55 protein-coding genes and 1 other RNA gene (2 of these 56 running past the window's edge) are annotated in these 57,671 nt (G+C 54.0%); 17 read left to right on the top strand and 39 right to left on the bottom strand.

Annotation, left to right across the window (positions count from 1 at the left end; translation table 11 throughout):
* From MKY12_RS09685 to MKY12_RS09675, 3 genes are all read right to left on the bottom strand, one after another.
* A protein-coding gene (locus tag MKY12_RS09685) for a L,D-transpeptidase family protein (protein WP_339255377.1) crosses the window boundary here: on the bottom strand, window positions 1-724 show its 5' portion. 704 nt of this gene lie to the left of the window's left edge; only the first 724 of its 1,428 coding nucleotides appear in the window; the start codon lies at window positions 722-724; its stop codon lies beyond the left edge, outside the window.
* Window positions 725-861: 137 nt separating this feature from the next.
* Entirely contained in the window at window positions 862-1,104 is a 243-nt protein-coding gene (locus MKY12_RS09680) for a ferredoxin (protein WP_036702186.1), read from the bottom strand.
* A gap of 160 nt (window positions 1,105-1,264) precedes the next feature.
* Window positions 1,265-2,557 (bottom strand): DNA polymerase IV, encoded by a 1,293-nt coding sequence (locus MKY12_RS09675; protein ID WP_209874248.1) that lies wholly within the window; start codon window positions 2,555-2,557, stop codon window positions 1,265-1,267.
* 193 nt (window positions 2,558-2,750) lie between these two features.
* Here MKY12_RS09675 and cimA point away from each other — a divergent pair, with 193 nt between their 5' ends.
* Complete coding sequence (cimA, locus tag MKY12_RS09670; RefSeq protein WP_209874252.1) at window positions 2,751-4,370, top strand: citramalate synthase; 1,620 nt, start codon at window positions 2,751-2,753, stop codon at window positions 4,368-4,370.
* 95 nt (window positions 4,371-4,465) lie between these two features.
* Here the strand turns inward: cimA and MKY12_RS09665 are convergent, their stop codons facing one another.
* From MKY12_RS09665 to MKY12_RS09650, 4 genes are all read right to left on the bottom strand, one after another.
* A complete protein-coding gene (locus tag MKY12_RS09665; protein WP_339255374.1) occupies window positions 4,466-5,026 on the bottom strand; it encodes a TlpA disulfide reductase family protein in 561 nt (186 codons plus the stop codon).
* Between the two features lie 372 nt (window positions 5,027-5,398).
* Window positions 5,399-6,148, bottom strand: coding sequence for an exonuclease domain-containing protein (locus MKY12_RS09660; RefSeq protein ID WP_209874255.1), 750 nt, complete (start codon window positions 6,146-6,148; stop codon window positions 5,399-5,401).
* Window positions 6,145-7,218 (bottom strand): DUF294 nucleotidyltransferase-like domain-containing protein, encoded by a 1,074-nt coding sequence (locus MKY12_RS09655; protein ID WP_339314841.1) that lies wholly within the window; start codon window positions 7,216-7,218, stop codon window positions 6,145-6,147. Before MKY12_RS09655 ends, MKY12_RS09660 begins: the two co-directional genes overlap by 4 nt.
* A gap of 39 nt (window positions 7,219-7,257) precedes the next feature.
* Window positions 7,258-8,652 carry an ammonium transporter gene (locus tag MKY12_RS09650; protein WP_036725199.1) on the bottom strand — a complete coding sequence of 465 codons (1,395 nt, stop codon included), beginning with the start codon at window positions 8,650-8,652 and terminating at the stop codon, window positions 7,258-7,260.
* A gap of 562 nt (window positions 8,653-9,214) precedes the next feature.
* Between MKY12_RS09650 and MKY12_RS09645 the strand changes: the two genes are divergently transcribed.
* Window positions 9,215-9,646: a MerR family transcriptional regulator gene (locus tag MKY12_RS09645; RefSeq protein WP_036725200.1), complete on the top strand. Its 432-nt coding sequence runs from the start codon at window positions 9,215-9,217 to the stop codon at window positions 9,644-9,646.
* 37 nt (window positions 9,647-9,683) lie between these two features.
* Window positions 9,684-10,358 (top strand): zinc metallopeptidase, encoded by a 675-nt coding sequence (locus MKY12_RS09640; protein ID WP_036725481.1) that lies wholly within the window; start codon window positions 9,684-9,686, stop codon window positions 10,356-10,358.
* 35 nt (window positions 10,359-10,393) lie between these two features.
* Here MKY12_RS09640 and MKY12_RS09635 read toward each other — a convergent pair whose 3' ends face one another.
* Entirely contained in the window at window positions 10,394-11,311 is a 918-nt protein-coding gene (locus tag MKY12_RS09635; RefSeq protein WP_209874261.1) for a LysR family transcriptional regulator, read from the bottom strand.
* A 14-nt stretch (window positions 11,312-11,325) separates the two neighbouring features.
* Window positions 11,326-11,952, bottom strand: coding sequence for a rhomboid family intramembrane serine protease (locus tag MKY12_RS09630; RefSeq protein WP_036725206.1), 627 nt, complete (start codon window positions 11,950-11,952; stop codon window positions 11,326-11,328).
* A 112-nt stretch (window positions 11,953-12,064) separates the two neighbouring features.
* On the opposite strand from MKY12_RS09630, the gene tpx reads away from it, so the two are divergent.
* On the top strand, window positions 12,065-12,583 hold the full coding sequence (tpx, locus tag MKY12_RS09625) for a thiol peroxidase (RefSeq protein WP_036725207.1): 519 nt from the start codon (window positions 12,065-12,067) through the stop codon (window positions 12,581-12,583).
* A gap of 194 nt (window positions 12,584-12,777) precedes the next feature.
* On the opposite strand, the gene MKY12_RS09620 is transcribed toward tpx, so the two are convergent.
* The 3 genes from MKY12_RS09620 to MKY12_RS09610 all read right to left on the bottom strand — a co-directional run bounded on the left by MKY12_RS09620 (window position 12,778) and on the right by MKY12_RS09610 (window position 14,461).
* Window positions 12,778-13,167 (bottom strand): DUF1499 domain-containing protein, encoded by a 390-nt coding sequence (locus tag MKY12_RS09620; RefSeq protein WP_339255368.1) that lies wholly within the window; start codon window positions 13,165-13,167, stop codon window positions 12,778-12,780.
* A gap of 149 nt (window positions 13,168-13,316) precedes the next feature.
* A non-coding RNA gene (gene ssrS / locus MKY12_RS09615) (6S RNA) lies at window positions 13,317-13,508 on the bottom strand.
* A 104-nt stretch (window positions 13,509-13,612) separates the two neighbouring features.
* Window positions 13,613-14,461 (bottom strand): DUF624 domain-containing protein, encoded by an 849-nt coding sequence (locus tag MKY12_RS09610; RefSeq protein ID WP_339255366.1) that lies wholly within the window; start codon window positions 14,459-14,461, stop codon window positions 13,613-13,615.
* Between the two features lie 179 nt (window positions 14,462-14,640).
* On the opposite strand from MKY12_RS09610, the gene MKY12_RS09605 reads away from it, so the two are divergent.
* A complete protein-coding gene (locus tag MKY12_RS09605; RefSeq protein WP_036702210.1) occupies window positions 14,641-14,736 on the top strand; it encodes a hypothetical protein in 96 nt (31 codons plus the stop codon).
* 76 nt (window positions 14,737-14,812) lie between these two features.
* Here the strand turns inward: MKY12_RS09605 and MKY12_RS09600 are convergent, their stop codons facing one another.
* Entirely contained in the window at window positions 14,813-16,480 is a 1,668-nt protein-coding gene (locus tag MKY12_RS09600; protein WP_036725212.1) for a DEAD/DEAH box helicase, read from the bottom strand.
* 326 nt (window positions 16,481-16,806) lie between these two features.
* Here MKY12_RS09600 and MKY12_RS09595 point away from each other — a divergent pair, with 326 nt between their 5' ends.
* The 4 genes from MKY12_RS09595 (at window position 16,807) to MKY12_RS09580 (ending at window position 20,959) form a co-directional block, all read left to right on the top strand.
* On the top strand, window positions 16,807-17,634 hold the full coding sequence (locus tag MKY12_RS09595) for a YitT family protein (RefSeq protein ID WP_036725214.1): 828 nt from the start codon (window positions 16,807-16,809) through the stop codon (window positions 17,632-17,634).
* A 175-nt stretch (window positions 17,635-17,809) separates the two neighbouring features.
* Complete coding sequence (locus MKY12_RS09590; protein WP_171718441.1) at window positions 17,810-17,998, top strand: hypothetical protein; 189 nt, start codon at window positions 17,810-17,812, stop codon at window positions 17,996-17,998.
* 241 nt (window positions 17,999-18,239) lie between these two features.
* Window positions 18,240-19,469 (top strand): putative glycoside hydrolase, encoded by a 1,230-nt coding sequence (locus tag MKY12_RS09585; protein ID WP_339255364.1) that lies wholly within the window; start codon window positions 18,240-18,242, stop codon window positions 19,467-19,469.
* A 134-nt stretch (window positions 19,470-19,603) separates the two neighbouring features.
* Window positions 19,604-20,959, top strand: coding sequence for an MATE family efflux transporter (locus tag MKY12_RS09580; RefSeq protein WP_339255362.1), 1,356 nt, complete (start codon window positions 19,604-19,606; stop codon window positions 20,957-20,959).
* 94 nt (window positions 20,960-21,053) lie between these two features.
* Here MKY12_RS09580 and MKY12_RS09575 read toward each other — a convergent pair whose 3' ends face one another.
* From MKY12_RS09575 to MKY12_RS09560, 4 genes are all read right to left on the bottom strand, one after another.
* Window positions 21,054-21,314, bottom strand: a complete 261-nt coding sequence (locus MKY12_RS09575) for a metal-sensitive transcriptional regulator (protein WP_036725219.1) — start codon at window positions 21,312-21,314, stop codon at window positions 21,054-21,056.
* 16 nt (window positions 21,315-21,330) lie between these two features.
* On the bottom strand, window positions 21,331-23,817 hold the full coding sequence (locus MKY12_RS09570; RefSeq protein ID WP_339255360.1) for a CoA-disulfide reductase: 2,487 nt from the start codon (window positions 23,815-23,817) through the stop codon (window positions 21,331-21,333).
* Between the two features lie 147 nt (window positions 23,818-23,964).
* Window positions 23,965-24,936, bottom strand: a complete 972-nt coding sequence (gene pfkA, locus MKY12_RS09565; RefSeq protein ID WP_036725223.1) for a 6-phosphofructokinase — start codon at window positions 24,934-24,936, stop codon at window positions 23,965-23,967.
* 64 nt (window positions 24,937-25,000) lie between these two features.
* Window positions 25,001-26,083, bottom strand: a complete 1,083-nt coding sequence (locus MKY12_RS09560; RefSeq protein ID WP_076078515.1) for a tetraprenyl-beta-curcumene synthase family protein — start codon at window positions 26,081-26,083, stop codon at window positions 25,001-25,003.
* 193 nt (window positions 26,084-26,276) lie between these two features.
* On the opposite strand from MKY12_RS09560, the gene MKY12_RS09555 reads away from it, so the two are divergent.
* Window positions 26,277-27,521 carry an MFS transporter gene (locus MKY12_RS09555; protein ID WP_339255357.1) on the top strand — a complete coding sequence of 415 codons (1,245 nt, stop codon included), beginning with the start codon at window positions 26,277-26,279 and terminating at the stop codon, window positions 27,519-27,521.
* 562 nt (window positions 27,522-28,083) lie between these two features.
* Here MKY12_RS09555 and MKY12_RS09550 read toward each other — a convergent pair.
* A complete protein-coding gene (locus MKY12_RS09550; RefSeq protein WP_036725228.1) occupies window positions 28,084-28,281 on the bottom strand; it encodes a cold shock domain-containing protein in 198 nt (65 codons plus the stop codon).
* A gap of 172 nt (window positions 28,282-28,453) precedes the next feature.
* Here MKY12_RS09550 and MKY12_RS09545 point away from each other — a divergent pair, with 172 nt between their 5' ends.
* From MKY12_RS09545 to MKY12_RS09525, 5 genes are all read left to right on the top strand, one after another.
* Complete coding sequence (locus MKY12_RS09545; RefSeq protein ID WP_036702226.1) at window positions 28,454-28,687, top strand: hypothetical protein; 234 nt, start codon at window positions 28,454-28,456, stop codon at window positions 28,685-28,687.
* Window positions 28,688-28,693: 6 nt separating this feature from the next.
* Window positions 28,694-28,864 carry a hypothetical protein gene (locus MKY12_RS09540; protein ID WP_209874284.1) on the top strand — a complete coding sequence of 57 codons (171 nt, stop codon included), beginning with the start codon at window positions 28,694-28,696 and terminating at the stop codon, window positions 28,862-28,864.
* A 206-nt stretch (window positions 28,865-29,070) separates the two neighbouring features.
* Window positions 29,071-30,861: an oligoendopeptidase F gene (gene pepF / locus MKY12_RS09535; protein ID WP_339313583.1), complete on the top strand. Its 1,791-nt coding sequence runs from the start codon at window positions 29,071-29,073 to the stop codon at window positions 30,859-30,861.
* A gap of 85 nt (window positions 30,862-30,946) precedes the next feature.
* Window positions 30,947-31,270 carry a lipopolysaccharide assembly protein LapA domain-containing protein gene (locus tag MKY12_RS09530; RefSeq protein WP_036725233.1) on the top strand — a complete coding sequence of 108 codons (324 nt, stop codon included), beginning with the start codon at window positions 30,947-30,949 and terminating at the stop codon, window positions 31,268-31,270.
* Window positions 31,271-31,297: 27 nt separating this feature from the next.
* Window positions 31,298-32,341 (top strand): M42 family metallopeptidase, encoded by a 1,044-nt coding sequence (locus MKY12_RS09525; protein ID WP_339313582.1) that lies wholly within the window; start codon window positions 31,298-31,300, stop codon window positions 32,339-32,341.
* 382 nt (window positions 32,342-32,723) lie between these two features.
* On the opposite strand, the gene MKY12_RS09520 is transcribed toward MKY12_RS09525, so the two are convergent.
* The 10 genes from MKY12_RS09520 to hemE all read right to left on the bottom strand — a co-directional run bounded on the left by MKY12_RS09520 (window position 32,724) and on the right by hemE (window position 43,289).
* Complete coding sequence (locus MKY12_RS09520) at window positions 32,724-33,212, bottom strand: tetratricopeptide repeat protein (RefSeq protein ID WP_339313581.1); 489 nt, start codon at window positions 33,210-33,212, stop codon at window positions 32,724-32,726.
* 31 nt (window positions 33,213-33,243) lie between these two features.
* Window positions 33,244-35,193: an ABC-F family ATP-binding cassette domain-containing protein gene (locus MKY12_RS09515; RefSeq protein WP_036725238.1), complete on the bottom strand. Its 1,950-nt coding sequence runs from the start codon at window positions 35,191-35,193 to the stop codon at window positions 33,244-33,246.
* Between the two features lie 52 nt (window positions 35,194-35,245).
* Entirely contained in the window at window positions 35,246-35,857 is a 612-nt protein-coding gene (locus MKY12_RS09510; protein WP_339255346.1) for a helix-turn-helix domain-containing protein, read from the bottom strand.
* A 76-nt stretch (window positions 35,858-35,933) separates the two neighbouring features.
* Window positions 35,934-36,746: a DUF92 domain-containing protein gene (locus MKY12_RS09505; RefSeq protein WP_339314839.1), complete on the bottom strand. Its 813-nt coding sequence runs from the start codon at window positions 36,744-36,746 to the stop codon at window positions 35,934-35,936.
* Between the two features lie 25 nt (window positions 36,747-36,771).
* Window positions 36,772-37,395: a fumarylacetoacetate hydrolase family protein gene (locus tag MKY12_RS09500; protein WP_339255344.1), complete on the bottom strand. Its 624-nt coding sequence runs from the start codon at window positions 37,393-37,395 to the stop codon at window positions 36,772-36,774.
* A 60-nt stretch (window positions 37,396-37,455) separates the two neighbouring features.
* Window positions 37,456-38,187: a glycerophosphodiester phosphodiesterase family protein gene (locus MKY12_RS09495; RefSeq protein ID WP_339314837.1), complete on the bottom strand. Its 732-nt coding sequence runs from the start codon at window positions 38,185-38,187 to the stop codon at window positions 37,456-37,458.
* A 19-nt stretch (window positions 38,188-38,206) separates the two neighbouring features.
* Entirely contained in the window at window positions 38,207-39,607 is a 1,401-nt protein-coding gene (locus MKY12_RS09490) for a CapA family protein (protein ID WP_339313580.1), read from the bottom strand.
* Between the two features lie 130 nt (window positions 39,608-39,737).
* The gene (gene hemG / locus MKY12_RS09485; protein WP_339313579.1) at window positions 39,738-41,198 is read right to left on the bottom strand and encodes a protoporphyrinogen oxidase; all 1,461 of its coding nucleotides are present in this window, start codon (window positions 41,196-41,198) and stop codon (window positions 39,738-39,740) included.
* Entirely contained in the window at window positions 41,195-42,139 is a 945-nt protein-coding gene (hemH, locus tag MKY12_RS09480) for a ferrochelatase (protein ID WP_339313577.1), read from the bottom strand. The genes hemG and hemH overlap by 4 nt, the downstream gene beginning before the upstream one ends.
* Before the next feature lie 88 nt (window positions 42,140-42,227).
* The gene (gene hemE / locus MKY12_RS09475; RefSeq protein WP_209874309.1) at window positions 42,228-43,289 is read right to left on the bottom strand and encodes a uroporphyrinogen decarboxylase; all 1,062 of its coding nucleotides are present in this window, start codon (window positions 43,287-43,289) and stop codon (window positions 42,228-42,230) included.
* A gap of 229 nt (window positions 43,290-43,518) precedes the next feature.
* Here hemE and MKY12_RS09470 point away from each other — a divergent pair, with 229 nt between their 5' ends.
* Entirely contained in the window at window positions 43,519-44,739 is a 1,221-nt protein-coding gene (locus tag MKY12_RS09470; protein WP_036725253.1) for an MFS transporter, read from the top strand.
* A 52-nt stretch (window positions 44,740-44,791) separates the two neighbouring features.
* Here the strand turns inward: MKY12_RS09470 and MKY12_RS09465 are convergent, their stop codons facing one another.
* Entirely contained in the window at window positions 44,792-45,421 is a 630-nt protein-coding gene (locus tag MKY12_RS09465) for an O-methyltransferase (protein WP_339313576.1), read from the bottom strand.
* Between the two features lie 170 nt (window positions 45,422-45,591).
* Between MKY12_RS09465 and MKY12_RS09460 the strand changes: the two genes are divergently transcribed.
* Window positions 45,592-46,725, top strand: coding sequence for a class I SAM-dependent RNA methyltransferase (locus MKY12_RS09460; protein ID WP_339313575.1), 1,134 nt, complete (start codon window positions 45,592-45,594; stop codon window positions 46,723-46,725).
* Between the two features lie 55 nt (window positions 46,726-46,780).
* On the opposite strand, the gene MKY12_RS09455 is transcribed toward MKY12_RS09460, so the two are convergent.
* The 10 genes from MKY12_RS09455 to MKY12_RS09410 all read right to left on the bottom strand — a co-directional run.
* Window positions 46,781-47,209 carry a hypothetical protein gene (locus MKY12_RS09455; protein WP_339313574.1) on the bottom strand — a complete coding sequence of 143 codons (429 nt, stop codon included), beginning with the start codon at window positions 47,207-47,209 and terminating at the stop codon, window positions 46,781-46,783.
* Between the two features lie 65 nt (window positions 47,210-47,274).
* Entirely contained in the window at window positions 47,275-47,514 is a 240-nt protein-coding gene (locus tag MKY12_RS09450) for a DUF1450 domain-containing protein (protein WP_036725257.1), read from the bottom strand.
* A 42-nt stretch (window positions 47,515-47,556) separates the two neighbouring features.
* On the bottom strand, window positions 47,557-47,859 hold the full coding sequence (locus MKY12_RS09445; protein WP_036702251.1) for a heme biosynthesis protein HemY: 303 nt from the start codon (window positions 47,857-47,859) through the stop codon (window positions 47,557-47,559).
* Between the two features lie 125 nt (window positions 47,860-47,984).
* Window positions 47,985-48,236: a hypothetical protein gene (locus tag MKY12_RS09440; protein WP_036725259.1), complete on the bottom strand. Its 252-nt coding sequence runs from the start codon at window positions 48,234-48,236 to the stop codon at window positions 47,985-47,987.
* A gap of 166 nt (window positions 48,237-48,402) precedes the next feature.
* Window positions 48,403-50,523, bottom strand: coding sequence for a family 16 glycoside hydrolase (locus MKY12_RS09435; RefSeq protein ID WP_339313573.1), 2,121 nt, complete (start codon window positions 50,521-50,523; stop codon window positions 48,403-48,405).
* 23 nt (window positions 50,524-50,546) lie between these two features.
* Window positions 50,547-51,899, bottom strand: coding sequence for an FAD-dependent oxidoreductase (locus MKY12_RS09430; RefSeq protein ID WP_339313572.1), 1,353 nt, complete (start codon window positions 51,897-51,899; stop codon window positions 50,547-50,549).
* Between the two features lie 107 nt (window positions 51,900-52,006).
* Window positions 52,007-53,629, bottom strand: coding sequence for a response regulator (locus tag MKY12_RS09425; RefSeq protein ID WP_339314835.1), 1,623 nt, complete (start codon window positions 53,627-53,629; stop codon window positions 52,007-52,009).
* Window positions 53,604-55,358, bottom strand: coding sequence for a histidine kinase (locus tag MKY12_RS09420; protein ID WP_339313571.1), 1,755 nt, complete (start codon window positions 55,356-55,358; stop codon window positions 53,604-53,606). The genes MKY12_RS09425 and MKY12_RS09420 overlap by 26 nt, the downstream gene beginning before the upstream one ends.
* Before the next feature lie 82 nt (window positions 55,359-55,440).
* Window positions 55,441-56,805 (bottom strand): extracellular solute-binding protein, encoded by a 1,365-nt coding sequence (locus MKY12_RS09415; protein WP_339313570.1) that lies wholly within the window; start codon window positions 56,803-56,805, stop codon window positions 55,441-55,443.
* Between the two features lie 102 nt (window positions 56,806-56,907).
* Window positions 56,908-57,671 carry the 3' portion of a carbohydrate ABC transporter permease gene (locus MKY12_RS09410; protein ID WP_209874339.1) on the bottom strand. Its footprint extends 73 nt past the window's final position, so the window shows 764 of its 837 coding nt (coding positions 74-837); its start codon lies beyond the right edge, outside the window; the stop codon is at window positions 56,908-56,910.

The following is a 57,671-nucleotide window of genomic DNA, read 5'->3' as shown; positions in this document are numbered from 1 at the left end:
GCGCACTCCAGAGCACAGCCAGCTCCTCCTGCTGCTTCTGCCAGCCCAGCCCCTGCTGCTTAAGCTCCGCCGAATCCGGCGGCTGGCATGCGCACGCTGCCGGAATATAGGACTGATAGACTATACGCCCTTCTCCGCTCTTAGCAAGAGTAGCCTCCAGCGGCAGCCCTTTCTTCCACAGCAGCCATTTGCCCGAGCGCTTCATACCGAGCAGTGCGGTGGCGGAAGGCGTCTTCGCCGACTTCAGGATGGCTGCCAGGCCCCCGCCCCCCGCAGCAGCATCCGCCGCTACCGCCGTGAAATCCAGACTTGCCGGTTCTTGCGGACTTCCCTGCGTCTCTGCGGCTGTCTCCGGCAGCACGGCTGAGACCGCTTCGACCGGGGCAGCTGCACCCTTACTGTCCGGCAGAATTCCCGGTGCGACGGCAGCCGGAATAAGCATGAGCAGCAGCAGCATTAGAGCCAGCAGCACCCGGCGCTTCCTGAGCCTCGCGGTCTGCCGTTCCCGGGCCGATTCCAGCAGCCCTTCCTCGTACTGCTGCAGCATTTCCGCGGGCACCTTGCTGCGTTCAAATGCCTCATACACTTCCCCGGCCTGATTATAGCAGTAATTCGCTTTTCCATACTGCCCGTTCTTATAGTATTCCTTACCAAGCAAGTACCATGCCATCTTATTATCCGGATGCATCTGTACATAGGCTTTTAGATGCTGAGCATTCTTCATGTTGGCCTCCACTATTGGTGGTATGGTTATGTATTCGTATGTACCTTCTATTGTATATCGGCAGGGAATGCAAAAAAAGACACCTCAAGCCGCATTTATCGCGGTCCTGAGATGTCTTTTATGGAGACGGCAGAAGCTTAGCCCTCTTTGTTGAAAGGTGCATCTGCAATCTTAATGGAATCTGTAGGGCATCCGTCAGCTGAATCCTGCAGGTCATCGAACAAGTCGTCCGGAATCACAACATTACCGTGGTTGCCGTCGTTCTCATAGATCACTTCTGCCAAACCTTCGTCATCATAATCAAAAATATCAGGGGCCGTCGCGCCACAAGCACCACAAGCGATGCATGTGTCCTTCTCGACCCAAGTGTACTTAGCCATTTTTTTCTCTGCCTCCCGCTTAACTATACAGCCTGCAGTCGCAGCCTGTTATTTTTCTCATATTAATATAAATAGGATACAATTTCAATGAATTTTCAATGTGTTGACATTATTGCCTCATTCTCTGCGGTGCTCCAGGCGGCTGATGACGGGCCTTAATTCAGTCTATATCCTTGTCTGCGCCGCCCAGATTGTCCTTCTGCAGCGAGGTGCCCCGCTCCTTATGGTTACGCAGCCGCGCCGAGTGGCTGTCGCTCAGCATCCCTGCGGTCAGCACCGCATTCTCGCCGAACTTGTTGCGCAGCATGTCCATCGCCTTATTAAGCGACTCCTTCTTCGGCTGCCGCTCGTAGTCGAACAGGTCCAGCTGAATAGCCGACTCCTCTTTGGGCATCAGCCCTTGGAGCGTTACCCCCAGCAGCCGCACAGGCTTGTCGCCCTTCCAGTGGCGCGCGAACTGGTCGCATGCCACCTTATAAATGTCCTCGGCGCTCTCGGTGGGAGCCTCAAGCTGGCGGGAGCGGGTGATCGTCTTCATATCCGGCGTGCGGATCGTCAGCTGTACCCCCGCTGCAACCAGCCCCTGCTTCCTCAGCCTCCGCGCAACCTGATCGCTCAGGTTCAGCAGAATCGGGCGCGCCTCAGCCAGCCCCACCACATCATGCGGCAGCGTGGTTGTATGGCCGATGGATTTGCTCTGCTCCCGCTCAGGATTCACGATCCCGTGATCAATCCCGTTCCCCGCCCGCTTCAGCCAGGCGCCCATGACACCGAAATGGCCGACCAGCATCGCCTCGTCTGCGGCTGCCAGCTGTCCGATGCTGTAGATGCCCAGCTTGCGCAGCTTCTCGGCCGTTTTGCCGCCAATGCCGAACATCTCATTGCAAGGCTTGTCCCACAGCACGGACGGTACATCGCGCAGCCGCAGCACGGAGATGCCGCTGGGCTTCTTCAGATCAGAAGCAATCTTCGCCAGCAGCTTGTTGGGGGCAATCCCGATGGAGCAAGGCAGACCCAGCTCCTCCATAATCCGCCGCTGCAGCGCCTCGGCAATCTCCGGCGGCGTTCCGAATTGGCGGGAGCCGGTGATATCGAGATAGCATTCGTCTATAGAGACGGCTTCGAGCAGCGGAGTATAGCTGTAGGCAATCTGCATGAATGCATTGGAGTACTTGCGGTATAGATGAAAATCCGGCTTAATAAGCATTAAAGACGGACAAATCCGCAGCGCCTTCTGCACCTGCATGCCCGTGGAGATGCCCAGCCTGCGCGCGGCGTAGGAGCAGGTGACGATAATTCCCCTTCTAGCCTCCACGCTGCCCGCCACAGCTGTCGCCTTGCCTTTATATTGCTCCGGATCTTCCGCCTCATGCACAGAGCAGTAGAAGGCATTCATGTCCACATGCAGAATAACCCTGCCGCTTGCCGGATAATATTGATCCACACTCTGCATGGCATCCACCTTCTTATCTTCCGGGTTCCATTGTTATTGTCAGCATACCTCTACCCCGGCGGAAGGTCAACTTGCCAGAGAGGCGCTTGTGACAGCGGGGTGAAAAGTTCTTTGTTACTTTCCCGCGTAAAAATGCTATAATATAAAAATTAATTTCCTATGCGAAGGCTAATAACACTTTAGGAGGACACTCATGTCTAAGTCTATCTCCATCTTCGATACTACCCTGCGCGACGGAACACAAGGCGAGGGGATCAGTCTGTCGGCGGATGACAAGCTGAAGATTGCCAGGAAACTCGACGATCTGGGTGTCCATTATATCGAAGGCGGCAATCCGGGAAGCAACAACAAGGACATCGAATTTTTCAAAAGAGTCCAGGAGCTTCATCTGAATGCCAAGATTACCGCGTTCGGCAGCACCCGGCGCAAAAACACTGTAACCGAGCAGGACGAGGGGCTGCAGCGGATGATTAACGCAGGCGTTCCGGCGGCTACCCTGGTAGGCAAATCGTGGGATTTCCATGTTCATACTGCCCTGCAGACCACCCTGGAAGAGAATCTGGCCATGATCTTCGACTCCATCTCTTATTTGAAGCGCAAGGGGCTTGAGGTCATCTTCGATGCAGAGCATTTCTTCGACGGCTTCAAGAACAACCCTGAGTACGCCGCTGCTGTTCTCACCCGTGCCCGCGAGGCCGGAGCAGACTGGCTGGTGATGTGCGATACGAACGGCGGCACCCTGCCGCAGGAGATTCATGATATTGTGACAAGCATCGGCGTGCTGCTCCCGGAAGCATCGCTCGGTATTCATACACACAACGATTGTGAGCTTGCGGTTGCCAACACCCTGAGCGCAATCGGTGCTGGTGCCCGGCAGGTTCAGGGGACTATTAACGGCTATGGCGAGCGCTGCGGCAATGCCAATCTGTGTTCCATCATTCCCACACTTCAGCTTAAGATGGGCTATCACTGCATCCCTGGCGATTCCCTGCCGCAGTTAACCAATACGGCCCGGTTCATCAGCGAAGTTGCCAATGTGAATATGCCGGTGAATCAGCCTTATGTCGGCACAGCCGCATTCGCCCACAAGGGCGGCATCCACGTATCTGCCATTTTGCGCGATTCACGCACGTACGAGCATATCGCCCCTGAGCTGGTCGGCAATAAGCAGCGTGTGCTGGTCTCTGAGCTTGCCGGACAGAGCAATGTGCTGTCCAAGGCGCAGGAGATGGGACTCAGCCTTGATCCAAGCAGCGAGCAGGCACGCAAGGTGATTGACAAGATCAAGAATCTTGAACACCAGGGGTATCAGTTCGAAGGCGCGGATGCTTCGCTTGAATTACTGCTCCGGGAAGCGACCGGCGAGATGAATGAGCTGTTCACCTTCGAGTCGTTCAAGATGCTGGTTGAGAAGACCGCCGGCCGCCCCGTCGTCTCCGAGGCCTTCGTCAAGCTGAAGGTCGGCGGTGAGAGCCTGTACACAGCTGCCGAAGGCAACGGACCGGTCAACGCGCTGGATAATGCGCTGCGTAAGGCGCTGCAGACCTACTTCCCTCAGCTTAAGGATATGCACCTCTCCGACTATAAGGTCCGTGTGCTGGATGAACAGGATCAGACTGCCGCGAAGGTACGTGTGCTGATTGAATCCAAGGATTATAGCGACACCTGGAGCACAGTAGGCGTATCCAGCAACGTGATCGAAGCGAGCTGGGAGGCTCTGGTCGATTCCATGCGATATGCCCTTCTGGGACAGATCTCACTGGAGCAGGGCATCCAGACCAGCAATGAACCGAGAGGTCTGGTGAATCACTGACCTCCTTGGCTTCGCTCTATGCACTCCAAAAAGCCCTCCGCTGCGGAACTTTCTCCGCGCAGGAGGGCTTTTCACTATGCGGCTGATCGCCGGTGCTAAGAGCCAGTCAGCGCAATAATCTTTTTCTCCAATTCCTCTGCGCTCAGGACCCCCAGAATAATCTCGCTGATGACCCCGTTCTTATCAATCAATACATTGGTCGGGAACACCGCCCCGTTATACTTGTCGAAGATCTGGCCCTTTAGATCATACATTACCGGAAAGGTCAGCATATACTTCTTGACGAAGCGTTCCGCATTAGGCTTGTAATCCTGGCTAGTTACGTTAATGCCGTATACATCCAGCACCTTGCTGTATTTCATAGCCAGCTTATTCAGTTCAGGAGCCTCCTGCCGGCAAGGATCGCACCAGGAGGCCCAGAAGTTAAGAATCACCGGCTTCTCCCTTGCCCCATCGACGCCATATTGCTTATCCCCTTCCTGCACTGTAAAAGGAGGCGCTTTGAGTCCGGCAGATGCACCAATCTCCGGTTCCGCCGTCTGCTGCAGGACCGCAACCGCCTTAGGCTCCGATTTCAATTTATGTTCTATGGCAAGAACGGCCAGAAAAACAATCAAGGCCAGAATCGTTACATTCCGTTTATGGACTGCTTTCATAGAGTTCAGATCCTTTACATGGAGGATTTTTCTCTATTGTACCCCCACTTGCTCCAGTTTCAAACGTTATCATAAAAAAAGAGGATTCCGTCAAAGACGAAATCCCATGAAGAGAGAGGGGTAAAGCTGACAGCGGCCAGGGAAGCCCCCGGCTGTTCAGACCGGACTCTTCCGTACAGCAGAGGCTGGGGAAGCTTCTGCTGCCCGGCTGCCGCAGGAGACCTGCGAACAGCTGCTGGCGCTGCCGCAGCGGGTGGCATGTGTATTGGCCTAAGGCCGATACGCAACGTAGCGCCTGACCCGCCGCCTTCCAGATATACCTTAATCAGTCCCCGCTTTGCACTGCAATCCGGCCAGTCTTACCAATAACTCTCATGTCCTGCTTAGATAGGCGTATAAGTCGCCTAACGTATCTACCTGATTCTTTTGTAAGATCTGGCGGATGTAAGCTACCCACAGCTTCGCCGTCATCTTGGCATCCTCCAGCGCATGATGGCGGCCCTCGATGGGAATCTCATGAATCGCCAGCAGCTCATCCAGCGTATAATTGCTGCGGTGCGGCTCCAGCCAGCGGGCCAGCATCATCGTATCCAGCACCCGGTGGGTTAACTGGACCTTGGAGGTCTTCCATAGGGCGGCATTCAGGAACGCCTTATCATGGGCACTTCCGTGCGCCACCAGTACCCGCTGCCCGACGAAGGACATGAAGTTATGCAAGCCGTCCATCAGCGGCGGAGCAGAGGAGGTCATCTCTGCTGAGATTCCGGTCAGTCTCGTAATATTGTCCGGAATCGTTGCCCCGCAGTTCACCAGTGTATAGAAGCATTCCTCTGCCTTGATCTCTTCCCCGACCACCCGGATCGCCCCGATGGACATAATCTCATCCCCGCCCTGGTGGGAGAAGCCCGTAGTCTCCAGATCGAATATCACCGTCTCCAGTTCAGACAGCGGAGTATGCAGCACCTCGGGACGCCGTTTCTCACGCATCAGAGAACGGATAAAGGCCATTTGCTGGGCTGTCTGCTGCGCCGATTCTCCGCCTCTCATGGAAGCGATGGCGGAGGGCATTCCGCCTTGCCGCAGATTATTCCAGAATCCTCCGCCCTTGCTCGGCTCCTTCATAGCTGTCTCCTTTCCGCTGACCGGAGCTGCCGCTGCAGCGCCTTATGCAGGCGTCTGATCAGCAGCAGGCTTTCCCGCAGCTCCGCCCGGAGCTGCTTATTCTTCAGATCATTCTCGGCATAATAATCGCTGCTCACGAGCAGGCCGTCCGTCACTGTAAACGGCGTGTTCACCCGCATCCTGAGCGCCGTCAGACAAGCGCGCCTGATCTCTTCCAGATGCTGATACTGCTCCAGCTTAGCCAGCTCATCAAGCCGCTTCAGTGTCGAAGATGCTTCGATTCCGTGCAGCAGCGACAAATGCCTGACAATATTGACAAGCGGAATGTAGAGACCATATTTGACATCGAAGCCGCCAGCATTATCACCGAACCGCTCCGTGAGCACCTGCCCCAGCAGATTCAGCGTTGCTTTATGGCGCACCGTATTGCGCAGTACCGCCATCGTCAATTTGCTGTTATCTGTGAATCCGGCATGCAAGGCTTCCCGCCACTGCGCAGACAGTGCCTCACTTCCCGCTACATGGCGCATATCCGAAGCTATAATCAGGTACCGGACAGGCTCCCATTCGAGCTGCTCCATCCAGTCAGACAGCTGGCGCTTCCAGTCTGCCAGTGACTTCCGCCAGAGCGGCTCAGAGCACATGACCCTGCCCTCGCATTTCTCATAGCCAATCGCCTCAAGCACATCCGACAGCATGCTGCCAAAAGCTTCGAAATACCTTTTCCGCTCACCCTCCAGCGCTTCCTCTACAATTAAGCCGTTATCCTGATCGCTCCACAGCGTAGCCTCCTGCCGGCCCGCACTGCCGAATACAATAAAGGAATAGGCGCAGGGAGGCAGGCCGTAGCCCGCCTCCTTCATCTGCGCCTCACATATGCGTACCGCCGTCCCGGCAAGCTGGTCATGCATCGCATTGACCCGGTGCATCCATACCTGAACGGGAATCACGTCCAGCTGCTCCAGCAGCACTTGTTGACAAGCGGTACGCCTCGCCTTAAGCTCCTCCGGCGAACCGGCTGTTACGATGGACAAGTAACTTTCTTCTTCGTTCCAATCTGCTGCCTCCATCGAAGCCACTCGGTCCGCCTCCCTGCCTGAGTATAAATATTAGTGTTTGAGGGTTTTGGATTCTGATTCACTAATCAGCTTCATTTGCTCAGGATAACCGTACGTACCATGCTCACTGATATCCAGACCCATCAATTCTTCTTCTTCCGTTACACGGATACCCATAACCATCTTCATTACATACAGGATGACGAAGGACATCACAGCTACGAACACGAAGGTTCCGACTACACCCAGTGCCTGCACGCCGAGCTGATGGAAGCCGCCGCCGTAGAACAGACCTGCTTTACCTACAAGTGCGCCTTGTTCAATCAGATCAGGTGCTGCGAAGAGGCCTGTAGACAACGCCCCCCACATACCGGCGATACCATGTACAGAGAAAGCATAGATCGGATCATCCAATCCTGCACGTTCCAGCCACTGCGAGGTCATGAAAGTAAAGGCACCGGCAATGAGACCGATAATGATGGCTGCCCAAGGCTCTACAAAGGCACAGGCACCGGTGATGGCAACCAGAGCTGCCAGTACGCCGTTAAGCATGGCCGGAATATCGGATTTGCCGAAGTACAGCCAGGAAGCTGCCAGTGCTGCCAGACCGCCTGCTGCCGCTGCAATGTTCGTAGTCAGCGCTACGTGTCCGAAGAATCCGCCCATAGGGGACAACGCGCTGCCGGGGTTGAAGCCGAACCAGCCGAACCAGAGAATGATAACACCAAGTACAGTGAAGACCTGGTTATGACCCGGAATAATAACCGGCTTGCCTTCTTTGTTGAATTTGCCAAGACGGGGCTTGAGGAGAATGGTCGCCACTACAGCCGCTGTTGCACCTGTAAGATGGACTACTGTAGAGCCTGCATAATCCTGCATGCTCAGCTCTGCCAGCCAGCCGCCGCCCCATACCCAGTGAGCTACAACCGGATAAATCACAACCGAGAAGAGAATTCCGAAGATAATATATACGCTAAGCTTAGCACGTTCAGCCATACCGCCGGATACAATCGCCAGGGAGACTGCCGCAAATGCCATTTGGAACAGGAATTTCGTATTTAGTGTAACATCGGAAAAGGCCAGGGATTCAAATGCGGAGGCTGTGGAATCTCCACCGTAGAAGAAGCCTGTAGTTCCGAAGAAGCTGTTGCCGTTACCGAAGCCAAGGCCAAAGCCCAGTGCCCAGAAGCACAAGCTGGCAATCGCCAGTGTCAGTACCGTCTTACCGGCCACGTGGCCGGCATTCTTCATCCGGACCGAACCCGCCTCAAGTAATGCGAATCCTGATTGCATGAAGAATACAAGGATAAATGCCAGGAACGTAAATGCAGTGTCGAGTCCAATCTGCAGATCCGGTGCTGCCGGACCCTCAGCCGCGAAGGCGCTGACCGGATAGATCATTAGTGTAATCATACCCAGGAACATCATCAACATCTTTTTTTTCATAGTGTACCCCACTCCCCAATGTTATATTTTCTAACAAAGCGTGAAACTCTTAATGTCATTATAATCAGAAGTCAGGTAAATTGACAAGACTATTTTTTTGAATGCTTTAATTTAATTTTGGAAGCTGCGCTTTTCTTCACTTAAGGACTATTCCCGAGCACGATTACCGGTAACCCGGCACAATTAGCACGCTTCCTTACGTACCAATCATGCAAACGCATACAGTCAACAGAGCTTTTTCCTAAGTTTCATACTGTATTTTTATTAATGTCTATTAGTAAACATGCCTTTTATTATCCCTTGATCACACCATACCGTATCACCCGCTCACCGCGATCCTGATGATTACCAGCTGAGCTGGGCGCTTAAGTATATGACACGCCATGTCATGTTTTACATGGATTCTTCTCCTCTAAGGAATATTCTCGCTTCGATTGCCTCCCCAGCATCTTTATGAAAAGTCAGCATATACTTTAAAGTAAGCGTCACGTTTGACTGTACGGTTTCCAATTTGATATGATTATTTTACGCAGGAAATAGCGAGGTGAGATAACTTGGAGATATGACCCTTTACCGGATCGGAGAGCTGGCCAAGGCTGCCGGCATCAGTGAACGTACCATTGATTATTATACGAAGCTTGGACTGATTACACCGGAATCCAGGAGCATGAAGAATTACCGGCTCTACAGTCATGAAACCTTAGTCGTTCTTCAACGTATTAATCAGCTTAAGCAAGAGAAATATACATTGGAAGAAATCAAATCCCTGATGGGCAAGTGGAATGCAGCCACACCTGAGGCTGAGGTCTCCGGCAAGCTGGTCCAGCTTGAGCTTCAGATGCAGCAGCTAGAACGGGAAGTGAAGGCCCTGGAGCCCGTGATAAGCGGTTTGAAGCCTGGCCAGGCCAACCGGGCACTGGCAGCACTGATTCCTCAGGGCGTCGCCTGTATGGAAGCGATCCGGCTTCTGCTGACGCAAGGGCCGCCAATGTAACAGCTTGTAATTTATAATGGAGGAATGAGCACATATGATGCCACTAATGTATCTGTTGTTAGCTGTCGCTTTTATCTTTTCTGTATGGGCCCAGTTCAGGGTCAAGGGCAATTTCAAGAAATGGGCCAAGGTGCCGAACATGAATGGCTTAACGGGTTATGAAGCTGCCCGGCGTATGCTGGATGCCAACGGACTCTACGATGTTCCCATTGAACCGGTTCAGGGAACTCTTACAGACCACTACGACCCGATTAACCGCGTTGTACGGCTGTCGGAGCCTGTATATTATGAAAGCTCCATCGCAGCGGTCTCCGTCGCTTGTCACGAGATCGGCCATGCGATTCAGCACAAGGAGCATTATCCGATGCTGGCGCTGCGCCACCGGATGTTCCCGGTCGTGAACTTCGCCTCCGGGGTCGCTCCCTTCATGCTGCTTGCAGGCTTCATCTTCAGCTCGTTCAACCTTATCGGGCTCGGCATTATCTTCTTCTCTGCCGCAGTAGCCTTCCAGCTCGTCACGCTGCCCGTTGAATTTAACGCCAGCAGCCGCGCGCGCCGGATTATGGTACAGCAGGGCTTCATCCGTAATGATGAAGAGCGCGGCGTAGCCAAGGTCCTGAATGCCGCAGCGCTCACCTATGTGGCAGCAGCGCTGGTATCTCTGATCGAGCTGATCCGCCTGATCCTGATGTTCCTCGGTAACCGCGATTAAGATCTATATTACTACACAGACAATACCCCGGTAGGCTATGAGCCGACCGGGGTATTGTCTGTGTGCCTGTCTTTGAAATAGGTAAGCAGAAAGTTACGGAAGGACTGGGCGACCAGCGGCAGCTTGCCTTCTGCCCGGTGAATCAGCCCGACGGTTCTGGTAATCGTAGGCTCCACCACCCGGACCTGTGCAGGCTGCATCGGGTTGGTCTGGTAGAGCGCCATCTCCGGCAGCAAGCTTACCCCCATCCCGGCGGCTACCAGACCGCGGATTGTATCGGTCTCCCCGCCTTCAAAAGCAATCTGCGGCTTGAACCCTGCCGCAAGGCAGGCCTGCCACACAATCGGCCGCAGCGAGTAGCCTTGGCTGAACAATACGAACTTCTCGTCCCGCAGCTGTTCCAGCCGGATCACTTCCCTGCTTGCAAGCGGATGATTCTGCGGCAGAATGGCGAACAGCTCCTCGGTCATTACGATATCTCCGGCCACATGCCCTACATTCTCCGGGAACGGCGAGATGAATGCCAGATCCACCTCTCCAGAGATAACATCCTTGATTAAGGATGGATAGGCTCCCTGCTTGAAGCGGAATTTCACATGGGGATAATGGCTGCGGAACTCCGCCACAATGGAAGGAATCAGATGGGTCCCGAGGCTGTGCGGGAAGCCGATGCGGATCTCGCCGCGCTCCGGGTCAAGGAATTCATGCACCTCCGCCACCGACCGGTCGAGTTCATTCAGGACCGACTCCACTCTTTTGCAAAAGAGCTGCCCGACAGGCGTAAGCTGCAGATTCCTCCCCTTCTGCATGAACAGATCCACTCCCAGCTCCTGCTCCAGCTGATGAATCTGGCGGCTTACCGCAGATTGTGCGACATGCAGCTCCTCCGCCGCTCTGGTGACATGTTCCTTCTGGGCAACCTTCAGAAAATACTGCAGCTGTCTAAGCTCCACGATTACACCCTTCCTTATCGCCGTTTTCGTTTGAATACACGGATGATTAGCCCATAGATGAAGAATCCAGCGATCAGGCCGCCGATATGAGCCATATAATTGATATTTGGAGCGGCAAAGGACATGATAATCCCCATCACCAGAAGTCCGTAAAGCGTCTTGCGCGAGCCCTCATCCATCATTGCCCTTTGGAACACCGCAATATAGAGGAATGCGCCATAGACGGCGTAGATCGCCCCCGAGGCCCCTACAGAGACAATTCCAATCTCCACATTCCCTCGGCTGCTTATAAGAACCCACAGCAGATTAGCAATGAAGCCGCCGCCCAGATACAGCAGTGCATAACGCCACCAGCCCATCAACCGCTCCAGCGGCGGGGCGAACACAAGCAGCGAGAAGCTGTTGAAGAACAAATGAGCGAAGCCGTTGTGAAGGAACATCGCCGTCACGCAGCGCCACAACTCATCCGTTTCAGCACCCACATTGACCGTAGCCCCGTACTCCACAAGTGTATACAGGTTGGTGGAGCCGCCATTCAGGGACAGCACGATGAACATAACCACATTGGCCAGAATCAGCGCACAGGTTACAGGATAATACCGGAGATAGCTTCTCCACTTCTCATACCTTATAAAAATCATAACACCCATCCTTTTATGTATGTTGTCCAGCTCGACATCCAGCTTCTAAAAAGATTATAATTTATTCTGGCAGGTACATGCCAATAATGCAATTCAAGGAGGAAACAAGGACATGACGCAAGAAAGAACAGGCGTAGCCACTTTTAAGGGCAACCCCATTACTCTGGTAGGCCCGCAGCTGAAAGCCGGAGATTCCGCGCCGCAATTCACGGTAAGCAAGAATCTCCTGGAAGATGTTACACTTACAGATTACGCTGGCAAAATCAAGCTGATCAGCGTTGTACCTTCCCTGGATACCGGTGTGTGCGATGCGCAGACCCGCCGCTTCAACAGTGAGGCTGCCGGTCTTGGCGATGATGTAGTCATTCTCACCATCAGCACAGATCTTCCTTTCGCCCAGGCCCGCTGGTGCGGCGCCGCAGGCATCGACAGTGTAATTACCCTGTCCGACCACAAAGAGACTTCCTTCGGACAAGCCTATGGCGTCCTGATCAAGGAATTCCGCCTCGACATGCGCTCCATCTTCGTTGTAGACAAGAACGACACTTTGGCTTATGTCGAGTATCTCGGTGAAATGGCTGAGCACCCGGACTACGAAGCGGCGATTTCCGCAGTTAAAGCTCTGCTCTAAGCTAAGACTGACAGCACTGATATGTTATACAGCATCCAGGCCTATAAATGTACATTTTTGAAAAAAAGCGGTAGAAGGTCATCCTTCTCCGCTTTTTGCGTATGATGATCAATAAGGGTATCCGTGCCTGGAACAGGCTGTCCCACTCCCGAAAACCGCATACAATCCCGGCAATACATGCCCGAATGCTATCCTTAATCCACCTTATATTTGCCCAGCTTCTTATCCAGAGACTGGTACAAACGCTGAATGACACGGTAATTGGCACCCAGATCGCCAAGCGACCCTCTGGATGCTGAATATATATCTATGGCACAGCGTACGGGCGTGGTGCTTAACACAGATACGGTAATATCCAGCGAGCGGCCTAACGCCGTTCTTTTCTCCAGGGTAATCTCCCCTACAGACTGCACTTCATGCAAGACCTTATAACCAGGAATTTTCTTCAGCGTTGCGGATACTTCATCCCACGCCTTGTCTCTTGAAAGATTGTAATAACGCGTTTTCAATGCCGGATCTTTGGCACGGTCGCTTGTTCCGTCATGACTGCGAAATAAACCGACCAAGGTTCTTTTCAACGACAAAATTCTTCCCCCTCTTCAAATCCCAAGTTCACTACCCTAAGTGTAACACTCTTGTCCGCGGAACAAAAGGGCATTGCTCACTTTAACCTTGAAAAAGGCACCCTCTACCCGCTAGTGAGCAGGTAACAGGATGCCTTGTCAATTCCATTAGAAAACCCGCCTATGCCGTCCGGCTGCAGTGTCTTCTGAACCTGCTAGAGCAGGTGGGTGACCGCAGAAGTCGTTTTTGAATTCCCCAGGTCATATAGACAGGGCTGTTCAGCCGCGCTTCATGTAGATCTCCCAAGACATTATCATTGGTTCAAAACAACGAGCAACCATAACGTACATCGCAGGATTTATTAACATTATAGTGCGTTTTGACGAAAAAGTAAACCTGTATGCGCTTTATTTAACGCCGGGATCATTTTCCGTTGACATTACTGCCCGGATGATCACGGAAATGTTAAGTCCGCTTAAAATCCTTACCGGTGTCCTTATCTCTGTCGTCTTCATCCTCGTCTTCGTCATCATCGTCATCATCATCGGCCGGCAGACCTTCATTCTCAGCTGCTTCCAGCGCGGCCTGTTCTTCAGCCAGCTTCTTCTTCTCCACCTGAAGTTGCAGCTTATTGTATGTAGCGAAGAAATTAAAGAAGGCGAGCATAGCAATCAGCGTAGGAATACACAGCACATAGAGCACCGGATACCGCAGACCTATATAGAGAAGAACGCCTGAACCAATCAACGTCGAGAACACACGGATCGGCCGGGCGATCGTGAGCAGAATCGAATTGGTTACCACTTCCTTGAACGTCATCTGGTAGTGAACCACGATGGAGAAGAAGTTAAACATCGATACGAACAAAATAATCATCAGCACCAGCATCAGGATACCGACAATCTTGAAATTCGGCATTTGCGTCATGTATACGGTCACATCAACGTACATCACGACAAACAGCAGGGTGTAGATAAGCCCTCCCAGCATGCTTTTCAGATAATTCTCTTTGTATCCCTGAAAAAAAGTGCGGAATGTACTTACATCGGTATTGCCCATTACCCATTTGCGCACCACTGTAAATAACGCCGACGTAGCCGGAAATACAGTAAATGGCGCGAATACACCAAGTACCCAGTTCAGCATAATCTGCTCATTCGGTCCGCCTGCTCCTGAACCCAGCATGAGGATCTTCATAATTCCTGCGAACAGAAACGGTATCGAACACAATGCCCATAAAATATTGCTGAAGGCGATGCGTGAGATCCATTCCGTGATGCGGTAAATACCGCCCATTGCTCCTTTAAACTCCAATTCCCTTCCTCCTGTCTATCTTGTGCATACTGCGTATCTTAACTATACCTGTTTGTACAGGACTTTTCCAGCGCCCAAGTTTACAAGTTCTAGGTAAGTGTCTAAGCAAGCTCCGCAATACGTCCATATATTACATTGTAACCACAACAAATCCCCCATGCTCAAAGGAGGTTGACCTCATGTCCGCACCTGGCTGCTGCAATCCCTGGACTTCCACCGGAACAATTCTCGTGCTCTTCATCCTGCTGGTCATCATCAGCCGTACCTTCATCTAAGTGAATCCACAGCAAAAAAAAAGAAGACGGGAACCGGTAACGGTTGCTCGTCTTCTTCAAGGTGTTCTGTTATAGCTTAAGCGTCAAAATCCTGCTTGGCCGGGCGGGTGCTTGTGCTGCTCGGACGCGAGGAAGGTCTTCCGTCTGTGTTACGGCTCGCTCCATCACGGTTGCCTTTGTAGCCGCCGCCGTAGCTGCTGCCGCTTCCGCTGTTGCCGCCATAGCCGCTGCTGTAGCCGCCACGGGTGCTTCCGCCGCTGCTGGCATTGTCACGATTTCCGCGATAGCCGCCGCCGCTTGCATTGTCTCGGTTGCCGCGATAGCCGCCACCAGAGCTAGAACCGGAACCGGAACGGTTGCCGCCATAGCCGCCGTTAGGCTTACGCCCGCTGCGGATGTCGTTCTTGCCGCCGCGGCGCTTGGCACGGATCGGATCTTCAGGAGTCAACTCAATTTGCGCATCCTTGTTATCGCCGGTAAGAAGCTTCATAGCTGCGGACAGCAACTGTACAGAATCATATTGCTCCAGCAATTGAATGGCAATGCCTTTGTATTCGTTCAGTTCGCCAACCTCAACCATTGCAAGCAGACGTTCTGCTGTAATGCGTTGTTTGCCTTCAATAGCCTCGGCCATCGTAGGAAGCGGTTTGCGGGTAATGCGGTGACGGGTCACGCGTTCGATCAGGTGCAGGTGATCCATTTCGCGCGGAGTTACGAAGGACCAGGCTGTTCCTTCTTTGCCGGCGCGGCCTGTACGGCCGATACGGTGTACATAGCTCTCCGGGTCCTGCGGAAGGTCGAAGTTGATTACATGCGTTACGCCGGATACGTCCAGGCCGCGTGCAGCTACGTCTGTAGCAACCAGTACATCAATGCTGCCGTCGCGGAATTTGCGCATTACAGCATCCCGCTGGTTCTGCGACAAGTCGCCATGCAGGCCGTCAGCGGAATATCCGCGCTTCTGCAAGCCTTCTGCAAGCTCGTCTACCCGGCGCTTCGTGCGGCCGAATACAATTGCCAGATCTGGCGATTCCATGTCAATCAAGCGGCTAAGCGCTTCGAATTTCTGGCGTTCAGGCACTTCAACATAAGCCTGGTCGATAAGCGGTGCGCTAATCTGTTTAGGAATTACGGATACATGCTGCGGGTTCTTCAAGAACTGCTGGGCAAGGCGTTGAATGTTAGGAGGCATAGTAGCCGAGAAGAGCATGGTCTGACGTTCTTCAGGAACGAGCTTGAGGATGGTCTGGATATCCTCCATGAAGCCCATATCTAGCATTTCATCGGCTTCATCCAGTACGATCGTCTGAACATCATCCAGGCGGATGGTCTTGCGGTTGATATGGTCCAGGAGGCGTCCTGGTGTACCAATAATAATCTGTGGTTTTCTCTTCAGTCCGCGGATCTGGCGGCCGATATCCTGCCCGCCGTAGATAGCCAGTGAACGAAGTCCTTTGAAGCGGGTCAACTTACCGATTTCTTCAGCGACCTGGATGGCCAGCTCACGTGTTGGCGTCATTACCAGTGCCAGAATCTTCTCTTCTTCTCTTGCGATCTTGGAGATGAGGGGAATCCCGAAGGCTGCGGTCTTACCTGTACCCGTCTGTGCCTGTCCGATAAGATCCGATCCGGCCATAGCAAGCGGGATAGCCTGCTCCTGGATTGGTGTTGCTTCCTCAAATCCTAGCTCTGTGATTGCTTGAAGTACTTTTGGCTCCAAGCCGAATTCTGCGAATGTTTTCAAATTATTCATGCTCCTTCTATACAGTGGACATTCCACATGCTTGTCTGTATTCTTAAGTAGCGGTAAACACATTTATAGGCTGTCCAATCATGCCGGATTTTCTGCATGGTTTAGCGCGTATTGGGACAAACAACTGTCCTATGATCAGGCCACTACATACACCTGACAATTGTAGCTTCGCATTCTAAGCAATGCAAAAATACCATTGTAACGTCCTACTCAAGAATATCCTATACATTATATCACAAACCCAATCAGGAATACCAGTGTATTCCTTACTTTCATTACTTACATGACACTCACACTACACTCAGAGGTGAATTTGCTTGGTTAAACTAAGATTATTCGGGAGCTTTCTTGCCGTCCTCTTCGGTTCAGCGATGATCGCAAGCGGCTTTAATCTGTTCCTGATCCCCCACAGACTGCTCAGCGGAGGCGTATCCGGCCTCGCCATGCTGGCCGGTTATTTCACTCCTTTTAACATCAGCTTACTCTATTTACTCTTCAATATCCCGCTGCTTGCTACAGGATGGTTCCAGCTGGGCCGCCGGTTTATTATTCTCAGCATGGTCTCTGTAGGTGCTACCACCTGGCTGATGACGGTGGTACCGGTCTTTCAAGTATCCTCGGATATGCTGCTTGCCTCTGTTTTCGGCGGGGTGCTTGTGGGTGCCGGTGCGGGCATCTCCTTCCGTGTAGGAGGCTCCTCAGGCGGCTTCGATATTCTGGGCTCCATTATAACACGGTACCGGGATTTCCCGGTAGGCAGTGTGCTGGTCGGTCTCAATGGTCTCGTCATTCTTGCTGCGGCTTATTTTGACGACAACTGGAATCTGGCGCTGGCCTCGATGGTCTCCATTTACGTCACCGGCAAGGTGGTCGACCTGATTCATATCAGCCACATCAAAGTTACCGTGTACATTATCACCAACCGGACTGACGAGCTGCTGCAGCAATTGCTGGGCCTTCAGCGCGGCGTTACAAAATTTAAGACAGAAGGTGCTTATTCTCATGTAGAACGGGACATGCTAATGACAGTGACCACACGGTATGAGCTTGCAGAACTGAAACGTATTATTAAAACAAGCGACCCGCAGGCTTTTGTAAATATCGTTGAGACTGTCGGTGTGATGGGCTCTTTCCGCAAACGGTAATTCATAAGAAAATGCTTATCCGTTCAAATTATGTTATATTATAGCTACGCAGGACCTTAACAATTTCATGAAGATTGTGATTTACCCTCTTTTTTCCAGGCACTTCGTTTTTCCGGGTGGACCCTGAATTCTGATTCAGTTCGATTCGAAAAAGGAAAGGGTGATTTTTGTGGAAATGGAAACGGTAAAACTGTCAGCAATCGTCATGAGGTGGTATCCGGATATGATACCGTTCCTGAAGCAGGACGAACTCAATTCTGTAATCGTACTGCGTGACGGTCTGAGTATTCTGGAACCGGCAGATGCCATGGATATCATCCATTACAGCATTTGCGAGCATCAGAATTCTGCGTATCTTCATTAAGCAAGCTGCCCTAAAGAGCAAGTTGTAATAGTTGCCGCCCTGGTCATTGGCCTTCGTGCCAGTCCGGGGCGGCATTTACTTTTATAATCAGCGGTTCAAAATCTGTACATCCCGTTTATAAACAACAAGAGCGGAAATATGACCTCAAAAAATTACGGGTATTGTTACAAGTCTGTTCTTTTTGGGTGCATCCGTTACCTTATACTTTATAAGGAATGTACATAAAGGGAGCGAATAAGAAATGAATATCACCTGGGCTTTACTGATGATGGCCCTGGGAGGCGTAGGTGTTCCGAATCAAGGACATGAAGCCGATGTGGCAGCAGCCCTGCAGAGCGCCATGAATCCCCCCATCGTCGCAGAACACACCACCAATCCGGACGCAGCAGCATCACCGAACGGAGGCGGCACTGCCTCTCCTGCACCTTCACCAAGCGCATCGCCGGAGACAGCACTTCTTGCCGATCCGCAGCCGGATGCTCCCAAGGTTAAAGGGATATACGTGACTGCCTACAGTGCCGGGGGTGCACGGATGGAGACCCTGCTTGCCCTGCTGGACAAGACTGAGCTCAACTCCATGGTTATCGATATTAAAGATGATGCCGGATACATCACCTACAAAACGGACAATGCTGAACTTCAGCAAATGGGACATCCACAACCGTTCATAGGTGATATCAACAAGCTGATGACCCGCCTGAAGGAGCATGATGTCTACCCGATTGCGCGTATCGTAGTATTCAAGGATTCTGTGCTCGCCAAAAAGAACAAGGAATTATCCTTCGTGAACAAAGACGGCTCTGTCTGGGCCAACAAAGGCGGAGACAGCTTCGTCAATCCTTATAATGAAACTGTGTGGAAGTATAACGTAGATATTGCCAAGGAGGCCGTTAAGCTCGGGTTCAAGGAAATCCAGTTTGACTATGTACGCTTCCCTGAAGGCTTCGAGAAGCGTGCGGACACTCTGAAATACACGAAGAGCGACAGACCGCGCGTGGAAATTATCGCCGACTTTGTTAAGTATGCCAAAGCTGAGCTGGCACCACTGGGAGTTCGGATCTCTGTGGATATCTTCGGCTATGCCGCCTCGGTACCTGCCGCAGAAGGTATCGGACAGGATTTCGTGAAGATCTCAAAGAATGTCGATGTTATCAGCCCGATGGTCTATCCGAGCCATTATTCCACCGGCTGGTTCGATGTGAAGGACCCGGACAAAGACCCTTATGCTACCATTAAGGGCTCAATGGTCGATACACACAAGAAGCTCAATCCGCTAGGCAGCTACAAGCCGGTCATCCGCCCATGGATTCAGGATTTCACCGCCAGCTGGCTGGGCAGCGGGCATTATGTCAAATACGGCAAGAAGCAGGTTGAAGATCAGATCCGTGCCTTGAAGGATCAGAATATCGACGAATTCCTGCTTTGGAATGCCAATAACCGCTACACCGCCGATGTAAAGTACGACCAATAAGCTTTCTGCAATTATCCGGATGTATCCATAGCCGCACGATATTAGAGAGCCCGGCAGCTGCCGGGCTTTTTACTGGGAATATTTACACTGGGAAAATAAGTATTCAAAATAAAGATAACGGGGCATTGATGATTATGAAACAGACAACTTCCATTAAACAAAAGGCCGGGCAATTCCTGCATATATTGCTTCCGATTCTAATTACTCAGATTGCATTGTCGGCCATTACCTTCTTCGACACCAATATGTCCGGCAAATTCGGCACGAATGATCTGGCCGGCGTAGCCATCGGCACAAGCCTGTGGATTCCGATCCAGACAGGCCTTAGCGGTATTCTTATGGGAATTACGCCCATTGTGTCTCATCTCCTCGGCAGCAAGCGGAGTAAGGATGTGGCTAACCAGGTGATGCAGGGCATTTGGCTCTCCCTGATCGTATCCGTGCTCGTGCTGATTCTTGGCAGCCTCGCTCTCACACCGATCCTGAATTTCATGAATCTGGAGCCTGCGGTACGAGATATTGCCTTCCGCTTCCTCGGTGCCATTTCCTTCGGCATTATCCCGCTGTTCGGCTATACCGTTGTCCGCAGCTGTATTGATGCCCTGGGTCAGACCCGTGTCTCCATGTTCATCACCCTGATTGCCCTGCCGGTCAATGTGGGGCTTAACTATCTGCTGATCTTCGGCAACTTCGGCTTCCCCCGCCTTGGCGGAGTAGGCGCAGGCGTAGCCTCTGCGATCACGTATTGGGTCATTTTTCTAATTGCCCTAATCTTCGTCTACCGGGCTGAGCCTTTCCGCAATCTGCAGATTTTCCGTAAATTTCATGCGGTGTCCCTGGTAAGTCTCAAGGAGCTGCTGAAGATTGGTGTGCCTATCGGCTTTTCGATCTTTTTCGAGACGGCGGTGTTCTCGGCTGTAACCCTGCTGATGAGCCGCTTCGATACCATTACAATCGCTGCCCATCAGGCCGCCATTAACTTCGCTTCCACCCTTTATATGATTCCGCTGAGCATCTGCATGAGTCTGACGATTCTCGTCGGCTTCGAGAGCGGCTCCGGCCGGCTGAGGGATGCGCGCCAGTATGGCATTATGGGCATTGGTACGGCGGCTGTCCTCTCCCTGCTCACAGCGCTGGTGCTGCTCTTCGCCGGGAATCATGTCGCCGGACTGTATTCGGATGACCATGAGGTGATCTCGCTGATCCAGCATTTCCTGATCTACGCGATCTTCTTCCAGATCTCTGATGCCATCGCAACCCCGACCCAAGGCGTACTGCGGGGATATAAGGATGTTAATCCTGCGTTCGTCATCTGCTTCATTGCCTATTGGGTGATCGGCCTGCCCGTCGGCTACCTGCTCGCCACTTATACTGAGCTTGGGGCTTACGGCTACTGGATCGGACTCATTACCGGCCTTGGAATCGGCGCAATTCTGCTCCTGGGCCGGCTCGTCAGGGTGCAGCGCAGATTCGCCCCGGAGAAGGCATGAAATAGCACGGAGCTCCACAAAAAAGTTCTTGTCTTATAACAAGAACAGCCACAGACAAGGGAGATTACTCTCCTTCGTCTGTGGCTGTTCTTCATTAACGGCTCTTTACAAGCAAATCTACTGCTTCCTTAATCACTTGATCAGGGGAGTTCCCCTTCGCAAGCTCTTCCTGAATACAGTGCTCCAGATTGTCTCCGATCACTGCACCAATAGAGCGGTCTACGGCTGTTCGGATCGCTGTCAGCTGAGTCACGATCTCGCGGCAATCTTTGCCTTCCTCCAGCATCCCGAGTACTCCCCTCACCTGACCTTCGATACGCTTCAACCGGTTGCTAATAGCTTTATCATACTCCACTGTCCCTTGGCCCCCTCTAGATGAATAAGTTCACGCCGGAATCCTCGGCAGCTCCAAGATAGCTGGCAACACCGCCGAAGTCTACACCTTCAATTAATTCCTCCTGCTTGATGCCCATGATGTCCATGCTCATCGTGCAGGCCATCAGCTTAACCCCGGCATTCAGTGCGCCTTGCATCAGATTCTCCAGGGATTCCACATTCTTACGGCCCATAGTATAGCGGATCAGCTTCGACCCAAGCCCGCCCATGTTCATGCGGGATAAGGGAAGCTTCCGCGTTCCCTTCGGCATCATCATGCCAAACATCCGGTCTAGAGCATTCTTCTTCACCTGCGGAGACTGCCCCCGGCGCAGAACATTAAGCCCCCAGAAGGTAAAGAACATGGTTACCTGCTTGCCCATTGCTGCGGCGCCTGTTGCAATAATGAAGGATGCGATAGTTTTATCCAGATCACCGCTGAAAACAATCATCGTTGTACCTTCAGAGACTGCTGACTGTTCCGCCGGAACTACGGTTCTGTCTGCCAGGTCTACTCCCTTCCGTACCAACGCCTGAACCTTGCCCCCGGATACATCCACTGATTCCAGTGTGTTCCTTGTCTTGCTGCACCACTGCCTGATATCAGCGGCAAAACCGAAATCCGTTGCAGTGATCTCAACCCGCTGGCCTTCCTCCATTGAGCTTATAGTCTCATATACTTTGAGTATAGGGCCGGGGCACTGTAATCCGCAAGCATCCAGCAGGAGCTGCGGCTTAGGGCTGAGCTGTTCGTGGCTATGGACTATACTGGCGGGAGACGGGGCATTCACTTTTAAAGCCGGCGTCTCTCTTTTCCCGGAATCATCAGTGTTATTCCCCCTTGCCATCGCTGCGTATGTTTTGTACCCTCCGTCAACATTTCGTACTGCATATCCGTATTGGATTAACATGCGGGCAGCAATGTAGCCGCGCAGCCCTACCTGGCAGGACACGGCGATCTCCCGATCCCCTGGAATCTCTGTGAGCCGGTCTCTCAGCCCAGCCAGCGGAATGTTGATGGAACCCGGAATGAACCCGGCTAAACGCTCTGCTTCGTCTCTTACATCAATGATGAGGCCGCCACTACGTGTGAATTCGTCCACTTCATGCCATTGCAGATTACGGACGAGTCCCTCCATCAGATTGGAGGCAACATAGCCCGCCATATTGACCGGATCTTTGGCCGAGGAATACGGCGGCGCATACGCCAGCTCCAGATCGGCCAGCTCATCTGCCTTAAGCTTGCTGCGGATCGCGGTGGCAATGACATCTATTCTTTTGTCCACTCCGGCACTTCCGGCCGCTTGTGCTCCATAAATCTCTCCTGTCTGCGGGTTGAACAGCAGCTTAAGCGCTATCGGTGCAGCACCGGGGTAGTAACCGGCATGAGAATTCGGATGGATATGCACAGCTTCATAAGGTACCCCAAGCGACTTAAGCGTCTTCTCGTTGTTCCCGGTCAGCGCAGCAGTCATATCGAAAATTTTGATAATCGCAGTACCTAATGCCCCAGTGTAAGAGGCTTCCCGGCCGTTGATATGATCGGCGGCCAGACGCCCCTGCCGGTTCGCTCCCCAGGCCAGGGAGACCATGGTATCGAACCCTTGAACGCGGTCCTTCACTTCAATGACATCCCCTACGGCATAGATGGCCGGATCACTGGTCTGTAGCGAGGCATTGACCTTAACCGATCCCCGGATGCCCAGCTCCAGCCCGCAGCTCCGTGCCAGGTCATTCTCAGGACTGACCCCAATTGCCAAGATAACCATATCCGTTCTAAGCTCCCCGCCGGAGGAGAGACGGAGCAGGCTGCCTTGCTGTTCAATAGCCTCTACACCCTCATTCATCCGCAGTTCCACCCCGTGCATACGCATATGCTCTTCCAGTGGACGAACCATCTCGAGATCAAGCGGGTTCAGAATCTGCTGACCCCGGTCAATCACAGTGACATCAAGCCCCCGCTCCCGCAGGTTCTCCGCCATCTCAAGACCAATAAAACCTGCACCAATTACAGTGGCATGCCGGGGGTGACGGCTGTCCACATAGGCCTTGATACGGTCTGTATCAGGAATATTCCTTAAGGTAAACAGGTTCTCAGCCTCTGAAATACCCGGCATCGGGGGAACTATCGGCTTCGCTCCCGGTGAAAGTACTAAGATATCATATGGAATCTGCAGTCTCTCGCCTGTTGTAACATTGCGGCAGTGTACCTGCTTATGTTCACGGTCAATCTCTGTCGCCTCGGTAAAGATTCTCACATCAATATTGAAGCGTGCCCGGATTCCAGCCGGTGTCTGCAGAAACAGCTTGTCCCGGGAATCAATACTCTCCCCAATATAATAAGGCAGCCCGCAATTGGCAAAAGAAACATGCTCTCCCCGCTCAATCATGATAATGTTGTCTTCTTCGTTCAGTCTTCTTAGGCGTGCCGCAGCGGATGCCCCTCCGGCAACACCGCCGATAATGACTATAGTTCTACTCATGCTTATTCCCTCCTAATTGTATACCCCTATGGGTATTAATATATACGGGTGGGGGTATACTGTCAAGTCAAAAAAGAGCAGCCCCTTCCGGTGATGGAAGGCTTGCTGCTCCGGTGAAATTTGAAGATCCTATAAATTCTGCTGCTCTTACTGGGACAAACGGGAAGCCAGCTCATACAGCTCGATATTGAAATCCTTCTTCGTATTCACTACCTTATCGATATCGGTCAGGGTCAATTCCCCTTTAATAATTCCGCATGCCTTGTCCGATTCGCCTTCGATCAGCTTACGGACCGCGAAATCAGCCAGACGGCTGGCGAGGTTACGGTCTCCTGGTGTTGGAGTACCTCCGCGCTGAATATGTCCCAGTACCGTAACACGGGCATCCAGGGAAGCATGGCGGTCTTTGAGTGCCTGAGCAACATCCTCACCCTTGCCGACGCCTTCAGCTACAATGACGATACTGTGACGTTTGCCGCGTGCGAAATTATCCTTCATCCGGTCAGCTACCTCATTCAGGTCATAAGGCATTTCCGGCACCAGAATCGTCTCCGCCCCGGAAGCAAGACCTGCATGCAGAGCGATATCTCCGCAGTGACGCCCCATAACCTCTACGATGGAGGAACGCTCATGGGATGACATGGTGTCGCGCAATTTATTGATCGCATCCACTACCACGCCAACGGCAGTATCGAATCCGATAGTGTAGTCTGTGAACGATATATCATTATCAATGGTACCCGGCAGAGCCATCGTCTTGATCCCAAGCTTGCTGAGCTTGTTGGCGCCATGGTAAGAGCCGTCTCCGCCGATAACAACCAGACCGTCGATGCCGAGCTCATTCAGAATGTCAGCACCTTTCTGCTGGCCTTCCGGCTTCATGAACTCCAGACAGCGTGCAGACTGCAGAACCGTACCTCCGCGCTGGATGATATCTCCGACACTGCGCAGATCCATCGGGAAAATGTCGCGGTTCAACAGGCCCTGATACCCGCGCTGAATGCCGAATACTTCAATTCCGAAGTAGATCGCGCTGCGGACAACCGCACGCACTGCGGCGTTCATCCCCTGGGAGTCTCCTCCACTGGTTAATACTGCGATTTTTTTTACGTTTGACATTCTGTTAGTTCCTCCTTAAATTTGTGCCAGTTTCTCTCCTTACCCGGAGAAGATCCGGCAGCATCTAATACATGTGTTTGCGTATCCAGCGGCTGTTGACGAAGAAGAAGAGTCTGGTCAGCGGACTATTCTTCATCAGCCTCCGGGATACCGAGCGGACCTCGCGTTGCTCACTAACCTTGGGATCGGATAAATACAGGGCCAGCAGTCCTTCGATGATCATACGGTGCATGGAGTTCTCAGGAAGACTCCGGACATCCTTGCGGGCCCACTCCACAATGGAAGCGATCCGGTTCAGCATCATATCCGTATTCTCATAATAATTGCAGAAATTGAGATCACCGCCGGCCCGGTCTTCATCCTGGTCGATCAGATAATCCAGCATGATATGCAGACCGCACACATGCGGAAAATAAGCAGCACGAATGGATGATGATGCCACTGTGCTTAGCTTAGGATCACAGGATGCCAGAAAAAGCATGAATACGCCCAGGGTTGAACCGGTTGCGGCCGCAAATTCATTCCACTGGAGATGAGGCGCGCGGTACCCCTCCTTCTCCCACCATTCCTTGAGGGCAGCTTCTCTAAGCTCCGGGTGAATGTGCTTATAGACCTGAAGATCAGTGTACAATACAGCCAGATTATAGACCTCTTCAGTAGCAGCACCGTAGCCGGGTAGCCGGGAGGTCATCTCCTGGCATTTGCGGACCAGTCTGTGCAGGTATCCGCCGTCATTCTGTTCCGTGCGCAGCGCGTAATAGTTCACAGGCTCCGCGCCGGGGGTAACAGCATCCAGCATGGACTTATGCAGCAACCGGAAATCGGCCGGATCAAGCGAAGTACTGCGGTCACACAGGTTGTCCAAATAATCACTGATCGTCTGATAAGCAACAATTAGCGGAATCAGTATATGTCTCATCGACAAATTGCCGGCGGCATAGATTCCGCCGCCTTCGCAATGAAACTGCTTCGTTTCAATGCTGGCAAGCGCTTGCTTACGGAGCTCGGGATCGGGAATTCCTTCTGCATCCTTGCGCCAGGAATCGAGACATGATCGCACTTCCGGCAGCACGTACTTATAGACCCTCTTCATGAGTCCAATAGGACCGCGCGGACTACGGTTACGGCCTTGCTCAAATTCATTCAATGACAGTGCCTCCACATTGTTGTCTCCTTATCCAAATCATGATTATTATAATATGCAGAGCGGATTTGTACAAACAACAAAATCACTTTCGCAAACTCTTGAAAGATTCAGAAAATCGATATTATACGAATCCCCCGGCCTCTTCGCTTTATGCTATACTATACTTTTCTATATCCCGAAGGAGTGCACAATCATGAATGCGAGGCGGAGCGGCGGCCAATACAGTGATCAAAACTGGCTGCGATCCTTTATGTTTACGCTGTACGGCACCAGTGTGCTGGTTGTTTCTTATTTCCCGTTATTTTATGCCCACTTAGGCTTCAGCAGTCCGCAAATGGGTCTGCTCTACTCGGTAGGCCCGTTAATCTCGATTCTCTCTAATCTGTTCTGGAGTATGATGAGCGACCGGCTGGGTACCGTCCGTAAGATTATGGCTCTCCTGCTTGGAGGCCAGCTGATTACCGCCATTATTCTGGCCAGAGCCACCGATTTCTCGAGTGTCATGCTTATTTTATCCTTTTTCTATTTCTTCTATTACCCTGTCTTTCCACTGGCAGATACGATGGCAATTAAAATTGCCCAGCGTCACGGGCGGAATTTCATTGCCATCCGTGTATTCGGCTCGCTCGGATACTCTTTCTTCGCCCTTACAATCGGCTATGTACTCAGAACGCTGGGACCTCAGTACAGCGTAGCGATTTGTATTGTGATTGTCGTAACCGCGCTGCTGATTACGATTGGGCTGAAGGATGTGAAGCGAACCGAGGCGGCTCCGCTCTCTGTAGACAAGGAGTCTACGGACAGACCGCTGAAGGGCGCCGGACTCCGCGAGATTCTCCTGCAAAAGGAAGTGCTGTGGTTCTTCGGCTCTGTATTCCTGCTCGCCATCGGCTACCGGATGAACGAGGCCTTCCTGACGATCAGCCTCAAGGGCATGAATGCAGGAGATGAAGTTGTCGGCTGGGCGCTGCTGGCTTCAGCGCTCAGTGAGATCCCCATCTTCTTCCTGCTCAGCAGATATGGCGACAAGTTCAAGGAGCTGCCGCTGCTTGCTTTTGCCAGCCTGATGTTCACGCTGCGCTTTCTGTTCATGTCGCTGGCCCAGGAGCCGGGTACCGTGGTTGCCATTCAGGCCATGCATAGCATTTCGTTCGGCATTTATTATGTAACTGCGGTCCGCTACATCACACGGATCATCCCTGATCACCTGCGGGCAACCGGAATGGCACTCTTCACCGTCGTATGGTCCAGCGGCGCAGGTCTGCTCAGCGGCACCTTCGGCGGACTGATCTACCAGGATGCCGGCCGGATTGTATTCTATCTGGTTGCTACCGGCTTCTCGGTTCTGGCCTTCATCGGCTTCCTGTCCAAGCATCTGATGGACCTCGGGGGCGGCACGGACCGCCCGCTGCGGCGTAAGAGCAAGACCCCGCTCTGACTGATTATGGGCGGGGAAGGATATAGCACCACCGGGCCCGTTGCAGCATAAAAAAATGCCTGCGGCATCCCCATTGTGATCGGTTTTTCGACCACATCCCGCCCTCGCACCTCTTCCGCACTGAATGTAGTCGGTTTTTCGACCATATCCGGCCCTTGCCCCTCTGCCGCACCGAATGTGGTCGGTTTTTCGACCATATCCGGCCCACACGCCTCTGCCACACCGAATGTGGTCGGTTTTTCGACCATATCCGGTCCACTCGCCTCTGCCGTACCGAATGTGGTCGGTTTTTCGACCATATCCGGCCCACTCGCCTCTGCCGTACCGGATGTGGTCGGTTTTTCGACCATATCCGGCTGTTCGGTGAAATCAGCGAAGTCATTCCTATTAACTTTATGCGTAACTTATCCACATCGGACGTAAATCATAATTTCCTAATCAATAAAAAAACACAGCCCCCGAAGGAACTGTGCTGCTCAAGCTGCCTGATGCTACTTATGCCAGTGCGTGCTAGATCAAATATATATATTGCGGCTGACAGAAGCTCTGCCTTGGCCGTATTTTATAATTTAACTACGTTTGCTGCCTGTGGACCGCGGTTACCGTCCGTAACATCGAATTCTACCGCTTGGCCTTCGTCCAAAGTCTTGAATCCGTCGCCTTGAATCGCTGAGAAGTGAACGAATACATCTTCGCCGCCTTCAACTTGAAGGAAACCATAACCCTTTTCTGCGTTAAACCATTTTACTGTACCTTTCAAATGAACAACCTCCTAAAAATACCGCCATATATGGCGTATGCTTACATTATACTCTTTCTATACTTGTAAAGCAATCCATCTTTTCCCTGATTTCATGATTTAATTTGCTTTTCCCTTCTCCGGTGCGTTATCATTGACCCAAAAGCCAAAAATCGCCAGGGTGGTAATGATAATGATCAAAAAACATGAAATATACAAAACAGACAAGTGGAACATGATGACGGTGGAGGTTCAGGGACGTTATATTATCCTTCGTGAAATCTCCGACCAATGGGGAGAAGAAACGCATACCTTCATGAGCCGTCCGGCTATGATGCAGTGGGTGAACAACCGCTTCAATAAAGAATCCTACAAGGACAATGAAGAAGAGTACAAGAATATCATCGCAGCCTTCAAACAGGTATAGTCCGGCATGGATAATGAGAGTCTTGTCATTTATGTCATTGTCGTCCTGTGCCTGGGTGCCGTACTGATTATGAGCAAGGACAAAATGCCCCCGCGCTTGAAGCGCGGGATGGCATTGACCGCAGTCATTATGATTGCGCTGGCTTTTGTCTTCATTATTTATAGCCTGCTCACATAACTTCATCTGTAAGCAAGATTTAATAAACATGAATTGGCAGGGCATACTAAGCAGACTTTGAGAATCAGGAGGCTGCCGTCATGTCCGTTACCGCCAAATCACTCCCGCTCCTGCTTGCGCTCAGCCTGCTGCAGGGAAATCTGTCCTCAGCGCTCCCGCAGGCGGATAGCAGCCCAGCCGCATCCCATCTACCGAGGAGGATTTCTATGGAACAATTACCTAAGAGAAGTGAAGTGCCCGCCGAGAACCGCTGGAAGCTTGAAGATATGTTTGCTTCAGAGGAGCAATGGGATGCCGAATATAAGGAAGTGAAGGCGCTGATTACAAGCGCTGCCTCCTTCCAGGGGAAGCTGGATTCTCCGGATGCCCTGAAGAAGTGCTTCGAGCTGGACGATAAGCTGTCCCTGCTGACTGAACGCCTCTATGTCTATGCGCATATGCGCCAGGACGAGGATACAGCGGCTTCGAAGTACCAGGCTCTCTCCTCCAAGGCCAAGAAGCTTGGCGTTGAAGCGGGTGAAGCTCTTTCTTTTGTCACACCTGAGATTCTGGCCCTGCCTGACGCGACACTGGACCAGTTCATCGCTGACCCTTCGCTCTCCGACTACACCTTCACCTTGACTGAAATGAAACGTGAGAAGGCCCATGTCCTGTCCAAGGCGGAAGAAGCGCTGCTGGCTCAGGTCAGCACGATCGCCCAGGCCCCGCAAACTGTATTCAGCATGCTGAATAATGCGGATCTGAAGTTCCCTAAGATTAAGAACGAAGAAGGCAAGGAAGTTGAGCTGACCCACGGAAGCTATATTCAATTCCTCGAAAGCCCGGACCGTGAGGTACGCAAGAACGCCTTCAAAGCGGTCTATGAAACTTACGGCAAGCAAAAGAATACCATTGCTGCCACGCTGAGCGCGAATGTGAATAAGAATGTCTTTTACTCCCGTGTGCGCAAATATCCTTCCGTACTGGAAATGTCCTTGTACGGCGACAATATTCCGAAGGAAGTCTACACGAATCTGATCGATACGATTCACGAGAGTCTGCCGCTGATGCACCGTTATATGAAGCTGCGCCAGAAGCTGCTTGGGGTAGATGAGCTACATATGTATGACTTGTTCGCTCCGCTGGTAGACGAATATAAGCTGGATATTACGTTTGACGAGGCCAAGAAGATTACCAAGGAAGGCCTGAAGCCGCTTGGCGAGGACTACCTTAGTGTTCTGCAGGAAGGCTATGACAAAGGCTGGATCGATGTCTACGAGAACGAGAACAAACGCTCCGGCGCATACAGCTGGGGGGCTTACGGCACCCATCCTTACGTGCTGCTGAACCATAATGACAATCTGAACAGCATGTTCACACTGGCACATGAGATGGGTCACGCCCTGCATTCCTACTATTCAGACACAGCGCTGAAATACCGGGATGCGCAGTACACTATTTTCCTGGCGGAGGTTGCTTCTACTACCAATGAGGCGCTGCTGATGGATTACCTGCTGAACAAATCCACAGATCCGAAGGAAAAAATGTACCTGCTCACCTATTATGCCGACCAGTTCCGCACGACGGTATTCCGGCAGACGATGTTCGCTGAATTCGAAAAAATCATTCACCAGCGTGCTGAAGAAGGCGAGTCGCTCACACCGCAGGATCTCTCGGCCATCTACTATGACCTGAATGTCAAGTACTACGGCAAGGATATGGTAATTGATCAGGATATTGAGATGGAATGGGCGCGGATTCCGCATTTCTATAACAGCTTCTATGTCTATAAATATGCTACCGGCTTCTCGGCGGCGACGAGCTTCGCCAAACAGATTCTGGAGGAAGGCAAACCGGCGGTTGACCGTTACCTCGGCTTCCTGAAGAGCGGCGGCAGTGATTATTCCATTAACATCCTGAGCAAAGCCGGGGTTGATATGTCGTCTCCTGAACCGATCCGCGAAGCCATGAGCGTATTCGAGAGCGTGATCGAACAGATGGAGCAGTTGACCAAGTAAGACAGAAGGCTTAGTATTACAGTAATCCCTTGCCCTTTGATGGCAGGGGATTTGTATTGTCAGATCATCCTGAGGAGGAAGCTATATGAAATTTCAATGGTCACTTATATTAGGTTTATTTTTCGCTCTGCTGACTGCAGTATTCGCAGTAATGAATGTGGATACGGTGCCCGTTAATTTCGGGTTTGACTTTGTCAGCATTCCGCTTATCCTCGTTATTCTTGGCTGTGCGCTGATCGGCGGTGTTGTGGTCGGTTCGTACGGAATTTTCCGCCAGTATAAGCTGCAGAAGCAGATTAAGAGCCTGAATGCCGAGCTTGCCAAGCTGCGTGACGCTAATAGTATCAACATGGAACCTATCCCTGCTGAGAGTGACCCCTTTACGCCAGAAGGATCATCCCGGCTGTAACCCATAGACGAATAGGAGGAACTATCCTTGCTTACCATCCAGCCCAATGAAGAATATATTCTGAATCTGCTCAAAAAACTGCTCGACACCCCAAGCCCCAGCGGCTTCACCGCCCAGGTGATGGCACTCGTGGCTGAAGAAGCGGCGGCGCTCAATATTCCGCTCACCTGGAATGAAAAAGGCGGCGCGATGCTCACGGTACCCGGACTTGATCCTTCGCGCACGATCGGCATCAGCGCCCATGTGGATACGCTCGGTGCCATGGTCCGCTCTATTAAGCCTAACGGTTCCCTCCGTTTAACCTCTGTGGGCGGATTCAGCATGAACAGCATTGAGAATGAATATTGCATCATCCATACCCGCAGCGGCTTAACTTATACCGGTACGATCCTGACCAGTCATCCATCTGTGCATGTGTATGCCGATGCCCGTGATTTCAAGCGTGCGGAAGAGAATATGGAGATCCGGATTGATGAGCTGGTCTCCACCAAGGATGATGTGCTGAAGCTGGGGATTTCGGTAGGTGACTTCATTTCGTTCGATGCAAGGGCGGTGCTTACCCCCAGCGGATATATCAAATCCCGCCATCTGGACGACAAAGCCAGTGTAGCCGCCTTATTCGGGCTGCTGGAGAGCATCCGGCGCGAAGGCTGGAAGCCGCTGCATAACCTGTCCCTGCTCATCTCCAACTATGAAGAGGTAGGTCACGGCGCTGCCTGGATTCCAGGGGAGATCAATGAGATGATCGCTGTGGACATGGGCGCGATGGGCGATGACCTCAGCTGCAAAGAGACGGATGTCTCCATCTGTGCCAAGGACTCCTCCGGCCCGTATGACTATGCCATGACCAGCCGCATGATCGAGCTGGCGAACGGTCTGGCCATTCCATTCGCGGTCGATATCTATCCGCAATACGGCTCCGACGCCTCTGCTGCGCTGCGCGGCGGAAATAACATCCGGGCCGCACTGATCGGACCGGGCGTACACGCCTCGCACTCCATGGAGCGTACCCACAAGCAGGCTGTGCTTAATACGGCTAAGCTGCTGGCGGCTTATGTTGGGGCGAACTGATCGGGCTGCTCGCCACGGCTGGTCACTTTCTATAGCAACACGACCTGGATATTAGTAAACAAGTACAAAAAGGCAACACCAGCTCATGTAAATAGCTGGTGCTGCCTTTTTAGTAGACTATATTAATCTTGACCAGGCCGAAATGTTGCAACTATTGCAACCTGGCCCGCCCATAACTGGACATTTGCAGGGATTCCTGCATAAATTGCAACAATTCCCCCGCCCACCGGCTCCGGTGAGGATTTATCCTGCATTTTGTGCAACATTTGCGGCTTAGAGCTGAGATAACGAGTGAGATGTTGCATTTTGGGCAGGATTTCCGCATACCCTCTGACTTTGAGGATTAGGGCTGTGTTCACGCGTGAGATGTTGCATCCCCCGGTTAAGGCCATACCTGCTCCAGCTTGTCCGCATAGTACTTAATGGCCTTGCGGTAATCCTGGATACAAGGATCGGCGGATGTATCCGCAAGCAAGGTAAGCAGCAGTTCCATGGCCTCGGTGTGAGCACCGAGATTATGCAGCGTCATGGCCAGAAAAGCCTTAAATTCCGCACGCTGCGGGAATTCAAGCGCTCCCTGCTCCAGCACCACACGGGACTCCGCATACTGCCCGAGCGTCCGGTAGGTACTGCCCAGGCCCAGCATCGCGCCTGCCTTCTGCTCCGCATCTGGAAGCCCCAGGGCAAGACTCTGCTCGTAATAGGACACCGCCTCACGCTCCAAGCCCAGCACATCATGCGTCCATGCCAGCTGATAATGCAGCTCGGCATTGCTCCCGTCTGCTGACAGTAGCTCTAGCAGCATGGTCCTTGCTTCTTCTGCCCGGCCAGAGGACCGGAGCTGCACAGCAGCTTCTATCGTATGAGTCACAGCCACTGTTCCCTCCTTCTGCACCGCGGTGTTATTTACCCGCGATCTTCTCCGCCAATTCATTCAGATACGTCCAGCGTTCCATCAGACGCTCCAACTCTGCCTCGGCCTGCCGCTGCTTCTCCACCAGCTCCTGCAGCCTGCCGGAGTCGGCGAAGGCCGCTTCCATCTGGGCCGAGATGTCTGTCAGATGCTGTTCTGCCTGTTCAATGGCCTCGTCGATCCCCTCATACTCGCGCTGCTCCTTGAAGGTGAATTTCAGCTTCTCGCGCGGCGCTGACCCGGCCTGAGCATTCCCGCCCTGCTCAGCAGCGGCACCAGCCCCGCTGGCACTGCGGCCGGAGCCGCCGTCTGCCTTGCCGGCGTTCCCGCTGCCGGATGGGACGTTCTTCGCCAGCCACTCTTCATATTCGCTATAGTCGCCGACATGCAGGCGGATGCCCCCATCCTCGAAGGCAATCAGCTTATCCACGGTACGGTCCAGGAAGTAGCGGTCATGCGATACGGTGAAGACTACGCCGGGGAATTCATCGAGGTAATCCTCCAGTACAGCGAGTGTGCCGATGTCCAGATCATTCGTCGGCTCATCGAGCAGCAGCACGTTCGGGGCTCCCATGAGGACGCGCAGCAGGTAGAGACGTCTTTTCTCGCCGCCGGACAGCTTGGAGATTGGCGTCCACTGCATCGCGGGAGGGAACAGGAAGCGCTCCAGCATTTGCCCGGCGGTGATGACACTGCCGTCTGCGGTCTTGATGATCTCGGCTTCTTCCTTCACATACTCGATCGCCCGCAGGCTGAGATCCATGTCCTGATGCTCCTGGGTGAAATAGCCCAGCTTCACGGTTGTTCCGAGCTGCACCTCACCGCTGTCCGGGGTAAGCTTACCGGCAATCAGGTTAAGCAGCGTGGACTTGCCGCTGCCGTTCTTGCCGACAATCCCCACGCGGTCCTGCGGCACAGCAATATAATTCAGATCCTTGATTAAGGTCCGGCCATCCAGCGATTTGGTGAGATCCTGAATCTCAATGATTTTGCGGCCCAGTCTGGTGGACGCTACAGAGATATCCATAGATGATGCCGATGCGCCTCCCGTGCTCTCCTTGAGCTTCTCGAAGCGGTCGATCCGCGCCTTCTGCTTCGTGGAGCGTGCCTTAGCCCCGCGGCGAATCCAGGCCAGCTCGGTGCGCAGCAGATTCTTGCGCTTCTGCTCGGCCGAAGCCTCCCGTTCTTCACGGTCTGCCTTCAGCTCCAGGAACCGTGAATAGTTCGCTTCATACCGGTACAGATTCCCGCCGTCCAGCTCAAGCATTACACTGGCTACCCGTTCCAGGAAATAACGGTCATGCGTGACCATCAGTAGCGCCCCGCGCCGCTTCTGCAGATACTGCTCCAGCCAGGCTACGGAATCCGTATCAATATGGTTGGTAGGCTCATCCAGAATCAACAGCTCCGACGGTGTAATCAGTGCCGCCGCCAGCGCTACGCGCTTGCGCTGTCCGCCCGACAGGCTCTCCATCCGGGCATCGAACCGGGTAATCCCCAGCTTCGTGAGAACCGTCTTGGCCTCACTCTCCAGCTGCCAGGTGCCGGCGGCGTCGATGGCCTGACCAATCCGGACAAGCCTGCTCTCCAGCCCTGAGTCTCCCGGATTCTGCTCCAGAAGAGACATCACCTCCATGTATTCCCGCATCGTCGCAAGCTCCGGGTCCTCTCCGGCAAATACCTGCTGCAGGACCGTATTTCCAGGCTCATAAGGCGGATTCTGGGCCAGAAACTGCACCCGCACATCATTGCCGATGCTAATCTGCCCTTCATCTGCTGTATCGAGCCCGGCGATAATCTTCAGAAAGGTTGATTTTCCCGTGCCGTTGACGCCAATTACGCCTATCTTATCCCTGTCGTCCATGCCAAAGGAGGCATCACGGAACAAGGTTTTCTCCCCGTAGCTCTTGGAGAGGTGTTCCACCGTCATAATATTCATCAGTTGTCCTCGCTTGCCTTATATTTTGAAACCGGAACTTAGCTGTACTCTCTTAAGATTCAGCTTCAGCAGGGAAGTCGCCCAGCGCCGAATCCAGGCTGCCCAGTGCCCCATTGATAAAGAGCCTGGCCGCAAACTTCGCCCTCTTATCCGCATCTGCCTCGGCAAACTCAGGGTCGAACAGGATATCCATCTTCAGACGGTCCAGAATACCGATGTACGACTGTGCCATCAGCTCCGGCTCGGTAGCCCCGCCTTCCAGCAGCACCTTCACCACAGCCTGCATATAGGCTTCCATGAACTGTGCCATATACGCCACCAGCTCAGGGTTATTGTTAGGCGCACGGAAGAACAGCTTCGTATGCTGCTTGCGCTCATAGTAATAGAACAGATGATGCTCTGCAATCACGGAGAGCTTGTCTGTCATTGCGGAGCAGGTCCTCAGCTTACCCTCAAGCTGCTCAAGGAAGCCTTCACAATCGCGGCGGGTAACCGCCATGAAGAGCTCCTCTTTGCTTTTAAAATATAAATAGACCGTACCCTTGGCAATGCCTGCACGTTCGGCCACTTCCGACATCTTGGTCTCATAAAAGCCGCCTGAACCGAAAAGCTCATAAGCGGCATCCAGAATAGCTGCATGTTTGTCTACGGATGCACTGCTCAACGGTTCACCTCCCAACCCATAGAATCCTGTATGTTACCGGATAACGCAACGGCCGGCTTAATCCTCAGGTCCGTCCTTATCCTATGTAACTGATATAACTGACCAGCAGCGCTACAGCACCGCCTATTATAGAACTTACAGCATTTACAGTATCATTGTCCATCCAGCGCCAGCCCCTGGCGTATACCGTAGGCTTCCCGCAGTGCTTGGAGGCCTCGACCTCGCGGCCGCAGACCGTACAGCGGTTCATCCGTTGCACGGTAGCACCCAGAACCGAGTCGGCAAAAGCTCCCGCAAGCCCGCCCAGCAGTCCGGCCAGCACCAGCAGCCAGAAGGCATGGGGCGTCATGCCGGAGGCCGCCCGCAGCAGCCAGGAGGCTGCACCGATGAGCGCCCCTCCCGCCGCTGCGGCCAGCGTCCCGGGCAGGGATACGCCGCCGGAGGTGCCTGCCTGCAGCACCTTCCCGGTCAGCACCGACCGGGGAGGCTTCCGGGCCAGCGTGCCGATCTCTGTCGCCCATGTATCCGAGGTCACAGTAGCCATCACCCCGATGAACAGGAAGCCCCAGAGCTCCAGCGGATAGACCGCGTTCAGCAGAACGGCCAGCATCCCGAGTCCGCCGTTGGCGAAGACCTGGCCCGCGTCGCGGCGTCCGGTTTTGTCATACGTGGCCTCCAGCTCTGCCTTATTCTCATGATGCAGCTTCGACAGCAGGGTTGAAGAGATGAAGAACACGAGCAGGATACCGAACCAGAACAGATTCCCCGCGCCGAAATAGATCGTCCCCATAACCACTGCCGCCACCATTCCTGAGAAGCTAAGCGACTGCTTCCAGTAAGCGGCCCCGGCAACCAGCAGCGCACCGCAGACCCCGATCAGCCATTGCAGCACTTCAAGTCCTGAGAGCATCGCCTTAACCGATCAGGCAGGTGCCCATGAGGGTATCGCCCCAGAACAGCTCGAACGAATCGCCCGCCACTACAGGACCTACACCGGCGGGAGTTCCGGTGAAGATAATATCGTCCTTGCCCAGCCCGTAGCGGGCGGCAATGAATTCAACGATTTTTTGCAAGGAGAAAATCATGTTCTTCACGTTCCCGCGCTGAACCTCAATCCCGTTCTTGCGGACGGTAAAGTCGGTGGCCTCCAGTTCCTCTTCCTCAGGCAATGCCATGTACGGGGTCAGCGGAGCTGCGTTCTTGAAGCCCTTGGCAGCCGTCCACGGCAGCCCCTTGCGCTGCAGATCATTATGCACATCACGGAGCGTGAAGTCGAGGCCCAGCGCCATCACATCCACCAGCTCCTGCACACTCATCCCCGGCACGTAATCACGTGCAATGCGCAGCACCAGCTCCCCCTCGTAATGAATCAGTCCGGCGTCCTTGGGCAGATGGATGATCGCTTTATCCAGGGCCACGGCAGCATGAGACGGCTTCAGGAAGATCAGCGGCTCGGCAGGCACCTTGTTGCCCAGCTCCTCCGCATGTAATTGATAGTTGCGTCCTACACAGTATACATTATTGATCGCACTGCTCATTGTTCCGTCAGCTCTCTTCCTCTATGAATTGGAATTCATACTGCAATGCTGCAATCCTTATTAGGCCTTCAAAAAGAGTTCGCCCCAAATATCCGGACGGTTCGTACAGATCATAATATCGGAATGAATCTCCGACAGGCGGCGCATTTCCTTGCCCTTGTTCAAGGTCCAGGCCATCACCTGCACCCCGCGTTCAATCAGGGATGTGGCCAGAAGCGGGCTAAGCCGGTCATAGCTGATGGATAAGAAGGAGCAGCCCAGCTCATCAAGCTTATCCGCAGGATTACCGGATCTGGAGTCATAGATCAGCCCTGTATGGAACCGCGCGTCCAGCTCCTTGATTCGCCGCAATACGCCGGCATCGAACGAGGTCAGCACCACTTCCTCACGCATTCCCCTGGCATTCACCAGATCAATGACCGCCTGCGCAAGACCGGGATACATGTCCCCCACCGTCTTCAGTTCGATATTCAGCCGCAGCCGGCCTGACGCCAGAGAGAGCACCTCTTCCAGGGAAGGCACCCGCTCTCCACGAAAAGCACGCCCTTTCCAGCTACCGGCATCCAGCCGCCGCATGTGTTCATAATCCATATTTTTCACCTTGCCGTGTCCATTAGTCGTGCGGTCCAGGGAATAATCATGGATGACCACAGGCACCCCGTCCTTCGTCAGCTGCACATCAATCTCCATCCAGCGTACAAAAGGCAGCGCAATCGCCATCCGCACGGCAGCCAATGTGTTCTCAGGGGCTTTACCGGAAAAACCACGGTGGGCTACACACATATTGTTCATCATTGATACGCACCTCCGGCTATTTCACCGCTTGGGTTACGGTACCGTCATTGCGGACCTTGATCAGGCCGGAAGAAATAGATTGTATTCTGTGCAGCAGTAGCTGCCCGTCGGCTTCATTCATCGGCACCGGCTGCGCCAGCTCGGCATCCATAGGCTTCAGCTTAAGAGCGCATTGCCCCTGCTTGCTGCATTCCGCCTGGAATACCGCCGTCTCCCAAGTCGCCGGGATGGAGCCGCGTGTGAAAATAAAGTTGCCTGTGCTGTAGGCAATCCATTTGCCTTTGTACGGCTCAATTCCCTGCAGCACATGCGGATGGCCGCCCATCACGAGATCGGCTCCGGCATCAATGAAGCTATGCCCAAGCGCCTGTTGGGTCTTGTCATACTGCTCCATCCGCTCCCGTCCCCAATGGACGACGACAACGACAACATCGGCCTTTTGCTTGGCTGCGGCAATCGCCTTGAGCGCTTCCGCACTGTCATACACCGAGGCAAGGCCAGGCTTGCCCGCTTCCGCCTTCCATTCAATCACCGGCATCACCCGGGTGAAGCCCAGCAGGGCAATCTTAATTCCATTACGTTCAAAATACTGCGCCGAATAGGCCTCCTGGCTATTCCGCCCTGCCCCCACATGAGGGATTCCGCGTTCGCCCAAATGCTTCAGGGTGTCCAGCAGACCTTCCTCCCCCTGATCCAGCGTGTGGTTGTTAGCCAGATTGACGGCATCCACACCGGCGGCTTTGAGCGCGTCCAGTGCTTTCGGCGGGCCCTTGAACACAAACTGCTTGTTCTTGGCCCCAACCCCGCGTGTAGTAATCGGCGTTTCCAGATTGACTACCGTGAGGTCATCCTTCTTGAACATTCCATCCAGCGCGCTGTAGGAATAATCGTAGCCCTTCTGCTCCAGCAGTGCGCCTGCTTTTCCGCTGAAGATGATATCTCCGGCAAAGCTCAGCTTCACACTCCCGCCGGAGGTATTCTCCGGCAAGCCTGCGACCAGCCCGCTGCTGCTTCCCGTTGTGGCCCGCGATGCATCCGTAGGGGTTGCCTGATCCGTTGGTGACGGTGCAGGCGTAGCCGAAGCTTCCGTGGTCGCCGCAGGCACTGGAGAAGCCTCCGGTGTCTCCTCCGGAGCAGGCTCAGCAGTGGCTGTAGCCTCCGTCCCAGTCTCTGCCGCTGTAGGTACGGCTTCTGCAGGGACGGCCGCCGTTGCATCAGCTTCTGGTGAAGGGGATGTGACAAGCGCCGCTGGCGGAGCAGCAGAGCCCTGCGGGTCCTTGTCATCCATGAATGAATAAGCGAGTGCTGCGGTAATCATCAGCAGCAGCGCCACATTGACCCACGCCCAGACCCTTCTGCGCCGTCGCCTGCTATGTTGTCTCTTGCCTTGTCTATTGCCTGATCTCGGCGGATACATGAGTCCAAGTAATCTCCTTTACCCTTAAAGTGTTTCTATTATAGCATATCTATCAGCTGCCGCTCCAAGCCGGGAACGGAGCCTCTCATAAAAAAAGGTGGAGCGCCACTGCTCCGCTCCACCGTTGCTTTTAGATTGTAGCTCCCGCCGGCTCCGGCAGCTTCGTGAGGCTGGCTGCGGCAGTCTCAGCCGTAAGCTTCGCCTGCTTGATGCAGTCCGGCATCCCGATGCCGTCATAGCCTGCGCCAAAAGCATAGACGCCGGGCAGCTTCTGCGCCAGCTCGCTGCGCAGGCCGGAAATCCGGCCGGGATGGCCGACCGGATACTGCGGCATGGATGACCTCAGCCGGGTGATCTCAGTGAACAGCGGCGCTGCGGTGATCCCCATAATCTCCTTCAGGTCCTTGCGCACCAGCTCCGCCAGCGCGTCATCCGGCAGCTCCACATTCTGTTCATCCCCTGACCGTCCCACGTAACAGCGCAGCAGTACCTTATCGTCAGGGCTGGTATGCAGCCATTTGGTAGAGGTCCAGGTGCAGGCGGTGATGTTCCGCCCTTCCTTACGCGGAACAAGGAAGCCCGATCCGTCGTATTCAGTAACGATATCTTGCCGGGTGAACGCCAGAACCACATTAGCTACTGATACATAGTTCACTGCATCCAGCGCCGAGACATCCACATGGGGACGCAGCAGCTCTGCGGCTGCGAAGTTCTGCACCGTAATGTAGATGTCGTCTGCTTCCAGCAACTCACCGCCCTCAAGCTCCACCTCATAACGGGCAGCGCCGGAAGAACCGGCACCTCCCAGAACACGGATGGATTCCGCTCCTGTCCCCGTGAGCTGCCGGACATCCTGCAGCTCATGGATGAGCGCATGCACGAGACTTTGCAGCCCTTGCCGGAAGGTGAGGAAGGCGCTTTTCTTCGTTCCCGTATGGGTCTCCACCGGCTTCCTGCCGGTGGTCATTCCACGGATCAGACTGCCGTACTGGCGCTCGACCTCACCGAACTGCGGAAAGGTCGCCTGAAGACTGATCTTGCGCATATCCCCTGCATAGATCCCTGCCAGCAGCGGCTCCGTCATATTCTCCAGCACCTCTGTACCAAGACGGCGCTCAATCAGATCGCCTAACGACTCATCCTCCGCACTGCGGCGGGGCGGGAGGACGAAATCCATCATCGCCCGCATTTTGCCGCCGAAGGAGACCAGACCGCTCTTCAGGAAGGGCTTCAGCTCTGTCGGAATGCCCAGCACAAGACCGGCAGGCATCGGATGAAGCTTGCCACGCTGCAGAATGTAGGTCTTCTTGGCATTAGGATTCGTGCTTACCAGCTCGTGGTCCAGCTCCAGCTCCCTGGCCAGATCGACCATCGCCGTCTTACGGGCCAGGAAGGAATCCGGGCCCTTCTCAATCACGAAGCCGTCACGGTGCAGTGTCTCGATTTTGCCGCCAAGGACCTTGTCCTTCTCGATTAAGGTAATCTCCGGCTGTACAGCCGCCTCACGGTAGAACTTGCGGATATAGAACGCGGCGCTGAGCCCGCTAAGGCCTCCGCCGATAATAACTACCTTGCGGGGTGATGCCGTCATGGCAGATTCACCTTCAACTGGTTCGCCTTCGTACGCACCACATCGCTGAGCACCGACATATAGGCCGGATCACTGTTCAGCGAGTCAATCCGCAGAAGACGCATATCCAGCTCGGAGGCAAGCTGCTGCGCTTCAATATCCAGATCGTACAGCACCTCCAAATGGTCGGAGACGAAGCCGATCGGGGCTGACAGCACGTATTTCACCTGGCTCTCGGCCAGCTCACGCAGCGTATCGAGAATATCCGGGCCCAGCCAAGGCTCCGCTGTCCGGCCCGCACTCTGCCAAGTGAACTGCCAGGATTCCACCCCCGCCTGAGCGGCAATGGCCTGAGAGGTCTCCAGCAGCTGGTCACGGTACGGATCGCCCATCGCCAGAATACGTTCAGGAAGACTGTGTGCACTGAACAACACGCGCACTTCCTCGCGCGAAGCGCCCGTTTCTTCGAACTCGTCCAGCTTGGCAGTTATTCTCCGGCTGAGCACATCGATCAGTTCGGGGTGCATGTGGTAGCTCTCAACGAACTCCATATGAATACCGCAGGCTTCAGCTTTTTCCTTGGCGCGCTTGATATAGGTTCCTACACTCATCACGGAGTAATGCGGAGCCAGCACGATGCCTATCGCCTGCTTGATTCCGTCCCGGACCATAGCCTCGACACCATCCTCGATGAACGGTCTGGCATGCTTGAGACCCTGGTAGCAAACATACTGGATCTGCCCGCTGTTCAGCTTGGCCTGCAAGGCTTCCACCTGACGGTCGGTATTTTCTCTAAGCGGAAAAACCCCGCCGACAATCGCCTTGTAGCGGTCAGTTAGCTCTTTAAGCTGCTCAGCAGAGGGAGCGTTCCCCCGGCGGATATGCGTATAATAAGCCTCTACATCCTCAAGACTCTCAGGCGTGCCGTACGACATCACGAGTACTCCAATTTTGTTGGCCACGGTTTCCATCCCCTTTATGAATTAATTAACGTCCTATACAGCAAAGAGAGCAGCAAAGGCTGCTGCCATCTTGATGCTATTTCTTCAACTAGGCCAGCGGCGGTGCCGCCTGTTTCATTGCTGCTGCCGAATACTCATGCACGTAATCCGTTAATTCCTTGAGCGTATCGAGTGAGGCTTCAGGGAATAATCCATGTCCCAGGTTGAAAATATACCCCGGCTGCGTGATGCCTTCATCGATCAGTTCCTTGGCCCGGGCTTTGAGCATATCCATCGGCGCGGTCAGCAGATATGGATCCAGATTGCCTTGAACCGCATAGCCCCCGCCCAGTCTGCGCCGCCCTTCGGTAATGCTTACCCGCCAGTCCAGTCCGATCACATCGGCCTGCAGCTTGGTCAGGCTGGGGAGCAGCTCCCCTGAGCTGACACCCGGGAAGTAGATCTTCGGAACCTCCAGATCAGACAACTCGGCAAAAATCCGGGTGATCGTCGGCAGCACATACTGCCCGAAATCACGTGGAGCGAGCGCCCCGACCCAGCTGTCGAACAGCTGGAACGCCTTCCCGCCGCTGGCGACATGGGCACGCAGATAGGCGATAACCATATCGCCCAGCTTCTCCATCAGCTTCTCCCACACCTGAGGCTGGCTGAACATCAGCTCCTTGGTGCGGTGATAGGTCTTGGACGGTCTGCCTTCGATCAGATAACTGGCGATGGTGAACGGAGCCCCGGCGAAGGTGATCAGTGGAACGTCCAGCTCCTTGTCCAGTATGGCGATGGTCTCCAGTATATGGCCCAGATCGCCTTCCACATCAATCGGCTTCAGCCGGTCCACATCACTTGCGGAGCGGATCGGATTCTCAATAACCGGCCCGATGTTCTTCACAATGTCAAAATCCACACCGAGGGAGGCCACCGGATTCATGATGTCAGAATACAGAATCGCCGCGTCCACGCCCAGCTTGCGCACAGGCATCAGTGTCACCTCAGCCGCAAGCTCAGGCTGCCTGCAGATCTCAAGCAGCGAATATTTCTCCTTGATCGTACGGTAGTCGGGATCATACCGGCCAGCCTGCCGCATGTACCATACGGGGGTGTACTCCGTGTTCTGCTGTCTGCAGGCACGGATAAAAGTGTCGTTGTAGGTCATGATAAGATCTCCATTAGATTTAATAGAATACTGTGAAAAAACACATATCATTATTATGCCCCTTTTGTAAGCGGCTAACAACCGCCTCACCCGAAAGGGAATGACAATCCCATGACATTACTATGACATGTGTTGCATTGTCCCGCTGAAAAACTATGATATACTGATATAATGTCAATTTTTCGTGAACTCTGTAACATTGAATCCCCTGAAAGGAAGTGAAAGCACTTTGAAGAATTGGGAGACCTGGAAAGTCAACCTCATGGTGCTTTGGTTCGGCCAGTTTCTGGTGAATGCAGGCATGACTATGATTACCCCGTTTCTGTCGCTTTATCTCGCCAAAGATCTGGGGGTGACCGGCGACCGCGCAATCGGGATGTGGGCCGGGCTTATTTTTGCCGCCAACTTCTTGACCTCGTTCATCTTCCAGCCGCTCTGGGGCAAGCTTGCCGACAAATACGGACGCAAAATTATGCTCCTGCGCTCCAGCTTCGGCATGGCGATTGTTATTGTGCTGATGGGCTTCGCCCAGTCCCCGATGCAGCTGCTGCTGCTCCGGCTGCTGAACGGAACCATCTCCGGCTTCAACCCCGCCTCTGTCGCGCTGGTCTCAGGCACCACACCGAAACCGAAGATGGGCTTCGCGATGGGCCTGATGCAGTCCGGCGCGGTAGCCGGAACGATTCTGGGGCCGCTAATGGGCGGCTTACTGGCGGACTGGATCGGGTTCCGACCGATTTTCTATGTGGTCGGCGCGCTGCTGTTCGTTGCTTCATTGCTGGCGTTATTCCTGGTCAAAGAGAAATTCGACCGGGCAGAAGCAGCACAGGTGCCTCAGGTATCCGTGCTGGAAGGCTTAAAGGAACTGGCGAAGGTACCGCAGCTTCCCGCCTTGTTCGGCGTGACCTTCCTGTTGCAGTTCGCCATGGTCAGTCCCATGTCGCTGCTGCCGCTCTATGTTGAGAAGCTGCACGGCACCACCGTGGACCTTGCCTTCTGGGCAGGTATGGTCAGTGCAGTGACCGGTATCTCGAATATGCTCGCTTCGCCGCTGCTCGGCAAGCTCAGCGACAAGGTAGGGGCGCACCGGATACTGACCTTTGCGCTGATCGGCGCCGCTCTGTTCCTGATCCCGCAGGCGTTCGTGACCAGTGTCTGGCAGCTGATTCTCGTCCGCTTCCTGATGGGCGTCTTCATGGGCGGCCTGCTGCCTAGCGTCAACGCCCTGATCCGCTCCTATACGCCTGACGGCAAGGAGAGCCGGGCGTTTGGCTTCAACAGCAGTACGCTCGCGCTCGGCAATATGCTCGGTGCGGTAATCGGCGGATTCCTGTCCGGTTATATCGGGATTGAAGGCCTGTTCATTGTCTCCGGTGCATTCCTGCTGATCAATACGGTCTGGGTGCGGATCAAGCTGTACAAGAAGACTGAACCCCGGCTATTCCGTTAACAGGCTGCTTCTCTTATGGGCGGTATAACTGGTGTGGCTGGTGTAGCACAAGTTATTTCACCATTGCCAGCGCCAGGCCGTCATAGGCAGGCAGCAGTGTGCTGGCCAGGCGGGGATCGCCCGCTATCATCTCATTGAAGCGGCGCATAGCCTGGACGGCCGGTCCGTTCTTCTCCGTATTAAGCGTGCGGCCGCGCAGAAAAATATTATCCCCGGCAATAATCGCCCCCGGCGAAGCAAGCCGGATCGCATATTCCAGATAATTCGGATAGTTCTCCTTATCGGCATCGATGAAGAAGAAATCATACCTGTTCCCCTGTGCTTCGAGCAGCTTCAGGCTGTCCAGTGCAGGGCCGGTCCGGTATTCCACCCGGTCGCCGAAGCCCGCCTGCTGCAGATGGCTCTGTGCCAGCTCTGCATATTCAGCCTTAAGCTCCAAAGAGGTAAGACGGCCTTCCTGCGTGAGTCCCCGGCACAGACAGATTCCGCTGTAGCCGCCAAGCGCCCCGATCTCCAGCAGGTTTGCTGAGCGGGAGAGGGTCACAAGCATCGTCAGCAGTCTGCCGTAGCCCGGGGCAATGGACACCTCCGGCATGCCTTTGGCGGCGATGGCTGCTTTGACTTGGAGCAATAATTCATCTTCTGTATATAGCTGTTCGCTGTACTCTTCCTGATTCTGCATATGTATTCTCCTCTTGAATGGGTGTGTGTGCCTGCGGACAGGCATTGTGCAGAACTCTTCCTTACCCTATACTGTAAGCTGAACGTTCTACAGGTTCAGATGACAAACCAGTTATTCTTATTGTACTGGCTATACGTATTTATCCACAAGTTAAACGGAGTTGAGCGCACTTGGGCAAATTACAATTGATCGCCACCGCCCCCATGGGGCTGGAGGCTGTAGTAGCACGCGAATTAAACGAGCTGGGTTATGAGACCACGGTCGAGAACGGACGGGTCCTGTTCAGCGGGGATTACATCGACATCTGCCGCTGTAATCTGTGGCTGCGTACCTCGGACCGTGTACTGGTTAAGATGGGCCAGTTCCCGGCCCGGACCTTCGATGAGCTGTTCGAAGGAGTGAAGGCGATAAATTGGGAGGACTGGATACCCGAGAACGGCGAATTCCCGGTAGAGGGCCGTTCGCATAAATCTCAGCTGACCAGCGTACCTGCCTGCCAAGGGATCGTTAAGAAGGCCATTGTCGAGAAGCTGAAGCTGTCGTACCGCACTGAATGGTTCCCCGAGAACGGCCCACGGTATGTGGTAGAAGTGATTCTGCTGAATGATATCGCGCTGATCACCCTGGATACCACCGGCCCGGCCCTGCACAAGCGTGGCTACCGCCGCCAGGCTACGGAAGCGCCGCTGAAGGAGACTATGGCTGCTGCTCTGATCCAGCTCAGCCGCTGGAACGGCCATCGTCCGCTCTATGATCCTTGCTGCGGATCAGGCACGATTCTGATCGAGGCTGCGATGATCGCCTGGAATATCGCGCCAGGCCTGCGCCGCTCCTTCCCATCCGAGCACTGGCCGGAGATTCCGCAGCGCCTGTGGGAGGAAGCCCGCGAAGAAGCCTTCGATGCGGTGCGTGACGATTACCCGCTGCAGCTGACTGGAACGGATATCGATCCGGCAGCAATTGAGATCGCCGAGGCGGCGGCGAAGAGCGCCGGACTCTCCGGTGAGATTACGTTCAAGCATATGGCCGCTGCGAAGGCCCGGCCGGAAGGCGAATACGGCTGCATCATCACCAACCCGCCTTACGGCGAGCGGATCAGCAATGACAAGGAAGTGGAGAAGCTGACCCGCCAGTTCGGCGAGATGATGCTCTACGTGCCGACCTGGTCGTTCTTCGCCATCAGCCCGTACAAGGAGTTCGAGCAATACTACGGACGCAAGGCGGACAAGCGCCGCAAGCTCTACAACGGCCGGATCGAATGCCAATACTATCAATACCTGGGGCCGCTGCCTCCGCGGAAATAGACAATATTAAGCCTAAGAAGCCATAAGTCCCATGAAGCACTCTGTGCTTGCGGACTTATGGCTTTTTTGCGTTTGCGGGGCCAATTGTAATCGGTTTTTCGTTTACATTTGCTCCGCTCGCCTCCACGCTGCGTATTGTAATCGGTTTTTCGACTACATTTGGTCCGCTCACCTCCACGCTGCGTATTGTGATCGGTTTTTCGACTACATTTGGTCCGCTCACCTCCACGCTGCGTATTGTGATCGGTTTTTCGACTATATTTGGTCCGCTCGCCTCCACGCTGCGTATTGTGATCGGTTTTTCGACTATATTTGGTCCGCTCACCTCCGCGCTGCTCAATGTGGTCGGTTTTTCGATTACATTTGGTCCGCACACCTCCGCGCTGCTCAATGTGGTCGGTTTTTCGATTACATTTGGTCCGCTCACCTCCGCGCTGCTCAATGTGGTCGGTTTTTCGATTACATTTGCCCCGCTCCCCTCCACATACCAAAACAGCCCCCGCAAATAACGCGGGGGCTGTACGATGCTGCAGGCGCAGCAGATCTGAATTACTTCTTCTCCACTGGCCGTTTGACGAAGGCTTCCGCTTTGGCCAGCACCTCGTCTTCCGTCGGTCCGCTGATGTAGCGGCCGTTGATGTAGACAAACGGGCGTTTGCCGCACGGTCCGCAGTAGGAGATGCAGCCTGTCTTGATCTCGGCATCCGGTGCCATCTTCAGCAGCTTGGGCACGATGCTTTTCATTTTGATATGATTGCACTCGTCACATAATCTTATATCGTTAGCCATGAAGCAACCCTTCTTTATGTCCGTAAAATACGGGCGGATCAACTAGTGATCGCCATGATTTCCTTTAGACGGATTAGTAATCACGAAACCTTCTTCGGGCAAGTAGAGATAATCAATCTTCACTCCATCCAGCAGGGGCTGGTTCGGATCAAGAATGACATCGATATCCTTGTCAGTGGAGACTACAACATCGTTCTCCTTAGGCGTGTCCAGATCCAGTCCGTAGTGGGCATGGTCGCCATGGGCATGTGTAATTGCTACACGAAGCTTAAGCTCACTGTTGCCTTCAAGTTCCATGGTTTTCTTTATCACTTTAGCCGCGTTGCGGGTAATTTTGACGTTCATTCGATTCCATCTCCCAGGCCTCTATATTTTAAATACTCAATAATTCATTTTAAGGAATATGGGAGGATAAAGCAACCATTAGGAGATGGACATCCACACTTAAAGGTACAATCGTCGCTAAAATGTCATCTTCCGCTGTGCAGCGCCGCGTATTTACGGTCCATCCGCGCTGTGAACCAGCCCATCAGCAGCATCGTTACGCCAATATCGTCAATCGGTATAAACGGCATGAAATCGGGCAGCACCCAGTACAGCAGCGCCGGAATCGTGAACAGCAGCTTGTCGGCCATAGCCACATTTGGCGAAACGATATAATGCCAGGAGCTGCGGAATATATGAGACCATTGTTTGAGTGACAACAGTTTTCTGAATTTCATGAGTTATGCCTCCCTGTGTAATCTGTGTAAGCAGCAAAGGACACCGCCGCTAAGCACCTGTAAAAGGATTGCGGCTGTGCCCTTTGCTGTTATCTTACGCGAATGCGCAGGATTCGTTTCGTTTTTAAGTAGAATTTTATCGAATTCTCCCGAACCGGACCAACGTTCACTCCGTCACCTTAACATCGTCGATCCGTGCGGTGCTGGAATGCATCCGCAGTCCGATCTTCCCTCCGGCCGGCTGCGCCGCCGTATCGGTCCACTGGATCAGCTGGGTACCGCCCGCAGATGCCGTAATCGTACTGCCGCTTACCGTCACCTTCAGCTCAGTCCACTGGCCGGGCGTGACGGCAAAGCTTACGCTGCTGACCATCGTGAGCGTTCCGGCTGTTTTTTTGAACAGCTCCGCCTTGTCACCGGAATCATTCAGCCGGAACATGTAATAATTGGAAGCATCCGCATACCGGAACAGCAGGCCGGCGTTGGCGAAGGTATTCAGCAGCTTGACTCTGGCCGAATATGTGTAATTCCTCCAGGAGGCGTCGCCTGTATAGGCAAGCGCTTCTCCTGTCCCGGAGTTCTGTGATAGAGCCTTCGTGCCGTCATCCTCCACACTCCAGGCTCCGCCAGAAGTCGTCCATCCGCTGGAATTGCCATCCTCAAAATCATCCTGGAACAGCGTAACCGGCGGTGTGATCGTACCCTGGAATTCAAATGCTCCGATATCCGGCACGCTGTTATACAGCGGATTCCCGAAGAAGTCCTGTCCTCCGTTGCCTGCAACCGCCGCCCCGGCATTGATCAGCGGAGAGGAGAGCGCAAGCTTATATCCGTCTGCCGAATCGAGTCCTGTGGCCGTTCCGGGACTGATGAATCCGGGGTTGCCTGTGATTTTATTGGGATCGCTCGGAACACTTGAGTTCAGCCCGTAGAAGCTGTTGTGATCATACGTCATTCTGGGGCTGTTCGTGTATTGTCCGCTGGCACCATTATAAAAGATGTTGTTCGTGTAATAGGCCATTCCTGTATTGCTCGCATGGGTCAGCGCCTTATTCTGCGTTCCCGAACGGTAGATGATATTGTTGTAGACATAGAGATTCCCCCCGCCGTTCACCAGATGGAACACCCCGTTAGCGTCCTTATCGTTCTGGCTGATATTATAGCGGAAAATATTATTGTTCGTGTTGTTCATGACCAGCAGGGTCCCGCCCTCATTGTCATAGCTGAAATTGTACTGGTAGATGCTGTCGTGCACCTCGATGTCGAAGTCCCAGGGCTGGCCGTCTCCACCCAGCATCCGGGTATCGGAGGCCTCGTTGTACTGGAAAATAGCCCCCTTCGTATAATAAGCCCACTGCGCCGCAACGACAGTGATATCCTCAAGGTAATTGACGATGGATGAATTCACATCGCAGGCTTCTCCGATGGACTTCGTCTTGTTGTATTCGATCAGCGGCGAGGCGCCGGCTCTGACCAGGATGCCGTCCCGGTGGATCTTCTCCACCACATTGCCCCGGATGACCACACCCCGGAAGGCGTCGAATTTATGTGTCCAGGCACTGTTGAAAAAAGCATCCGTCATCGTCTGAATCCCTGTATCCGCCACGTTAATGACTGTATTGTTCTCGATCAGAATATCTTCCCAGGTGCTCTCAAGTGCTGTATTGGCTCCCCGGGCATGAAAGTTGATGCCGCCTGTGCGGCGGTCTGTGCCGAAGATATCGTGGATGTCGAGATTGCGGATATAGATATGCCGGAAGTTCCCCGCCCCTGCTCCTTCGCCTACGACCAGCACACCGTTTCTGCGCATATCTGTAGGCTGCTGTCCGCTTGTAATCTCCAGATTGTTGATCTCCCAGTAGGAGACATTGCGCAGCCGGATGCCGAAGCCCTCCCCGCCCACGGCGGTATTGCCGAAATCAATCAGCGGCTTGGCTCCGCTCCCGTAGAGGTCCACGGCAATCGGATTCCCCTCCGTCCCGGAGCCTTTAAGATCGAGATACTGATCATTCCATACGCTGCCTGCCTTCAAAAGAATCCGGTCCCCCGGGCTGAAGGTGACGCTGTTCACTTTGCCCAGCGTCTTCCAGGCCGCCGCCTCACTGGTGCCGGAATTGCTGTCGCTGCCTTGGGCAGCATCGACGTAATAGGTGGTGCCTGCCGCCTCAGCAACCGGACCTGACAAGCCGGATAGGAGACTGAACAGTAAAAATACGATCATGCCCAGCATGGTGAATCTGCGCGGCCTGCCTTGCCTTGGATTATGTTTCACATGGTTACTTGTCATTCTAATCACTCTCCCGCAATTAGTTATAACGCTGTGATCGCCTCACCCAGCCACGCTCCCTGCTGCACAAGCCCGTTCTGAAGCTTGGCGAGATCCACCTTCCGGCTCTGTCCCTCCGCTCCGGCCGCCATCGCCGCCGCCATACCCGCCGCCTGCCCCATGGCGAAGCAGTTCGGCATCACCCGCAGTGAGCCTTGCACGACACGGTCCGAGGAGGCGGCGCGCCCCGCCACCCATACATTGTCCAGTCCCACCGGCAGCATGCAGCGGTAAGGGACACCATGCGACTTCCCGGGCGGAAGATGGTGGATATGCATCGCCCCGCTGCTGCGGGCCATATGAATATCGATGAAGTAGCTGTTGCGGGCAATATCATCCGGGAAGGAAGCCATATTCATGAAATCCTCCTGGGTCAGCACGTAATCGCCCACAATCCGCCGCGTCTCGCGGATACCGATCTGCTCGCCGGTGGACACCAGATGGGCCTGTTCGAATCCGGGCACATAAGCCCTGAAGAATTCCAGCTGGCGGTGGACTAGCCGACGTCCCTCTATTGCCCCCCGGGTCAAGTCCTCCGCCCTGGAACCGTCGACGCCGAACACATGCCCAAAATTCACACCGACCAGATAATCGGCAATCCAAGCTAGGCCCGAGACGGAGTCCCGGCCCTGCGGCAGCTTCCCGTCAACCTGCGCCTGCTGGACGGCCTGATGGATCTGATCCGTGTCACCGCTTTCATTCCGGTATTCTTCAAAACGCTGCCGGTCCACATTCGCCAGCAGGTAGCACATAGTCGCGGCTTGAAGCTCGCCGGAATCTCCGCCCTTATGGAACGGCGCTCCCGCCAGGGCGGCCAGATCGGCGTCCCCGGTCGTATCAATGACAGTCCGGGCGCGGACTAGACTCCGGCCTGACTTGTTGACGATTACCACGCCCTCAATGCTTCGGCCGGTCTCATCCATCACCGTCTGGCTTGCCACGGTATGGAGCAGCACTTCCGCTCCGCTCTCGGTGGCAGCCTCGTCGTATACACGCTTCAGCACCTCCGGGTCGATGGGCACCCAGTCCAGCTCTGCCCCGAAGCGCTCGCGGAACTCCGGCTCACATCCGGCCTTCATCCGCTCCAGCAGTTCCAGGCCGATTCCCCGCACGACAGCCTTCTCCCCGTCACTGTAAGGACAGAAGGCTGGCACCAGGGCAACGGTGCCCATGCCGCCCAGGAAGCCGCGCTGCTCAATCAGCAGCGTCCGAGCCCCGCTGCGGGCCGCAGCTATTGCCGCTGCCACGCCCGCAGGCCCGCCGCCTGCAACCAGCACATCCACCTCACGGGATACCGTGATCTCCTCCGCAGGCAAGGTAAATACAGTTCTATTCATTGTTGTTCCTCCTTGAAGCTATACTTAGTACTCCTCACCATTATAAGAAGGCGGAGGCTGCAACAGCGTGCAGACTGATTGCCTGTTACGGTGGACAGTTTTGACCTTTATGGCTTGGCATCATCCGTGGATGTCTCCCTGCCCTGCTCTTCCGGCGGACCTGCCTTGAATTCGCTGGGATTCCGGCCGCTGTATTTCTTGAATACCTTGGAGAAGTACGCCCGGTCGGAGAAGCCCAGGGTATACGCGACATTCTCGACGGTCTCATGCGGGCGGGCCAGCATCGTGATGGCCATATTCATCTTGTACTGGTTGACGTAATCGGTGAAGTTCACGCCGGACAGCTTCTTGAAATAGCGGGAGAAGTAGCTGGCATTCAGATGCAGATGCTCGGCCATGTCGGTAGAGGTGACCATCCGGTCCACATGCTCCTCCAGAAACTCATCCACCGCCTGAAGCCGGACATCCTTCTCCTCAGCGGCTGCGGGAGCCAGTGCAAACTGCCGCCACAAATGCCTCAGCTCCCGCTTAGTCAGGCTGGCCGCTTCCTCGATATGAATCGTCTGCTCGAGTTGCGTGAAGAAGTCCTCCTCAGCCAGCCCGCCGGCTTCGAAGGCCAGCTGGCGCACCAGATCCCCGCAGGTCTCCTTCACCAGCCGGGGCAGCAGCCGCTCTGCCGATGCCTGCTGAGTCCACTGATTCACGGCCAGATCAATCCAGGCGGCATGCTGGTCTGCAAGCGCCAACGACAGCATACCGCGTTCCTTTTCCCCGCGCCGTTCTAACGTCTGCCCGAAATCCGCGTGCTCCTCAAGCAGAGACACAGGCTTCACTGATTGATAGAAGTTATTTTCCCGGCAATCCGTGAGTGTCTTGTATAACACACCGAAGCTGCGGACCGGTGCACAGGACTCCGAATAGAACCCCCGCAGGCTAATCTTCAGATACTGCTCCACCTTATCCTGTACCGCCTGCATGAATTCAGCCAGCTTGTTCTCTGTGACGCCGGGGTCCTCCACATTCCAAACCAGATAAATATCGGCGTCCCTGCTCATAATCGGTGTAATGGAAGCCTCTGCCGCAGACAACTCCAGCGCAATATTATTCACGGCTGAATGGATCAGCGGAATATCCTTGTACCGGTAACGCTCGGTAACCGATGCGGCATCCATATGAAGGAATCCATGACGCAGAAAGGGGTGCTTCCAGGAGATGCCCAGCCGTTCACCGAACTCCAGGGTGTTCTCCTGGCCCGCTGCACCCGACAACAGCTGCTTCAGGAAACTCTGCTTCAGCACTTCCTTATTACGCTCAATCGCCTGCCGGAAGGAGTAGCGCTCCAGCAGTTCCTCACGGCTCTTGAAGCGGCTCATCGCTTTGGCGAGACTGCTCTTAAGCTGCTCAGGGGATAGCTCATCCTTGATCAGATAATCATCCGCCTCCAGCTGGATCGCCCGCTTCGAGTAGTGGAAATCCTCATAGCAGGTCAGGAAAATCAGGCGAACCTCCGGCTTCGTGATCCGGAAGGCATCCGCCAGCTCCAGCCCGTCCATCCCCGGCAGCCCGATGTCCACAATCACAATATCCGGCAGCGCTGCATGGAACTGCTCCAGCGCATCCTCACTGCTATACGCCGAAGCCACCAGCTGCAGATCCAGCCCCAAGGGCCCAAGCAGATATTCCACGTATTCCAGCATCGGGACATCATCGTCTATCAGCATCAGGGTCATCAAGGGGAACCGCCTCCTTCTCCCGGGTCACGGGGATATATAGGGTGAACGTCATGCCTTCCTCGTCTTCTCTTGCCTGCGCGCTCAGCCGTGCGCGATACCCGTACAATACCTGCAGACGGCGTGCCGTGTTGACCAGCCCGACCCCTTTTTCCGGCCAGAGCGCAGTGTCTTCACTTCCTTGCAGACGCCGGTTCAGGCGCTGGAGCTTATCCTCCGGCATCCCGCGGCCGTTATCGCTGATGCTGATCCGCAGCAGATCCGACTCGAACGCCGCTTCGAGCCGGATCGACGGATGGTCCGGACGGGCGGAGAAGCCGTGGCTGATGGCATTCTCGACAATGGGCTGAAGCAGCAGCCGGGGCAGCATCACCGCACCTTCTTCCTCGCCCACCTCGCATTCCCAGACGATATCCAAACGGTTGCGGATCTGCATCACCTGCACATAGCTGCCCAGCACCCTGCACTCCTCCGCCAGCTCCAGCGGCTTATCCACATGCACATACACACGCAGCAGCTTCATGAGTGCATCGATCATAGCGCCATGCGCCGGGTCCCCGCTGAGCAGCAGGTCCACCTTGATCGAATTGAGCGTATTCAGCAGAAAATGAGGCCGGATCTGCGCCGCCAGCGCCTGAAGCTCCAGCCGCCTTTTCTCCTCCTGCTCACTCTCGACCTGCTGCAGCAGCCCGTTCATATCCTCCAGCATCTGATTGAAAGCCGCCGACAGCACCGCCACCTCATCCTTGCCCTTGACGGGTATCCGTACCGCACGGTTGCCGCCGACATACTGCTTGACGCTGGCCCGCAGCAGGCTAATCGGCTTGTTCATATATCCGGCCCACAGCATGGACAGGACCAGAAACGCCAGGAAGAACAGTCCGATCAGCGAGATGGAGACCAGAAACTCCCGGTTGATATGGCTGTCGATGGAGCTGCGGGGCGTCTTGCTGGTCAGCAGCCAGCCCACCTTGGGAATACGGACCTCACTGGCCAGCAGCGGACCTTCATCCGCAGGAGCGGCTTCTCCGGTGACAGCAATGCTTCTCCCCTTCTGGTCAACCAGCGTGAGCCTGCTTACCGCATTGCCCGTATCGAGCAGGCTACGGAAGTAGTGGCTCGGAATGCCTACGTACAGCGTGGCCAGCTTGTCCTGGTTCAGCGGGTCGGTAATGAAGCGTACCGCATAATAATAATCCGGTGCAGCGGGGGTGCCGCCGTAGGGGAACCATTGCAGCGACACTTTTTCCCGCTCATCCAGCCTGCTGCTCTCCTTAAGAAGATTCTCAGGCAGCACAGAGAACACCGGAATATTCTGGTTGCCGATCAGTATCCGGTTCTCCCGGTTGACCAGCATGATCTGCAGATCAGCATCCAGCGACTGCACCGACAGGATATTGGCCGTAGTCTTGAGCTTGTTGTAATGGGTATACACTCCGTAATTACCGAAGCTTCCCGTATTTTTGAGATAACGCAGACTCTCCAGCACGGCCGGATCATAAGCCTCAGAGAAATACACCGAGACAAACGAGATGCTGTCCACCGTTTTTTCCATTTGACTGCCGATTACCTTCAGGGTCTCCTCATTCGAACGGGCGATCTTCTCACTCACATTCTCCCGCACAGAGGTATACGACCAGAAGGTAACGACAACAAAAGGCAGCAGGATCAGGATCAGGAACGTGTATTGCAGTCTGCGATGGAAGGAAAAACGGCTTAACCATTTCATAAGAATTCCACCCCGCACTGTAATGAAAGCTTCAACGTCCCTATTATAATCCATAATCACTGCTGCCTTTGCACTTCATCCGTTATTTCTGATTGGCAGAAACTACCTTCTCGACTTCCGCTGTCATCTCACTCTTGACCTCATCGAAGCTGCGGTTGTCCAGGATGAAGCTGGCGAAGCCGTTCTCCACAATCGCTTTCAGTTCGCTGCCGTAGGGCACGCTGAAGGTGTCCGGCATTTTAATATTCGGATCGAACAGCGTCTTGGAGAGGGAGGCGGTATCGATCAGATCTGTATTTTCCCCGAAAAAGCTATTGATCAGCTCCGCCCCGTCCACGCCCTTGAACGAAGGAATCTCCTTGGTGAACTTGTAGGCTTCCTTGGACATCCAGCGGATGAAGTCATACGAGGCTTCCTTATTCGCTGATTTCGCGCCCATGGCCAGGCCGCCGCCGGAGATATTCGTCATGCCCAGTTCCTTACTGTCCACCGAACGCGGCAGCGGGGCGTACATGCTCTGGAATTCATGCGGGAATTTCTCCAGGTTCAGCGCTGCCCGGACAGCATAGCTTGGCACAGCCAGCATACTGGCATTTCCGGCAAAAAACTGCTGCAGCACATGATAGTTCGAGGCCAGCACATCGGCATACGGCTCAGCGCTCTTATCTTCCTTCTCCATCGTGCGGCGGAGGTTGAAGAAGTATTCGAAGGACGGATCGTCAAAAATCGGCTTCAAGTCTGCGCTAAGCTGCGGATGCGGCTTCTCGGTGTATGCGATAATGTTCGGATATTCTCCCCAAGTGTGGAAGTACGTTCCGAAGTGCTCGGGTGTCGTCAGCTTTTTGGCATAATCGCGGAAATCATCCCAGGTCCAGCCCATCTCAGGCAGTGACAGCCCTGCGGCTTCCAGATGATCCTTGTTGAAGACCGTCAGCCACTGCGTCGAGCTTGGCAGAATGCCGTATACCTTATCCTCCAGCTTCAGCAGCTTGGAATATTCATCCTCGGGTTTGATACTCTCCTGTTCAAAAAAGGAGTTAAGCGGTTCCACAACACCCCGCGAAGCACGCTCCAGCAGCTCATCCTCGTTCCCGGTCATGAACATATCGACCACTTCACCGCCTGCGACCAGAATATCCAGCTTCTTCATGAAATCCGTGCTGTCGCTGTTCTGGACCAGAGATTCATACTCCACTTCCACTTTATCCTGAGCTTCGTTATACGCCTGAACGGCCTGGTAGATGGGCTCTTCCGGCTTATCGGCCTTGAAGGTGTAGAATTTGATCTTAGCTTTGCCTGCAGGCTGGGCTGTGCCGGTGGTTCCGGCAGACGGATCAGCCGAGGCTGGCGCATCGGTTGCTGCTGAGGTGTTGCCCCCATTCCCGCCGCAGGCGGTGACGGAGAGCATGAGGAGCATACTGGCAAGCATTAATGGTAGTTTTTTCAAAGCAATTCCCCCTTGATTTGTTGTCTGCAGGCTCATTATACAATCTAAGCTTTGCGCACACCGTGTACAGCTATGCGGTGTGCGCGTACACTTTTTTGACCTTTACCCTTTGACTCCTCCGATGGCAATCCCATTAATGACCTGCTTCTGGAGGATCAGGAACAGCACCAGCAGCGGCAAAATCGCGGCCACGGAGGCCATCATCATGACGGAGATCTGTGTACCGAATTCCTCCTTGAAAAATTGCATCCCAAGCGGAATCGTATACAGCTTGGTCGAATTCAGCATGATCAGCGGCCCCTGGTAATCATTCCAGGTCCAGATGAACTTGATGATCCCTACGGTCGCCAGAATCGGGCGGCTCAGCGGCAGCACGACACTCCAGAAGATGCGTAAGAACCCGGCGCCGTCCAGCTCCGCCGCTTCCAGCATATCATTATGAATGCCGATCATGAACTGGCGCAGCAGGAAGGTGAAGTAGCTGGAGAACATCCCCATCAGGATCAGCGCGGCATGGGAATCATAGAGTCCCAGCTCCTTAATCATAATATAGCGCGGAACAAGCGTGGCCTGCTCGGGAATCATCATGAACGCCAGCATCAGGGTGAAGATCAGCGCTCTGCCCTTGAAATCCAGCTTGGCGAGCGCATACCCGGCCATGGCCGAGATGACAATCGTAGCCAGCGTGGAGATCAGGGCGATTTTGAGCGAGTTCATATAGAATAATCCAAACGCCACATCGCCCATCCATACGGCCTTGAAGTTGGCGACCAGATTCCAGTCAGTGGGAATCCACTGAATCGGGAAGGTCCAGACCTCCTTCTCCGTCTTGGAGGCAGCCGACAGCATCCATACCAGCGGCATCA

The sequence above is a fragment of the Paenibacillus sp. FSL M7-0896 genome, assembly GCF_037975415.1.
GTDB classification, from domain to species: Bacteria; Bacillota; Bacilli; order Paenibacillales; family Paenibacillaceae; genus Paenibacillus_AQ; species Paenibacillus_AQ silagei.
Note: the sequence above shows the minus strand (reverse complement) of the source record. Positions and strands in the feature narration are given on the sequence as shown.

Bases quoted from the DNA above. Each gene is read 5' to 3' on its own strand.
- MKY12_RS09680 (WP_036702186.1), bottom strand. From the start codon at position 1,104: ATGGCTAAGTACACTTGGGTCGAGAAGGACACATGCATCGCTTGTGGT.
- MKY12_RS09675 (WP_209874248.1), bottom strand. From the start codon at position 2,557: ATGCAGAGTGTGGATCAATATTATCCGGCAAGCGGCAGGGTTATTCTG.
- cimA (WP_209874252.1), top strand. From the start codon at position 2,751: ATGTCTAAGTCTATCTCCATCTTCGATACTACCCTGCGCGACGGAACA.
- MKY12_RS09665 (WP_339255374.1), bottom strand. From the start codon at position 5,026: ATGAAAGCAGTCCATAAACGGAATGTAACGATTCTGGCCTTGATTGTT.
- MKY12_RS09660 (WP_209874255.1), bottom strand. From the start codon at position 6,148: ATGAAGGAGCCGAGCAAGGGCGGAGGATTCTGGAATAATCTGCGGCAA.
- MKY12_RS09655 (WP_339314841.1), bottom strand. From the start codon at position 7,218: ATGGAGGCAGCAGATTGGAACGAAGAAGAAAGTTACTTGTCCATCGTA.
- MKY12_RS09650 (WP_036725199.1), bottom strand. From the start codon at position 8,652: ATGAAAAAAAAGATGTTGATGATGTTCCTGGGTATGATTACACTAATG.
- MKY12_RS09645 (WP_036725200.1), top strand. From the start codon at position 9,215: ATGACCCTTTACCGGATCGGAGAGCTGGCCAAGGCTGCCGGCATCAGT.
- MKY12_RS09640 (WP_036725481.1), top strand. From the start codon at position 9,684: ATGCCACTAATGTATCTGTTGTTAGCTGTCGCTTTTATCTTTTCTGTA.
- MKY12_RS09630 (WP_036725206.1), bottom strand. From the start codon at position 11,952: ATGATTTTTATAAGGTATGAGAAGTGGAGAAGCTATCTCCGGTATTAT.
- tpx (WP_036725207.1), top strand. From the start codon at position 12,065: ATGACGCAAGAAAGAACAGGCGTAGCCACTTTTAAGGGCAACCCCATT.
- MKY12_RS09605 (WP_036702210.1), top strand. From the start codon at position 14,641: ATGTCCGCACCTGGCTGCTGCAATCCCTGGACTTCCACCGGAACAATT.
- MKY12_RS09590 (WP_171718441.1), top strand. From the start codon at position 17,810: ATGGAAACGGTAAAACTGTCAGCAATCGTCATGAGGTGGTATCCGGAT.
- MKY12_RS09585 (WP_339255364.1), top strand. From the start codon at position 18,240: ATGAATATCACCTGGGCTTTACTGATGATGGCCCTGGGAGGCGTAGGT.
- MKY12_RS09580 (WP_339255362.1), top strand. From the start codon at position 19,604: ATGAAACAGACAACTTCCATTAAACAAAAGGCCGGGCAATTCCTGCAT.
- MKY12_RS09570 (WP_339255360.1), bottom strand. From the start codon at position 23,817: ATGAGTAGAACTATAGTCATTATCGGCGGTGTTGCCGGAGGGGCATCC.
- pfkA (WP_036725223.1), bottom strand. From the start codon at position 24,936: ATGTCAAACGTAAAAAAAATCGCAGTATTAACCAGTGGAGGAGACTCC.
- MKY12_RS09555 (WP_339255357.1), top strand. From the start codon at position 26,277: ATGAATGCGAGGCGGAGCGGCGGCCAATACAGTGATCAAAACTGGCTG.
- MKY12_RS09545 (WP_036702226.1), top strand. From the start codon at position 28,454: ATGATCAAAAAACATGAAATATACAAAACAGACAAGTGGAACATGATG.
- MKY12_RS09540 (WP_209874284.1), top strand. From the start codon at position 28,694: ATGGATAATGAGAGTCTTGTCATTTATGTCATTGTCGTCCTGTGCCTG.
- pepF (WP_339313583.1), top strand. From the start codon at position 29,071: ATGGAACAATTACCTAAGAGAAGTGAAGTGCCCGCCGAGAACCGCTGG.
- MKY12_RS09530 (WP_036725233.1), top strand. From the start codon at position 30,947: ATGAAATTTCAATGGTCACTTATATTAGGTTTATTTTTCGCTCTGCTG.
- MKY12_RS09515 (WP_036725238.1), bottom strand. From the start codon at position 35,193: ATGAATATTATGACGGTGGAACACCTCTCCAAGAGCTACGGGGAGAAA.
- MKY12_RS09500 (WP_339255344.1), bottom strand. From the start codon at position 37,395: ATGAGCAGTGCGATCAATAATGTATACTGTGTAGGACGCAACTATCAA.
- MKY12_RS09495 (WP_339314837.1), bottom strand. From the start codon at position 38,187: ATGAACAATATGTGTGTAGCCCACCGTGGTTTTTCCGGTAAAGCCCCT.
- MKY12_RS09490 (WP_339313580.1), bottom strand. From the start codon at position 39,607: ATGTATCCGCCGAGATCAGGCAATAGACAAGGCAAGAGACAACATAGC.
- hemG (WP_339313579.1), bottom strand. From the start codon at position 41,198: ATGACGGCATCACCCCGCAAGGTAGTTATTATCGGCGGAGGCCTTAGC.
- hemE (WP_209874309.1), bottom strand. From the start codon at position 43,289: ATGACCTACAACGACACTTTTATCCGTGCCTGCAGACAGCAGAACACG.
- MKY12_RS09465 (WP_339313576.1), bottom strand. From the start codon at position 45,421: ATGCAGAATCAGGAAGAGTACAGCGAACAGCTATATACAGAAGATGAA.
- MKY12_RS09450 (WP_036725257.1), bottom strand. From the start codon at position 47,514: ATGGCTAACGATATAAGATTATGTGACGAGTGCAATCATATCAAAATG.
- MKY12_RS09445 (WP_036702251.1), bottom strand. From the start codon at position 47,859: ATGAACGTCAAAATTACCCGCAACGCGGCTAAAGTGATAAAGAAAACC.
- MKY12_RS09440 (WP_036725259.1), bottom strand. From the start codon at position 48,236: ATGAAATTCAGAAAACTGTTGTCACTCAAACAATGGTCTCATATATTC.
- MKY12_RS09435 (WP_339313573.1), bottom strand. From the start codon at position 50,523: ATGACAAGTAACCATGTGAAACATAATCCAAGGCAAGGCAGGCCGCGC.
- MKY12_RS09430 (WP_339313572.1), bottom strand. From the start codon at position 51,899: ATGAATAGAACTGTATTTACCTTGCCTGCGGAGGAGATCACGGTATCC.
- MKY12_RS09425 (WP_339314835.1), bottom strand. From the start codon at position 53,629: ATGACCCTGATGCTGATAGACGATGATGTCCCGATGCTGGAATACGTG.
- MKY12_RS09420 (WP_339313571.1), bottom strand. From the start codon at position 55,358: ATGAAATGGTTAAGCCGTTTTTCCTTCCATCGCAGACTGCAATACACG.